The following is a 57,671-nucleotide window of genomic DNA, read 5'->3' on the forward strand; positions in this document are numbered from 1 at the left end:
GGCATCCTGTTAATCCGAGTGTAATGAAAATTGAAACCAAACCCACACCAACAACTTTATAGTTAATCATTCTATTTCCCCTCCATGGACAAGATGATGTAGTACATATATACGAGCATAGAGGAGAATTAGCACAAAAATTTTTTATTTATGTGAGCGTGATGATTTGCATGATTTTCTCACACCACTTAGGCCAAGCAATCTTTCATTGTGGAAAGCGAGACAGATTCTGCATATACGGATTTACCCAGCCAGTCAGAAGCAATCCGAGCAAAATTATCACTAGATCCCGTTGTAAAAAAACGATGTTGATTCGTCTGTTTCTGTGCAAGCAAATTTTGATGATACAAAATCGTACTCAGCTCACTTGCCGTTTCTTCAGCAGAACTAATCACTGCTATATTTTCTCCCATAACCTGAGTAATAGGTTGGGTAAGAAGAGGGTAGTGCGTACATCCTAGAATTAAAGTATCCATCTCTTCTTTTGGCAGTGGTGCTAAAGATTCGGCAACCACATCATAGCTATCCACACTATTCCAGTTTCCACTTTCTACCAATGGCACTAAGTTAGGACATGCTAGGCTATGTACTTCCATCGTGGGTTGAATCCGCTTTAATGATTTTTCATAAGCACCACTTTTGATCGTCCCTACCGTTCCAATTACACCTATCTTCTTATTCTTTGACGCTTTAATGGCCGCTCTCGCACCTGGGTCAATGACACCTAATACGGGTATAGATAACTTTTTCTTGAGGTACACTAAAGACACGGCAGTAGCCGTATTACAAGCAATTAGTAGGGCTTTGAGCGGAAATTGCATCAGAAATGCAACCAATTCTTTTGTAAATTGAAATACTTCCGTTTCAGAGCGCGGACCATATGGACAACGAAGAGAGTCTCCAAAATAATAGATGGTTTCAAGTGGTAGTTGTCTCATCACTTCTTTGGCTACCGTTAATCCACCAACACCAGAATCAATGATACCAATTGCGTATTCATTTTTTTGTGGTTGTATCTGCATAATCTAATGGCATCTCCAATCCAATCACCAAGTAAAACCCTTTCTGTCCAAGAAAGGGGGGATGGCTAAGTTTTCTTCAACTCTCCACATAAGAGAGCAAGGTATTTTTTCATTTCTAACATTTGGTCATCCGAAATAGATAAGAATACTTCAGTGAGATGAATTCGTCTAGCTGCTATCACTTCATCGATGACTTTATGTCCTTTAGGTAGGATATGAATACGTATGATGCGCCGGTCACGATCATCGCGCACGCGTTCAACGATCTCACTACGTTCCATACGATCGATCAAATCAGTCGTTGTACTACATGCTAAAAACAATTTCTGACTCAGTTCTCCAATTGTCATATCCCCATCATTTTTGAGCCATAATAATGCCGAAAACTGCGGAAATGTAACAGCAGACTGAGCTAATATTTCTCTACCTTTTTGATCTAACATCACACTCATCTCATGAAGAAGTTGTTCGATGTCACTGATCGTCTGATCTTTATTCATTCATGTACCCCTTCTTAAGCCACACAGTACCCCTTATTTTAGCATAGTACACTCGTTTCAGCCAAGGTTCCAGGTGGAGAATCAACTCCACCTGATTCACCACGAACATCATGCAGACTGCCGCAAACCCTTATGCTTCTTCGTCAGACTCATTGTATGATGTTCCAATTTGCTGATACGCCTCCCTGATGGACTCCGTAACCGGTTCGTCTGCATATGAGGCATCTAACTCATAACCAACTTTCACTTCATTTTTGCGTCGTTTTTGCTCTCGTTCATTCAATTGCATACGCATTCACTCCTTAATCGTCATTGTGAGTAGTATGCAACAGAGCCTCATCCAATATGACTGGTAAAATTGCCTGTAAACATACAAATACCGATGGGGATAAACCCCCATCGGCTTCAAAAAAACTTACTTCGTTACTGTATGCTTCTCTCTTTGTTCCAATCCTTTGTAAAGTTTTGAATGTACCTTTTTACCTTTTTTCTTATCTTTCTTTCCTTCTTTAGCTGATTTGTAAATTAATTTTGCAGCTAAAGTGCCTGCCGTTTTTAAGTCCTCTTTTTGAATTTTGTCGATCGTATCTTCATCTGTATGATAGTAAGGATCTTCTGAGTAGTGGAAGAATACGACTGGAATACCAGCTTGTTCAAACGCGTAGTGATCACTACGAGTAGATGAACCTCGCTCGAAGGTAATACCATCTTTTTCAGCTAATTCGGCTGCATCATCAGCAATCCAAGAGACGGCATCTTCTTCACCTGTCATGAGATTAAGTGTATCCCCTACACCTACCATATCCATATTTAACATCCCACTAATATTTTCTTTCTCAGCGTCATCTAAAGCGTCTACATATTCATATGCACCTATAAGACCAGCCTCTTCTGCTCCAAATGCAACGAAGCGAAGATTGTGATCTAACTTTTTCTTAGCAAGTACGCGAGCCACTTCTAACAGGGTAGCTGTACCCGAAGCATTATCATTTGCCGCTGGTGTATCAACACCATCATAGTGCGCTCCCACTATCAAGGTTTGCGGATCTTTTGCTTTTTTACGTGCTTTTTTATTGGCGATGACGTTTTGTGAATAGGTTTCAATGGTCTCCGTATTTGCGTTTAATGTAAGTTGCACCTCACCTGACTCTAGTAAGCCAAGTAAATCATTGCCATCTACATCAGATAAGGCAAGTGCTGGGATATCGGTTTGACTTCCCAAAGTACCACTAATCAACCCTTCGGAATGATTAAAGATGATCGCACCAATCGCACCCGCGTTGGCAGCATTTTGTACTTTATCATAAAAAGAGTAGCTTCCTCTCTTAATTAATGCAATCTTTCCCTCTACATCGATACGACTAAAATCTTCAGCTGAACCTAATTCCGCATATACGATTGAACCAGATAATCCGCCCTCAGGAGTAGCAGGTGAATAGGTGAAAGCTTTTGATTCCAGATTTTTCGATTCAGGAGAAGTCAATGCAATGGAGCTACCATGATCGGCAAACGAAGTAAAGGGGAACTGCTGCATCTCAACTTCATACCCTAATCGACGCAATCGCTTCGCTACAAATTCTGCTGCTTCTTTTTCACCTTCTGTACCTGCTACGCGTGCATCATCTTTATTTGCCAAATGCGCAATATCTTTATAAATTCGTTCTGCTTTAATCTTTTTGAATGGTTTCTTATCTTTAGAAAAATCAATATCTACTGGTGCAAATGCAGTTGTAAATAAAAGTGTTGTACTTGCAAGAAGTGCGACCCATGTTCTTTTACGACTTAAGATCATATGCTGAACTCCCCCTCATTGTAAATTCAATATTAAGATTTCTACAATAAATGAAATATTCCTGCTTTATTTGGGTGACTTCAAAAAAAAGCCCGACATGGATCTTCGAGTTGGCAAATCCCTATTTTATTGGTAGGTCTTTAATCATAGAGCACAGTATATTTGTCTAATTTTATGATTTTTCAGTCTAGATAGAAATGCGCTTAGCTTAATCGACAACATCTCGTGTTATGGCGTTTATTTTAGGGATTAAGAATTGGATGAGTGGTCCAAAACAAAAAGCAAAAATCACGGTACCGATACCAATTGGACCTTGTACCAGAAAAGCGAGTACCAATGCCACAATTTCGGTAAGTGTCTTGGACAGCATGAGGCTCAGATTAAACCGATCCGCCAATCCATACATGAGTTCGTCCAACGGTGTCATGGCAAACTCCCCTTGTATGTAAGTCGCCACACCCACAGCCAAAAAAAACAGTCCGATCCAGTAAAAGATCATTTGGTATTCGATCTGATGAAGATCGAAGCGAAGTACACTCAGCCACAAATCGGTTAATAATCCCAATAGAAACACCGAAAAAAAAGAGACAAGATTTAGCTTTTTCTGTGTCAAATAGGCATTTAAAAAGAGGATGAGCACACTGATAAATACGAGCCAAGTTCCCACCGTAAATCCGACATTGTGAGCTAGTCCTACAAATAGAGCGTCCCAAGGATCTGTACCGAGCTGCGAACGAATGATCAGCGAAATGCCAAATGATTTCAAGTTTAATCCTGTGAAATAGGTAAATAACCTCATTTTTATCTGACTCATTTTCATACTCCCAGTCGCATGACAAATTTATTTTTTTATTTATATGCTTCGTCTCATCCTCCTAGACACCCCTTTTCTCTATAGCGAATTACGTATTTGCATGGCGAGCGTTTTTAAGTCATTTAACGCTTGTATTATCATACTTACATCACGCGTATTGATTGCATTTAGTACGACTTGGAGCTGTGCATTAATCTGATTTTGTTGTGATCTTCTGAGACAAGAAAACAGATTGCGCTGCAATAAATAGTCATAAGCATTTGTCAAAGTATTTTCAACTTGACTATCAAGCGGCGTCGTAAAAGATTGCAACATGATACAATGCGTTCTCGCAAACCGAATTAATGCACCCAAAAGTGATTTACATGGGTCCATCTGTATCCCTCCTTTCACCTTCTTTCTATTATATATATATGCATGAATACATACATAAGTTAATAGTTTTTATGTTTTATAAGAATATATTTTGCTTTAAAATACATTCTCTTCCCTCTTTAATATAAATATTTATCTCTAATTCCGATCAAGATTAAAGGCTACAGACTACTATTCCATACAAATGCAAGCGAAAAAGTTGCACCCTGAACAAATTTTTTTCAAATTAAACCTTTTATTTGTTTTAAACTTTTGATATATTCATAATATAAAGTAAAATTGCCACTAAGATTTGTTTAACCCACCTTATCCGCCTGGTTTGTCTATCTATTGAAATGTAATGAAACCGCCAAGGTTCACACTCGCTCGAGCACGACATTAACCATTGTAAAGGGGAGAAAAACATGAAACTGGTAAAACGCTTGTTTGCAGTGAGCATGGCGGTTGGACTAGCTTTATCGTTTTCATTCACCAATGTTGCGCCTGTAGGAGCAGAAAGTAGTATTGCTTCTGCTACAAAAAGTCAAATTATTGTGAAATTCAAGGAGAAAGCATCGAAACAATCTATGCTTCTATCCCATCAAAAAGAAAGCGCCAAAGTGATCTCACATAACAGTTCGCTAAACTACGATGTGGTGCAAATTGAAGGACAATCCACACAAGAAGCGATTGCCGAGTACGAGAAGAATAATGATGTCGAGTATGCTGAGCCTGTTGTTGAATACAAAGCATTCTGGACACCTAATGATCCCTTATATGCAAGTGATCAGTATGGTCCGCAAAAAATGAATGTGCCAGCTGCGTGGGATGTAACACGTGGTAGCAACGATGTAGTGGTAGCGGTTATCGATACAGGTGTTTCAAATAGCCACCCCGATCTGAGCAGTAATTTAGTGGCTGGATATGATTTTGTGGACAACGACAATGATCCCAATGATGGAAATGGACATGGGACGCACGTAGCAGGGACTGTAGGTGCCCTGACGAATAACGATAGAGGGGTAGCAGGTGTCGCTCCAGAAGTAAGTATTATGCCGATACGTGTATTAAACAATTTTGGTACCGGTTCGAATGCTGATGTAGCCGATGGCATCACGTATGCTGCTGATAATGGTGCAGACATTATCAATCTAAGTTTAGGCGGTTCTTCTTCATCATCCGCTGTAAAAGCAGCTGTTGAATATGCATGGGATAAAGGTGTAACCGTAATTTGTGCTGCTGGTAACACACCGAGTTCCTCTCCGCAATACCCAGCCTATTATGAAGATGCCATTGCTGTTGCTTCGACAGATGCCAATGATAACAAAGCTTCTACGTCCACTTATGGGGACTGGGTTGATGTTGCCGCACCTGGTGTAAATATAATCTCCACTGTGTTAAACAATGGCTATGCCAAATACAGTGGTACATCAATGGCTTCACCACATGTTGCTGGTGTAGCTGTACTTCTCGCTTCGCAAGGTCTTTCCAATTCTGAAATTCGTTATGCACTTGAAAGTACAGCTGATCCTATCTCAGGAACAGGTACCTATTGGGCACATGGTCGCATCAATGCTGCAGCAGCAGTAGGTGGTGGCACTACACCACCACCTGGTGGCGACATCATCTTCGAAGATGATTTTGAATCTTCAAACGGATGGACTGTAAACCCTTATGGTACCGATACCGCTACAGCTGGAAATTGGGAACGCGCTAATCCAAGTGGTACAAGCTACTCCGGAGATAAACAGCTTGGTAATACGCGCAGCGGAAACAACGACCTTGTAACCGGAGCTGCTGCTGGTTGGTCTGCTGGTTCGTATGATATCGATAATGGAAAAACAAGTGTGCTTTCCAAAAGTATCGCACTTCCAGCAAATAGTAACCTCAACCTCTCTTTCTACTACTATTTTAGCCACTATTCTAATGCAAGTAGTGCAGATTACTTCAAAGTAAGCCTTATAAGTGGAGGCAATAAAAACACCCTCTACACAGAAAATGGATCGAGCACCAATAAAAATGCTTCATGGAAAAGTAAATCACTAGATTTAAGTGATTATGCTGGTCAAAATATCCAAATCTTGATTGAAGCTGCGGATGAAGGAAGTGGAAGTTTAGTAGAAGCTGGTCTCGATGATTTAATCATCGAGAAGAAGTAAATCCAAGAAAAAAAGGCTCCGTTTATCGGGAGCCTTTTTTTCTTGATCACAACCTAGGGTCAATCGGATCAGATTCAAGTGCTAGTACAGCGAGTACCGCTTCATGAATGCGTTCCACGGGTTCTTGTCTAACAAATCGATTGATACTCTCTACCCCTAAAGCGAACTCCTTTAGAGCACGATGCTGTTTTTTTCGAGGATTTCGTTTCTTGAGACGGGCTAGATTTTCGGGTTCTAGATAATCCATCCCATATATGATACTCAGATACTTACGACCACGCACTTTAAGTGCTGGTTGAATCATGCTTCCTTTGCCATCATAACGGATCAAGCGATCTGGTTTGATCACGATGCCTTCGTGACCCTCTTCTGTTATCTTTTCCCACCACTTAACGACATCACTTGCACTCTCTTCACTTTCTATCACCCTAAATGCTGTCTCTATCATCAGGGAAGACATTTGTGATAGTTTACGAGCTTGTTCCATGTGCCATTCATGTGACTGCTGAAAAAAAGTTTTTTGGCTGTGAGCCAAAATATGAAAAGGTGCAATTTGAATAGCTTCTATGTCAGAAGTATCCCAACAATATTTTTCGAACACAGCTTGAAATTGCTCGGCATTATGCAATTTATGCGCCAGTTCGTCTAACCATGGCGTCATATCGGCAGGTGCATGTTCGATCTGTTTGAGTCGATCTAAAAGATGTTGCCGATCTTGAATAGCCGCTTCACCTACATGTGCATACTGCGCTTGAATCAGTTCCTTCGCCTTTAAGTTCCACGGCATGATTTCTGCATCAATCAGTACATAATCGGTTTGATGTTGAGCGAAATACCCGCCCACCACGAAATCGCGCTGTAGTCGGGATATCATCTGCCGTTCATCATCTTTATGAAAAAATGAGCGGCCGGTTCGTGTATAAATCACACCGTTTGTTTGATAGCCGATATAATCTTTGGCAACTTGAGCATCGCGGAAAATGAGTAGTACGGCTCGACTACCCATATGTTTTTTCTGAGCGATCATACGCATAATGCCATGTTTACGATAATAGGCAATCGCCTCTGCTGGATGTTCTAAGTAACCATCTAGCCGAGCGACTTCAGGTGGACTCATGGTAGGTGGTAAATAAGGAATGGCTTCGAGGGGGATTGTAAAATGAGAAAAAAGATCAACAGCCGGCTTAACCGACTCTCCTCTTACTTTGACTTCCCCATAACCTTCACATTGCACACCATAACCCGTGATCAGCTTCTGCATATTCGGTGGTGAGAACCGCTTTTTCTTCCATTTCCATAAGGGATTGTTTTCCTCCATAGTAAAGGGTTGCATCGATTTTACTGAAACAAAATTCTTTTCTGGAAAGCGAAACGCAGTTAGAGCCCCTCCGAAAACAACACCTTGGTCAATATTGATCGTCCGATTTACCATCATGGGGTAAGGTTGTGGATCATGCCCCCACACAATTAACTCAGCGGACTGATGTTGAACAAACCAATCATCGCGGGTCGGCTTCCCGTGTTCATCTACAGCGCTTACATCACCATAGCGACAAAAATCGGCAATCCGTTTCGATTGTTTTCCAATATATCGATCCCGAATTCCAGCATGAACCGCAACAACTTGCTTGATTCCATCTTGTTGAAACACCAGATGAGCAGGTGCTTCGATTAGAAATGCTTTAATTTCTTCTTTCCATCTCTCCGTCTTTTCTGGTCCGTACTCCTGCTCAAATTGATTAAATTCTTCAGCAACACGCTCATCACCATGGGCAAGCTTCACTTGGTTACCATTAAGCCACCGCGCAATTTTCCAGCCGTGGTTGCTATCAATCATATACGCCAACCCGGCTTTGACATGCTGGTAGATAAAGGAAATCGTTTCCAATGATTTAGGGCCTCGACTCATGATATCGCCTAAAGAGACAAACTTACGACCTGTTGGGTGAATGTATAAACCGGCATCATTTAAACGGTAACCCAATTGTTTTAATAATTGGATCAGCTCATCATAGCATCCGTGTATATCTCCAATGAAGTCCACACCGGCTCCACAATCAACCCACAATGGATTAGGTAAGCGTTCGAAGCGAACCGTATTAATCGCTTCATTTTGTAACATATATACGGAATGGAAGCCTTCCTTTTTGATGTTTCTTTTTACTTCCCGAAACCGATAATTTTGCTGTTTAATTCGATTCTTTCCCCGTGGATAATCCCGTTTTTGATCCCGATACAGTAACGCTTTTTCGTGCACATCTAATCCAACCGCGACTACGGGAACATGATTTTTAAGGCCTAATTGGAGGTATTTCGCACGATCATCTGGATGGAGATGTGTTGCATCAACAAAGGTCAACTTTCCCAATCGGCATCGTTTTTCAACCACTTTTTCCATCATTTCAAAGGCCTGTTCAGATACCTCTTGATATTCCTGATATAATACATCTGCCTGATCTTTGGGATAGCCCGTCCAGTCCATATAAGGTTGATCCGATAGAAGCATCCGAAATTGATCCGATCCAACTACTTCTGTTGTTTGAATCATACCTTCCTCTATAAGACGAGCAAGCAACGTTGTTTTCCCACTGTTGGATGGCCCTACGAGCAGTACGATTCCCATAGCGGGTAATACAATCTTTTTATCCATGTTTTTCTCCTCCTTTCCTCCTTGTAAATACAGCCATTTGCGTTGGTTCACCATACTTTTCATCGTTTTCACCCATACCAGTTGTCACAACTTCATAGTGATAACAAGACGTTAACTGATGACACCAGTTCAAAAATTCGGCCCGTGTCCATTCAAAACGGTGATCAGGATGACGATAGGAATCAAACAATTGATAACGGGCATTATATTCGGCATTTGGAGTTGTGACAATCAGCGCTTGCGGTTGATATTCGCCCATTATCGTAGCAAATACGCGCTCAAGTCGCATTTCGTCAAGATGCTCAATCACTTCACACAAAATCATGATATCTTTTCCTTTTAAACGTTCATCATAATAAAAGAGGGAACCCCACACCATTTCTGGTTGCGCGTGTATATTTTTGCGGTCACGTAATCGTTCAAATCTGTTCTGAGCAAGGGTTTGGGCATGAACAGAAGGTTCTACAGCTAAGATTTCCTTCGCACCTTCTATATAAGCAAGACGCTCACTCAATTTCCCTTCACCAGCTCCGTAATCAACGATGGTTCGATGAAATGGTAAAGATTTTACCGTATGGACAATCGTTTCATAGCGGAGCTGATTGAGTGGAACTTGGCCTTCTTCCTTCTCCTCTGATTCTTTAGACGACTTTGTTAGCCCCATCTCCCGAATCAATTTAGAGAAATGTAGCGTTCGCTTGATGATTAGATCCCGGAGGGGATGATCATCAAGCCACCCTTCTCCATAACGCCTTAACTTTTCGATCTCTTTTTGATCAATAAAATAATGTTTATTGTGATCTAGCACGGGAATCAGTGTGAAAATATGGCGAAGCAGCAATTGTAGGGGGACCTGACCGCTAATGGTTACAAAGCGCACAGAACTTTTTTGTTTCGCAGTAAAAGTGTAAGAGACTGCTTCGCGTTGAATGATCACTTGGTAGCCAAGTGGCTCAAATAGCTGTTTCAGAGCTGTATCCGGTAGGTCAGTAGCCACAGGACCAAAAGTTGCTTCCATTTGAAAGGGTTGCGCTACATATGAAGCCCATTCCGGCTTAGGCTTTCCATTTAATGCCGTTGAAAGCGCTGAGCGGATATAGGAACAAAATAAGCTACTAACGACAAACTGGCGATCATTCATATACTGGGTAATGTCGCTCAGATTCTTCTGGTTTTGAACCATATCAATCGAATCTGGCTCCGCAAAAAGGCATAGGGATACTTCTTCTTCTGTAAATGTGGTATAAACGAGTCGCACCCGTGCTCCTTTGTGGGTGCGATCATATTTATTCTGTGGATTTTTGGCAAGCAAATGTGAAAGCACGTTTGCATTTTTGCCTCTTGCGGTTATTGATAATTGCATCCTGCATCTTTTCCTCTCTAATCTATTACGGCTGTTCCCGTATGTCCAAAACCACCTGTACCACGGATCGTTTCATCTAGCTGTTTAACTGCTACAAACTGAGCTTGTTCTACTTGTGCAATGACACCTTGGGCAATTCGATCCCCTCTGCGTATGATGTAGGTTCCTTCGGGATATCGTTCAGTACCCTCAATCGGCTGATGCGATACATCAAGTGGGGAACCACTATTACCTGTAGGTACATTTCCATTTTCCATCATCACATACAGCTCTCCCCGGTAATCTGAATCAATGGTTCCTGGGCTATTGGGTAAGCGTAATTTGGTTTTAAGGGATATCCCCGAACGGGGGCGTATTTGCATTTCATAGCCAGCAGGAATCGCAAAAGCGAGTCCAGTTGATATCAACTTCGTTTCGCCTGGAAGTATAATGCGATCAGCATGCGCTACTAGATCAAACCCTGCACTTCCCCTCGTAGCATATTGCGGAATAACTGCCTCTTCATCTATTTTTTTTATTTGTACTTGTATTTGCATTGATTATGAACTCCTTCATCTATAGTTTCAACTAACAACTGATTCTACCATATAATATGTAAAAACTCAGTACCAGCAGGCACTGAGTTCACGCTTATGATTTAGCAAGGTCTTAACTGACCTCTTATTTCTCCACCGGGGTATTGTACAGTGTGTGCGTTTACATATGCCTTTCCGCTACGTATGCGATTGACAAGGTTTTGAATCGAATCTCCCGCTAAATTATTACGCAAATGACTACTAATGACCGTACCAGAAAACGTAATGCGATCTTCAGTAACACCTGGACGTGACACAGGATCGACTGCTTTCACAGCAGGAAAAAGCCACACAACCACTGGCCCATTTGTATTGGGGCCCCCTAGATGAATATGTGCTTGCGTGAATCTCCTTAAATTTCTGGCGCGTAAAAAGAAGACCATCTTATTTTTATTCACTTGTCTCATTTCAAAAAATCCAGTAGCCTTAGTTGAAACAGCGGGTACTTGCGCACCGCCGGTTAAATGTGCACAAAATCGAGCAGATGCCATTATCAAACACCTCCCTCTTTCTATCATTCTTATATTCTATGAATCTGAGGAGGCGTTTGTGTAGGCACCTATCTTAAATAAGAGATGAGTAATCGTTCAAGTCAACCCAAAAACGCTGTACCACATTACCATTTTCTTCTATAAAATTCCGATCAGGTATACCACCATTTGCTAGAATGGTTCGCCGTGAAGGGATATTCTGCTCATCACATGTGACCAATACACGCTTTATCCCCCAGAGCTTTGCTTGCTCTAGCGAAAGAGCTAGTAATCGCTTGGCATATCCCTTACCGCGTTCTGTAGGCCGAATCCCATAACCTATATGCCCACCCCGATGATATAGATATGGGGTAAGCCGATGCCGAATATTGACCGCCCCGACCACTTTTGCAGAGGCTGTTACCAGCCAATAAGTAGAGGCTGGAACCCTCCCTGCTGCTAAGTTTCTTCCTGCTTCTGCATCATGCAAAGCTTGTACCATCTTTTCAAAAGCAGATGGATCTTTTTGAATCACGGATGGGATCATCTCTTCCCCACTTTGTTTCCACTCTTCGTAAAAAGAGACATACGCTTCTTTCATTGAAACGGTAGGTTTTACTAAGTATATGGATTCGTCCATCTGTTTCCCTCCTTGGGTTGTAAACGACGTGATCTTCCTTAAATTTTATTCTGAACATCAATAAATTATCGACATTATAGCATATCGACAAGTGTTTACTCCTTTCAAAATAAAAAAAGAGCCTCGCGGCTCATGAAATCATGCACTACATCGGTGTGATGGTAAGCGTCGCAGAGGGTAACGGATCCCCAAATGGTGGTTGTTGGTTGGTTATGACCCCACCTGACTCACAAGTGAGTACTAATGTGGTTGCGGCTTGAATAACCTCAAATAAACAAGAAGCTGAAACAATGCCTAGCTCTTCATCCCCACCAGGGAAAGCAGTTCGCTTACTTTCATCCGATGTTACTGAAGTGGGAATGCGATATCCGCTGGAATAAAGCGCAAACCTTGTATTAAACACATCACCTATCGCAGGGGAAACTCCAAAATTAGGCAATGTTTGTATTTTAAAGTCAGCTAGATAGGTCCCTATATTGGGGACTACTACATTCCCTCCGGATAGAAAAATACCTCCATTTGAAGTGGTATCGATATTGTTAAAAAAGATATTAAAAGGCGCCGCAGACGAATTGGCAACCGTTGACCACACATTAGCTGTTTCTGCCATCAAATCTCTCCTTTCATGATCATATGTTTTTATAATATGAAGCGCACATCATCGCAGTGATCCGCTTTTGATCTAATTTCTTCTTTTCATCCAAAATTGGATGACCTATTTTTACCTTTAAAAGACATACATACATTCTTTTAATTCGCTTCTTTCATAAAATAAAAAGAGATCAATAGAAAGGAGGGGATCTTTTGCGAATCTGCTCCTATCGAATCCCATTGTTCCACCCTAAACTCCCGATCATCCTACATTGGAGCAATAAGAGTGGCTGTACCTCTTTAACCACTTGGTTTTTCTATCAAATTAACTTACTGCCGCAAGTGCTTAACCATAGTCAAGGGACCCATCATTTCAAAAATAATGTTTATATCAGTCAACCCCAGTATAATCAACAGCTTAAGCGTTATTTCAAGCATAAGGTTCATTATAAACTCGTGCGTAATCCTTATCATCGCGCAGTAAGTTCTTTTCTACATGCCTGTTTATTTAATTGTTGTGGGTGGCCTAAGATGGTACAGGCTATGGGAAACCAGAAAGGCTTGTCTTTTAAACGTTTTTTAGAATACGTTGCGAGCCGAAAGGGGCGGGTGGATAATCATATCTGTCCCCAATACCGACATCATGAAGAAACTTATGTAACCAAGTATTTATATTTAGAGCAATATGAAAAGGAGATTCGCCGCCTCGAGCAGCAGTATCATTTAAAAAATTCTTCTCTTTCTCGATTAAATAAACAGTCCAACCATACACACAAAAAAACAAAATTGATGGATTTGGCGGAACAACCTTTTACCAAACAAACTTATCATCAACTTTTTCAATCTCCTTCCGTTATCCCTGCTTATCACTCTTTTTATCATGGGGGGACAAAAACCTTAGTTCGTCAAATTTTCCGCAAAGATTTTCAGATGTATGGGTATGATCTGAATACGTTTTAACAAGTCGGTTTAACAGAAAAATCCTCCCTCACAAAAAAGAGGGAGGGGATGCTTTTGTAGTTTTTAAGACAACTTCATAATAATGATACTGGCTGAAACACCAGAACCAAAAGCAGGAGAAGCCGTTATATTTCCTCCAGATGAGGATATAAGCTGTATGGTAGAGCCGTCACTTATATTTGAGATCATCTGTCCAGATACCTGTTCAATAATTGAATTCGTGTTGCTTGAAAAATTTGTCGTTTCATTAAAATAAACGGATTCAGGAGTTTGATCCGATCCACTTATTCTTATGGTGAAGCGGGAATCGAATGTTTGATTGGCGTTTAGTTGAGCATTGGTCGATACGATATATTTAATGAGATAATCTCCTCCATCATTTATGGTAATTACAGAACTAGATGGTGTAAAAGCAATATTATTTAATTTACCTATCATATTAAAGGTAATCGCTTCACCAACACTAAGGGTTTGGTTCGAATTTGAATAGATATAGGCGTATGCGTCTAGCGCCATCGTCAACGCCTCCCTTCTTATTAAAACTATCAATCTAGTAATATCATATGTACAAACGCTTCTAACGGTGCATATTTTTATAGGGAAATTCCCAAATATGCTTGTCTTCATTGAGAAGCGAAGAACTCTCGTTCGTGGATCATAATGAAAAAAGTGACTTGCGTAGCACAACGGCCCACAAGTCACTTTTTCACAATCGCTCGATCTGATCAAATCCACTCTATTTATTGGCTATCACATACATGGTTTTCTGTATTGCCATTATGCTATTTAGTCTGGTTATTTCGGCTAATTTTGATGGTTACAATCACTCGGTTTATCAACGATAAATTTTCCCTTTATATTGACATGATAGGTACGTCCCACGATCATAACATGCTTGTCTTCTTAAATAACCGGAGTACAAACGAGAGTATTGATTTTGTTCACGATAAATCGTGAATGGTGTTGCGCTTTCACGTGCATATTGCGTTTTGGAATAGGTTACATATCCAATCGATTCAATATATGCCGGTGCAAATGTAGAAGCACTAACCGTATTCGTAGAGATAAAGGATGTAGAAGCAAAAGAAGCCATTAATGCAAACACGAGTAAACTTTTCTTAAACATGTTGAACCTCCAAATTTTTATTTTTTATTAAATCTTTCTATTTACATGATTAAGATTAGCAAATTGATTCTTATAGTGGTGTGATTTTAATCACAGTTGTGTAGAAAATTTTTTCTCTTGGTAGCACATACGGATAGGCTATAGTTAGATCGATTTAATCAGCGTTCGATAGTAAATGGTGTGATAGATGATATAGTTCAGCACAAGAAGTAACACCGGATAATAAGGCATCCAATCCTTCAAAAATACGCCCGCCACTAATGAAGCCAAATGTATAGGTAAAAAATATACAAAGACAATATACGCTTGTCGACACGCCTCTGCTGTCAATGATTTTTCACGTTCGTCATCTTCTATCAACTCGATAGGTAGTGCCAACAAATGAAACCATTTTCTATCTGATTTAAATCGAAACTGTGCTACGATTGCAAAAATAAGGATAAGTACAAACGGAATAACCCCGATTTCTACTGAAAAATGGTTTACTTGTGGAGTCTGTAGGACATATGCAAGCGTTTGTGCCATTTTCATCAGTTCACAAAAGGCCCAGCCCACTAAAATCACAAATAGGACGTTAAACCAATAAAATCGCGTCAATTTCTCTTTCATTTTTACTCCTCCCGCCAAAAAATTTGTTCAACTGGTAACGAAAACACATCACTAATTGCCAATGCCAACAATAATGAAGGAACATAATTCCCTTTTTCCAGTGCCACAATTGTCTGCCGTGTTACTTGTACGCGTTTCGCTAGTTCTTCTTGAGTGAGTCGATCGCGGGCACGTAACGCTTTTACCCGGTTTAATAATTTCATATGAATCATCCTTTTCATTCTTCACCTTCATTGTATACTCAACTTTACTAAATGTAAAGTTGAGTATACAAACTATAGCAGGAACATTTGTGATGCTAGTTGATCCTCATTTAGGAAGTGTATCGCTTCAAATTGAACTAGCATCACACCACGTCCACTATTCTAAAAAGGCAAGTCGAATCCCTAATAGCGCAAATACACCAGCCTTAACTTGATTAATGACACGCGTCGCTCTTACACTTTGTAATAGATGTCGTCCGATCTTATTGGCAAAGATGGAGACCAATAGAAAGACTAAAAAAGCTTGAACAATAAATATGAACCCGAGCATAGCCATTTGAATCGAGACACTTCCCCTATTGGGATCTATAAACTGTGGAAATAGAGCGAGAAAAAAGAGCGAAACCTTCGGGTTTAAAATATTCATAAAGATGCCTTTTCGATAAAGCTCTCCAAAACTCCCCGATTGAACATTTTCGCTCCCCATTTCTGTTTTACTCTCTTTAAGTGCTTGCCACGCCAGATAGAGAAGATAGACCGCCCCTGCCCATTTCACCAATTGAAAGGCAAATGCTGACTGATAGATAAGTGCTGAAATACCCAGTACTGCTGCCATCGTATGGGCAATCAAGCCCGTACAAAGCCCTAATGCAGTTGCAATTGCATTTTTTTTGCTATGCGTCATACTTTGTAACATGACAAAAACGATATCTGGTCCAGGTGTAAGCGTAAGTATGATCGCTACTACCAAAAAATTAAGCATTTGAATCCCGTCCAACTTTAATCCTCCTCTGCTTCTACTTCTACGGGTACGATATCTTCCATAAACTCTCCATTTGGAAGCTCAATTTTTTGAACCTCCATTTTATACTTTCTCTTTTTTAACGCTTCTCCATAAACTACACTTCGAAAAAAATCATCCGCTTCCTGTGGTGTCTTATCATCTAAAAGATCTCCTGCCATAAACTCGATAATTTCAATCATTTGCTCTTGCGTATACCCCAACCAATTTAATAACATTAAAGTATACCCCATACTCTGCTGTTTCGTGATAGACAATCCTTGCATTTCATTTTGCTCTGACATATGCATTCTCCCTCCAACCTAACATTAGTTCAACTCAACTATTATGTACAGATTTTCACATAAAATGCAAAAAAAGTGTAGATTGTTTCCGGGGAGTTAGGGTATTGTTGAACTATACGAAAGAAAAGGGAGTGTTACAAATGAGTGCAAAAGAAGCAAAGAAAGGATTATCTTTTTCTAATGATGTGATTGCTACAATCGCAGGAATCGCAGCTAATGAAATTGAAGGCATCTTTTCGATGAGCGGTGGCGTTGTCGATGGATTTGCTGAACGATTGGGTCGTAAAAGCTTGTCTAAAGGTGTCATGGTACGTGTTTCCGAAAAAGAAGTAGCCATCGATCTCCGCGTTATTGTTGAATTTGGACAAAGAGTTCCAGAAGTCTACGCACAAGTGGTCGAACATGTAGAAAATGCAATACATAACATGACAGGTTTAAACGTCCTAGAAGTTAATATGTATGTAGAGGGTGTCTCTCTTCTTGAAGATGAGGAGTTACCTGCCGACTCCAATAAAATGCGTGTACTTACTTAAATGAATCCGTCATGAGGTGTAGAAATGAATTTTTATGATTTTACAGTACTAAACGCTCAAAATGAAGAAATCGCTTTTAGCGACTATAAAGGAAAAGTGATCCTAGTCGTGAATACAGCTAGTGAATGTGGCTTTACTCCCCAGTATAAAGAGTTACAAGCACTGTATGAAAAGCTTGAAGGCGAAGACTTTGAAATCTTAGGGTTCCCTTGTAACCAGTTCGGAAATCAAGAACCTGGAAGTGATGAAGAGATTCAGTCTTTCTGTCAAGTTAATTTCGGTGTAACCTTCCCGATCTTAAAAAAAGTGAATGTAAAAGGACCCGATGCACACCCCTTATTTAAATATTTGACACAAGAAGCACCTGGACTTCTGTTGAAGGATATCAAATGGAACTTCACAAAGTTTTTGATTGATTCAGAAGGTCATGTGGTAGATCGTTTTGCTCCTACAACATCTCCTACCAAAATGGAATCGGATATCCGAAAGCTTCTTTAAAATCTTGATTAAGTTGCGAAGATGTTCGCAACTTTTTTTATGGAGGTATCGCTATGCATTCCATCCATATTACGCCACTTGGCGATCACGCCTTACAGCTTACATTTCCGGACGAGACAGTTGATTTGCAGTTATATGTCGATCAGTTATGCAATTTATCCCTTCCAGGTGTGAGCGATATCGTCCCCACCTACGCCGCAATCGCTATCGTTTATGACCCACTCATCTGGGATTATGGGGTCATCCGAAAACAAATTGCCGAACAATTAACATACACTTCCATATCCACTCCTCCACCTACAAGTATCATTGAGATTCCAGTTTGTTATGATCCTGTCTTTGGACCCGATTTAGAGCGTCTTGCCGTTCATCACCAGCTTACCACCGAAGAAGTCATTACCATGCATAGTATGCCCGTTTATCGGGTGCAATTTATTGGTTTTGCCCCTGGCTTTCCCTATCTGAGCGACGTGCATCCTAAAATTGCTACGCCCAGACATCAAACGCCTCGATTTACCGTTTCAGCTGGATCAGTGGGCATTGCCGGCAAACAAACCGGAATTTATCCCTTTACTTCACCTGGTGGCTGGCAAATTATAGGAAGAACCCCGATTCCATTGTTCGACCCTTTTCGTCCCGAACCCAGCTTCCTTCATGCTGGAGATCATATACGCTTTATCCCCATTTCAGCGTCCCAATTTCAATCATGGAAATGAGGAAATGTTGATGTTTATCACCATCCAGAAAGCGGGCTTACTCACCTCGATACAAGATCAAGGTAGGATAGGGTATCAGCACATCGGTGTAACAACTGGTGGTGCAATGGATCCCCTTGCTGCACGTTTGGCCAATTTATTAGTAGGCAACTCAGAAAATGAAAGTGTTTTGGAGATGACACTGATCGGACCGACGATTCAATTTCATATGGATACGTTCATTGCGATTTGTGGTGCTCATTTATCTCCTACTCTGAACACCCTACCCCTTCCAACTGGAAAACTTCTCTTCATCCGCAAAGGGTCTACACTTTCCTTTGGTAAAACGCAAGTTGGATGCCGTGCTTATTTAGCTATAGCGGGTGGCTTTCAAGTCTCCTCTGTCTTAGGAAGTAAAAGCACCCATTTTCCCGCACAATTTGGCGGGGTTGCGGGCAGGGCTTGTCGTGACGGCGATCAAATAAAAATCGGCCAATGGTCCGAAAAACAGCGCAACATGATCCAAGTCTATACCCGCCTAGCTGATTCAAAATCTACCTATTTCCGCTCCTATTTTATTACTACCCCTTTACCCAAGAATGGTTCTCGTCCCATTTTGATTCGCATTATCGCAGGACCGCAATACCAGCACTTCACTGAAATGAGCAAACAACATTTACGGCGTACTCCTTACCGCGTAAACGAACAAGCGAATCGTATGGGATATCGGCTAGATGGCGCGTCTTTATCTCTATCCACTCCGCTAGAGATGTTATCAGAACCCGTTCTGTTTGGTACCATACAAGTACCACCCTCTGGACAACCGATCCTACTGGCAGCAGATGCACAAACAGTCGGTGGATATCCCAAAATAGCTCAAGTAGCTTCTGTTGATCGCTCTTTATTGGCACAAGCTAAACCTGGTAATTGGCTTCAATTTCAACTGGTCGATGTACAAGAAGCCCAAAGCTTACTTAGGCGTCAAGCCTTACAGTATGACATCATGAAACAAGCATTACGTATGAAATGGAGGCAGATTGTGTGAAGCGAAGTATAGATATCAACTGCGATTTGGGCGAAAGTTTTGGCATTTATACCTTTGGGCAAGATGAACCGCTATTTGACTTGATCACTTCCTGTAACATCGCCTGTGGATTTCATGCAGGAGATCCCGCTACGATGGCCAAAACCGTCCAAATTGCACTGCAAAAGCAAGTAGCAATTGGTGCCCATCCCGGCTTTCCAGACTTACAGGGATTTGGACGGCGAAATGTATCTTTATCTCCACGTGAAGTATATGAAATCGTTCTTTATCAGATCGGTGCATTAGATAGCTTTGTGCAAGCAGCTAGGGGCACGTTACATCATGTAAAGCCACACGGCGCCTTATATCATCAAGCAGCTAGCAACCCGATCATCGCAGAGGCGATTGCTACTGCCGTTTTCGATTTTCGTCCTCAGCTTATCCTTTATGGACTCGCACATAGCAAACTGGTTGAGGCTGGGAAAAATAAAGGGTTAAAAGTGGCAAGCGAAGCATTTATTGATCGACGCTATCGATCTGATGGTACACTCTGTCCACGTTCACAGGCAGACGCTTGTATAGATGATCCGATCACAGCCGCGGAGCAAGCCCTGCATATCGCCATGAACCGTCAAGTATTGCCCTATGATACACCAGCCCCTATTCCCATTCAAGCGGATACACTCTGTCTGCACGGTGACCACGCGTCTGCATTAGAAATCATACAGCAAGTACGACAGGAATTGAAGGATCAGAAAATTCATGTCCAGCCCGCGATTCAATTTTTATAATAATCTTCTTCACCTCAAAAACTGCTCAAAAGTAGTTATCTCTCTACTTTTGAGCAGTTACAATACTTAATCCTTTAACTGATTTGCGTTATCTTTAGCGATGCCACCACATCTGGTGGTGCGAAGCCTCCAACAACAGCCAGATCTCCTCCCGATTCTAAGACTAAAGTGAGTACATCACCTGAGTTCAATCCTCTTTGAGTTGAACCGGGTACTAATCTAATTTCGCCACCACTATTTGATTCATTGCCATAATTACTTGAAAGAACGTTTATACCATTTACATACAGCCCCACACGATGAACAAATGTTGATCCTGTATTATTTCGACAGCTTGCAATAAACTCGATATTGTAGATCCCGCTCGTTACGATATGAACTGTTGTCGGTGATCCAAACGAATCAAAGTTGATTCCATTAAGCTGAGTAGCTGTATCAAACGTGATGGGTGTCCCAGAACCAAGACCTGGTTGATCCGTATAAGAGACAATATTGGCGTTTGCCATATGATCACCTCCTTTTTTACTAGCTTCTATATACTATGAATCTAGTATGAAAAAGGATTGGGTTCATAGAGAAAAAATAGGAATAATTTGTATGCATGCTGGCTGATTGAAATCTCATTCATGTTGATGATTCAAATTTTGCTGCTGTGTCCGCTCATTTGGTTTGACAAGATACTGCTCGTCTATCCATACACCCACAGCTATCAAAATCATCACACTAACAGAGAAAGCCCACTTCCACATTCGGGGTAAAACAGATTGCTGTACTTCTTGTACCATGATCTGCATGATCAATAACATACTTATCACCAATACAAGTGTGAGAAAAGCAATCATTCTGTGCGGGACTTCACCGATGATCATAACACCTAGCATAGCACCCATCATCCCGCCCATTACACCTGCTAAACACCCGTCGACTGCTGCCATGAGATGAATCGGCTTCCCTGTACAATACCCGACTACCATTCCTACGATAACGCCCAACACAGTAGGTTCCAACATCCTGCCGAGCATAACCGCCCAGATCGTTCCCCATAACAAACTAGACATCATCCCTGCACCCATAGCTACCATCATAGCTGTCGCACATGATAAGTGATGCTTAAAGCGATGTGTGAGTATGATGATAAAGCTCGTACATAAGAGCGTCGTAAACATTCCTACTAATATCGTAATCAATCGATCTATCTCCTTCCCAATCTGTTCCTTTTAAAAACCATATGATAAATGACGTAGCATCATGATTCAGTTGACATGCATGTACCACTTCCTTCATATATATGTATCACTTTAAAAGAAAGTTTGTAATGGAACAGGAGCGAAACCATGAAACAAGTTCAATTGCAAATTATGGGGATGCATTGTGCGGCCTGTGTACAACGTATCGAAAAAAGAATTGGTAAAATAGAAGGTGTGAATCAAATCCGTGTTAATTTAGCTACTGGAAATGCGACAATTCGCTATTTTCCCAAACAGTTGAACCTGTCTTATATTCAATCGCGAATTGAGAACTTAGGCTTTAAAGTTTCTACCATACAATCTAAACATCGGGCTCATCACCACAAAGATTTGTTGCGTTTTCTTTTGTCGGCTCTACTTTCGATCCCGCTGATCAGTGTCATGTTGACTCATCTCCACGGGTTAGAAAATCCCATTCCTAGTTACTGGTTAAACCCATGGTTTCAATGTATCTTAACCGCAATCATTCAATGGGGAATCGGATGGCCTTTTTATCAACGCGCATGGCAAGCACTAAAAAACAAACATACCACCATGGATACACTAGTGGCATTAAGCACCCTGACTGCTTTCGGTTATAGCTTTTTTCTTACACTCTTCCCAAGTGCTACCCATACACCGCTTTTTTACGAAAGTAGCGCCATGATTATTACCTTTATTTTGTTTGGAAAATGGTTAGAGGCAAAAGCAATGTTCCAAGCGCAAAGAAATACAAAACAATTAACGGATCTATTCGGGCAAGAGGCCATTGTTATTCGAGCAAATCAACTTCATAAAATAAAAGTAGATCAAATCGCTATCGGTGATATTCTCTTAATCCAACCCGGTGCAAAAATCCCTATAGATGGCATTGTCGTGTTTGGCAAAAGTTTTGTTGATGAGTCATTTTTAACAGGTGAAAGTACCCCTGTCACGAAAGCAGGAGGCGATTTGGTTTATGGCGGTTCCACCAATCAATATGGACAACTACGGATCAAAGCGACCCATCTTTCCCAAAATTCAACATTGGCACAAATGGTACAGTTAGTCGAGCGAGCACAAACCGATCATGCGCCGATTCAAAGGATTGCAGATCAAATCACTGCTGTATTTGTTCCCATTATCATCGTCATCGCCATTGTAACTTTTTTTGCTTGGTATCTACTCTTACAACCGGAATATTTATATGGTGCGATTGAAAAAGCGATCACGGTTCTCATCATTGCTTGTCCATGTGCCTTAGGGCTCGCCACACCTACCTCCATATTGGTCGGATCCGGCAAGGCCGCTCAACTTGGGATTTTATTTAAAGAAGGACGTTTTTTAGAAGCCCTCCATCAAGTAGATGTCATTCTATTTGATAAAACGGGAACTTTAACATCCGGAAAACCACAAGTAAGTGATATCTATGTAGTAAATCGTTTTCAGGAACGTGATTTTCTACGATGTGTAGGAGCGACTGAGCAATCTTCCGAGCATCCGATGGCATTTGCCATTTTACAAGAAATTAGTCGCAGGAAGATTGCTCTACCTTCAGTCTCGCGATTTCAAGCTTTACCTGGTTATGGTGTTGAAGCATATGTCGGCTCACGGCGCATATTGATCGGTAGCCCCAGGCTTCTCCGCAAAGAGGGGATCACATTTGAACCCATCCTCTTAAAATTACGAGAACTAGAAGCTTCTGGTCACACGGTATTATTAGTAGCCATTCAAGATCAGATTGCAGGACTGATTGCCGTAACAGATGAAATCAAACCAGATGCCATTTCCAGTGTGCATTTATTAAAGAAGCTAGGTAAAACGGTGGGGATCGTATCCGGTGATCATAAAAAGCTGGTCCAAGCGACAGCCCGTATGTTACAAATTGATCATTACCATGCAGAAGTGTTGCCACAAGATAAAGTTAAGATAATCCAAAAAATACAGTCATCTGGTAAACGCGTAGCCATGATAGGTGATGGCATAAATGATGCACCTGCACTAAAAACCGCTAATATCGGAATAGCCATGGGAACAGGTGCTAATTTAACCAATCGAGCCTGTGATATCCAACTTTTACACAATCACTTATTTCGTGTTGTGCAAGCTTTTAAAATAAGTAAACGTACGATGATGAATATTAAACAAAACTTATTATGGGCACTTGGTTATAACGCAATCAACATTCCTTTAGCTGTTCTCGGCTTATTAAATCCTTGGATCGGCGCACTAACGATGGCGAGCAGCTCCCTGATTGTGGTGTTAAATGCCTTACGTTTACAGAAGTGACTGCATATGTTTAACCAGAAACTGGGCATCTTCACCCACCCCTAGGATTAGTGATGATCCTCTGCGATGTAGCCAGGGCAAGCCAATCACATAGCAACCTTTGATCTCGGTAACCCCATGTTGATGTTTAATCTTTCCATTTTGATCATACAAAGACGGATGTTGAAAAAAAGGATGCATCTGCTTAAATCCAGTAGCCCAGATCACATTTTTCACTTCAATCTGTGTGCGATCGTTAAAGCTGACAAGAGACCCTTCAGCTTGGATAACACGCCCTTTTTGCATCACTTTTTTTTGCTTTAAAGCTTGTTTTAGCGTATAGCCAAAAATAGGGTCGTCCCATGTACGCATTCGTTTTCCTAGCCTAGATTGAATATCGATCGCTAGTAAACCGAGCTGCTCAAACCACCAAAAGATACTTTTTTTCATTATCGTTAGCGGCAAGAAACGTAAGGGTTGGCTAACAGCTAAATAGGTTTCTTGGTGTTCACTACATTCAGTTGCAATTTGAGCCCCTGAATTTCCACCTCCTACGATCAAAGTAGTTCCCCTCTGTAATTGCTTGGGATTACGGTATTCAGATGAATGCATTTGTACGACGTCTGCACTTAATTGCCCCGCAAATGGAGGGACAAATGGTGTTTGAAATGCCCCTGTCGCTAAAACGATTCGTTTAGATTCAAATTGGGTATTCGATGTGAAGATGATAAAGCCATCCTTTGTGTGATCGATCTTGATTACTTCTTGGTTATGCATAATGGATAAATGAAATGATTTTCCATATAATTCAAGATAGTCAGCCATTTCATCTTTGGATGGATATCCTTGTGGGTCTCCTGCCATCGTAAGACCCGGGAGAGCACTATATAAACGCGGTGTAAATAAAACAAGTGAATCATAACGATCCCTCCATTGCTGTCCCATCTGCTTATCCCGATCTAAAATAAGATACGAAAAGTTGGTTTTACGCAAGTAATACCCCACTGCTAAGCCGGCTTGTCCGCCACCGATTACAATCACATCATAGCGCATAAATGTACTCCTATCTGTTAATATGAACACATGCTCATATTAACAGATAGAATCACGCTTGTCTATTTACTGATGTGAAGTTTAAGGAGATCAGGAATCCTTCTCATATATATGTATTCCAAGATAAAATAGAAATTGCTTTTGAAAACAGCTCCTTTTTCATCCCTGAGCAAAGAAAGCAAGCATTTACCCCTTCACAGCAGTCCATACAACGCCAAATACAGATGTGGGTCGTGCAAAAGTAAACTTTACACAACCCACAAAGATGATTATTTATTTATGATCTGACTTTTTCTGGCGAAAACTACGCCATGATGCCTTTATCTTCGGAAACCAACGTTCCGTCACGCTACCGAGTCCAAGTAAAAGTCCACCCATTAATAAGAGCCATCCCAATATTGGTATCCAGATCAAGTGTACGATTAATAAAATCCCAAGTAAAAGGAGCAAGAGTTGCTTTTCCGTTTTAAATTGTAGCGTATCCCCAACCTTTGTGCCAATAATTTGAGCAATCGCAATTAGACCCATTGCAGTAGCTAGTAGCAAGCCGATTGCGTAGATGATTGCCAGTGGAATACCTAAGACAGAGACCGCTAAGACAAACAAAAGCGGTAACGACAGTAAAGCAGTTAGGAATCCCTTCCACAACATTTTCCATGGTGAAGTGATGATGCTATGCCCGGTCTCATCTAACTCGGAACGTGCAAACACATATACCAGTGTAGTGAGAGAAACAATCCCCACTACAAAGAGAAGCCATAATCCAAACGCATTATCCGAGTCTCTTTCATAGTAGATATTATTTTCATCGACATCACCTTCATCATGACCCTTTCCATGATCACCAGGAGACGAATCAGGTACTTGCTTGACAATGCTTAGTGGCTTATTTTCTGGTGTTATAATCGCACCACGCACCTCAGCTCCTGGTTCCATAATGAGTACCTCTCCAGCTAGAGAAATATTCCCATCGATTACTGCTGTTTGTTCTAAGATTACTTTTTTCCCCTGTACATCACCTGACACATGTCCACCAATATGAACTGTGCTCGTTTCTTTCCCTACATCTCCCATCACAACGCTAGCATCTCTAATTTGGATTTGCTCCCCAATTACATTGCCCCATACGCCTTTATCTCTGTCAGTATCCTCATCGTAATGTCTTCTTTCTTCTAACCCCACAATAATTTGTTTCGCATTGATATTGCCGCGTACAAGTCCATCTTCAATGATTACGGATTCAGATGCCGTAACATCTCCTGCTAAAACCGCATCGTCCCCGATGGTGATGGTGGAGACTTGAAAATCTCTCGTCACTTCACGGTCAACACGTACACTACCATCTGTTTCTTCTGACCACCCCTCTTGGATCGGCCTCTCGACCATTCTCTGTGTTTGTTCGTAGGGAAGATGAAACTCCTGTGCAATATGTTTCGCAATCTCCCCTCGCTCTATAAAGCTAAAACCGATTAATATAGCACCTACTAACACCAGTATAAAGAACCATTTAAACATAAATGTAAAAACTTTACGCAAGCTTTCTCCTCCTCAACTCATGTAGTCCTAGATTCATCAAATACAGTCCTAACACGCACAATAGGCCAATCATACTACTGTAAAAAAGTGTACCTTGATAGCTAGTCAGAAAACTTTTCATCTGTATGAAGCTATTTCCGACTTGAGAGGGGAGCTCAAATATTTCTAACCATACCGCTTTTAACACTTCAACATGTGAAACATAGCCAACTTCCATCTGCCTTAGCTGAAGTTGTAGCCATATTTGCGAATCATTCAAATGAATACCATCCCAGTAAAGCAAGAGCAAGAAGAACGATGTAAGAAGTGCCATTCCCACTTGCCAAAAGCGGAGCATGGTTTTAAAGAAAGGCATATCTTGCGTTTGTGGTTGTTTGGAAACGGCCACCATAATGTCATCCACTAAATGGAGAGGAGGAGTTTGTAATGACATATTGGTATCCAAAAAACCACTTAACGCTCGATCCAGCTTTGCTTCCAAAATGAACTGACAAGCGGAGCATGTGCGACAGTGATCTTCCACATACATCTCTTCTAACACATCTAACTCTTCATCTACAAAGCGCTCGATTACCATCTCTACTTCCTTACAAGTAAGTCGTTTCATCACATCATCCCCCTTTCACGTAGTGGTCCCAGTAACTTTCTTAGTTGTAACTTTGCTCGATAAAGATGTGTACCTACGGTATTGACTGGCATTTCTAGGATGTCAGCGATCTCTTGATAAGATAATTCTTGTTGATGCGATAAAATCAATACCATGCGATATTTGTCTGGTAACTGGTCAAGTGTTTCTTGCAGTTGCTCCCGCAACTCTCTTTGTTCGTACCTCGCTTCTACACTAACATGATCTATTTTGGTTTGGTTTTCATCTAATTCCTGAGGTGGAAATAATGTTTGCTCTTTTTGTTTCTTCCGCAAGCGATCCATACAAGTGCGATAAGTAATCTGGTAAGCCCATGTAGAAAACTGCGCTTCTGCACGGTAACGACTTAAGTTTGTATATATTTTAATAAATACCTCTTGTGTAACATCTTTGGCCTCTTCTGGCTTTTTCAATAATTGAAGAACTAAGTTATATATTTTCTTTTCGTACGCCTCCACAATTTTTCGAAATGCGTCTTGATCCCCTGTTTGTGCTTTCTTTATCCAATTATCCACCTAACACGGACCCACCTCCCGTTTCGCCTCTCATTAGTTAGACGTACGTGACTCCGCATTTATTTCACTTTCTATAAAAAATTTAAATCGGTTCATCAACACGATGGATACAAAATATGATTTAAGCTTTGTTGTGCAGCTTTAACCAAAGGCATATCCCTATGATCAAACCCATATACCAGTAAGATAATAGAACTATAGCATGCTTTAAATCGGGCCACTGTTTGGGTATATTCGTCTACTTGCCCATACTCTGCAAAAAATAAAGAACGTCCTTCTGCTGGTAAAAAGCTATAAATCAAACTAAGGTCGATAGCTGGATGTCCGATGTGGGCATCTCCCCAATCAATAACGCCAGCAATATGATTGGATTGATCAACGAGGAAATTACGAATATGTAGGTCCCCATGTATCAATGTTGGATTGAATTGCTCCTCCAGCACGGGTACGTTATCGATATAATCATTTAAATCTTGAAAGGAAGCATATAAACCGCTCTCTTTAATCCGCTTTAGATAGGGCAGGATGGTATGTTTTTGCTTTATAATATCTAATCGCTGGATTTCATCGTATGGAACACCAAGTTGACGTGCCTTAGCAACGGGAAAAGCATGTAATGCCTTTAAAAAGCGAGCAAGTTGTGAGGCATTAGGTGCCCAATCTGTTTCTGTCGAAACTTGAGGCGGATATCCTTGAATCATAGCATATCCCGTAAAAAACCATGGAAATTCATCAGCAACTGCTCGACCTAGAAATTGCGGTACAGGGATGGGTAACGGTAATTGATCACTTAATGAAGGTAAAATGGCATTTTCCACTTCCATTAACGCCACTGCGATAGTGCGACGGGGGAAACGAAAAATATATCGCTCATTTACTTTGAAGACCGTATTATCGAATCCTTTACCTACCACATGTACTCGAACCGGTGCTAATTGTGGAAACTGCGCTTCAATCCATCGCTGTGCTTGTATAGGCGTTACGACATACTCAGCCGCCCATGGTTTTTTCTCCATCTATTTTACCTCCATTGGTATTATTCTTTTACGCGTAGTGCTTGTTAAATTGCAAACGATTAGCCGTTCAGCCGAAAGGTAAGATTTTGATAAAATATGATATACGTTTAAATTCTCTATGTTTATTTAATATTAAATTATAACACACAAAAGAGACCAGCATCATATACATATGCTGGTCTCTCCTGACTATAGATTAATATAAAGTTGATTCTTCTAAGCCGAGACAACGTCCATAAATCCATTTGTACGCATTTAAGTCGAGATCGCGTGGATTACCAAATGTTTGTGGATCATCTAGTGCTGCTTGGGCATACCGATCGATTTGCTCAGGATCGACACCTTGATCGAGTAGGCTTGGGATGTTTACATCAGCAACCAAACGCTCTACCTCGATTACAGCCGCAATAGCTGCCTCTTCTACGGTCATCTCTTTTGTGTTCACTCCTAATGCTTCGGCAATACGCGCAAATTTATGAGGAGCACCCATCCAGTTGTATTCCATTACAGGTGGCAACATCGCCGAAACACATTGTCCATGCATGACGGGTACCATTCCGCCTAATGTTTGTGCCATAGCATGTGCTGCACCAGCAGAATCACTTCCATAAGAAAGACCAGCCAGCATAGCCGCTTGAGCCATATGATAACGAGCTTCTACATCATGTCCATTTGCATAGGCACGACGTAAGTATTTCCCTACGTATTCGATAGCTAGTAGTGCTACAGCGTCTGTAATCGGTTGCGCTTGATTCATCGTAAAGCATTCGATCGCATGAGATAGCGCATCAACACCAGTTGCAGCGGTAATATGCTTCGGCATAGAAAGATGCATCTCTGGATCGATAATCGCTAAGTGTGCGGGGATCAGAGGTCCACCCACATTAAACTTAATTTCACGAACCGGATCTTTAATTACCGCCCACTGGGTTACTTCACTACCGGTTCCAGCAGTCGTCGGGATCGTGGTAAGTGGTGGAATTCTTTTGGTTAGCGGTTTACCATTATCGGAAGCCTCATAGTTAAGCACAGGCTCCCCGTGAACCGCTTCTACTCCTATCGCTTTCGCCGTATCCATGGAGCTACCGCCACCTACTGCCACTAATCCGTTACAGTTGTTCTCTAGATACGTTTTTGCACCTAAAGCAATGAGATCTGTATCTGGTTCGCCTTTTATCTCATGAAAAACATGGACATCTAAACCAGCATTGCGTAAACTCTCTTCGATTGGTTTCGTTACTCCTGCTGAAAATAAGCCGATATCGGTCACAATCATCGCTTTGGTAACACCTAGTTTTTTTATCTCATTGCCTGCTGATTGAATGACACCTACTCCAGATACCACTTTAGTTGGCATCTCAAATTCTTTCTGCGTTAACATTTGTTCTGTACGAATCATAAATAAATCCCCCTTGATCAAAATTTTAGACAAACCAACCCATCGGTTTCGGATTTAGGTTTTTATAGATATGCTTTTGTTCGGTATATTCTTCTAAACCTGTCTTTCCTAACTCACGGCCTATCCCTGACTGTTTATAACCACCCCAAGGCGCTTGTGGGAAATAGGGATGATAATCGTTAATCCAAACGGTTCCCATGCGGAGTGCCCGGCTTACACGAGCGGCACGATTCATATCTTGTGTCCAAACTGCACCTGCTAAACCATACACAGAGTCGTTAGCCAAACCGATCGCTTCCTCTTCCGTGGTAAAGGTTTCAATGGTCAGAATAGGACCAAAAGTTTCTTCTTGTACAATCCGCATTTTTGAAGAGCAGCCATCAAAGACCGTTGGCTCCACGAAGAAACCGTTTGCAAATTGTTCTCCTGCTGGTCTTTTCCCGCCAATTAAAAGCTTGGCACCTTCTGCTTGCCCCACTTCAATATAGTTTTCTACCTTAGCACGATGCTCTGCTGAAGTAAGCGGTCCCATTTGAGTGCCTTCATCAAATCCATTCCCTAATTTAATTTTCTCCACTCGTTTTACGAGCTCAGAAACAAATCGATCATGAATACTTTCCTCAATGATGAGACGAGCTCCCGCTGAGCAAACTTGACCAGCATGGAAATAAACCGCATTTAAGGCATAATCCAATGTGGTTTCAAAATCGCCATCAGCAAAAACGATATTCGGATTTTTGCCCCCTAGCTCTAATGCGATTTTCTTCATATTGCCAGAGGCAGCTGTCATAATCTTCCGCCCGGTTTCAATACCACCGGTGAAGGAAATCAGATCAACTTGATCGGATTCAGCAAGTTCAGCACCTACTTCTGCCCCAGGGCCCGTAACAACATTGACGACACCAGCAGGAAATCCGACCTGTTCCATGATCTCTGCTATTTTTAAAGTCGTAAGTGGTGTAATTTCACTTGGTTTTAGCACGAAGGTACATCCTGCTGCAAGCGCTGGTGCGATTTTCCATGAAGCTTGCAGTAACGGATAATTCCATGGTGTGATCATCCCACAGACACCGACTGGCTCCCGTACGACACGACTTTCAGCGTCTGAACTAGGCGGATCAATGGTTTCTCCACCATCTTTATCCGCTAAACCTGCATAATACCGAAAGACAGAAGCAATATCATCCATATCTGCTTCACTTTCAATAATGGTTTTACCTGTATCCAACGTTTCAAGTCGAGCTAGCTCCTCTTTATTTTGTTCGATCAATTCCGCAACACGATACACCATTTTTCCTCTTTCACTTGCTGGTGTATGTGGCCATGGCCCTTCATCAAAGGCAATCCGTGCCGCTTGGATTGCAGTTTGCGTATCAGACCGATCCCCTTCTGGTACCTTTGCAATCACCTCTTGATTATATGGGTTTATGATCGCACGGGTTTTACCCGATCGTGCATCAACCCATTGCCCATTGATATACATGCGACTGGTAAGCAAAGATCATTCCCTCCAATGTTTAGTTCATACAGAAAAAACTGTACAAACTGAATTTACAACTAGGCTATCATTTCTTTATTATCTTTGCAACTCAGTTTGTTATACGTGTGACAAAAATTTGACATGATAGAGGAGTGTGTTAACATAATAAATGTTTATACAGTAAATCCTGTATAAACTGTTTTATTTTGTATAACCGCGGATATATGAATGGTATTTCTTAAGTTAAGGAGTGTCTTATGTGGCGCCACATTCAGATGAACTTGAACAGGCTCGTAATGCATACATTTCATCTTTATCGGAAACGATGGAAATGTACGGATTAAGTCCTTCTATGGGACGACTGTTTGGCATTATGTTTTTTCATGATGAGCCGATGACACTAGATGATATGAGAAGTCTTACGGGTATGAGTAAAACCAGTATGAGCACAGGCATCCGTACGCTATCTCAACTGAAACTCGTCCATAAAAAATGGCAAAAAGGAGTTCGCAAAGATTTATATGTTGCGGAACATGATCAGTTTCGCTCCTTTTTAGACTTCTTTGCTCATCTCTGGGAAAAAGAAATCCAAATTAATCAAAAACCTTTGCTTGAGACCGAAATACGATTACAAGAGAATTTGAAACAACAAAACTGTTCTGAAGAAGAGCAAATACAGATCAAGCGTGATTTAGAAAAATTATATAATGCCAAGCAATATTATGCTTGGTTAGGAGAACTCGTAGAGAAATTTAAAAGCGGGGATATTTTCAACTATGTCCCCGTGAATGAGGACGATTTATAAACAGAAGGAGAGATTGGGTGAGTCAGGTAGACAGTGATAAACAAAAAAGCTTTTGGACAACAGGTAGAGTAGGTCTTCTCGTGATGGTGGTAGGCATCCTTACCATCGTCGGATATGCTGCATACTCTGGTCAAGATATTTTCTGGGGTGGCCTCATTTCCATGCTAATCTTTTACATCGCCATCTACTATGTAGGCGCGATAACGGCTTCCAAGAAAACAGACGATCTAAAAGGTATGATGCTGGCTGGACGAGGCATTCCCTTATGGATCGCTATGTTTACCATGGCAGCGACATGGGTAGGTGGTGGCTATATTAATGGTACCGCTGAACAAACTTATGCAAATGGTCTGGTATGGGCTCAAGCACCTTGGGGATATGCAATAAGCTTGTTCATCGGTGGTATTTTTTACGCACGTAAAATGCGTAGATATGAATTTACGACCATGTTAGACCCTTTGGAAGCCCGATTTGGGAAAAAAATGACCGGTATTTTATACATCCCTGCACTTGCTGGTGAAATTTTTTGGAGTGCAGCCATCTTAACCGCCCTAGGCACAACATTTGGCACGATTTTGGGCCTCGATTCAACCACTTCTATCATCTTATCTGCTATCATTGCAATCGGTTATACCGTGGTGGGTGGACTTTGGTCAGTCGCTTATACAGATGTCTTGCAAATGGCAATCATTTTAATCGGTTTATTTCTAGTGCTACCCTTTGCCTTTTCGCAAGTCGGTGGATTTTCCGCTGCCCTATCTGGGTATCAAGGTGGCATGGCGGAAATCGGAACGAACTATGCGAGTCTTTTCCCACCCCTCGACGGTTGGAAAGATCCGAGCTGGGGTAATTATTATTGGAATTGGTGGGATTATGCCTTACTTCTCATCTTCGGTGGTATCCCGTGGCAAGTGTACTTTCAACGCGTTTTATCGGCTAAAACACCAAATACGGCGATGTGGCTTTCCATATTTGCTGGTGCGATCGCCATCATTGCCGCTATCCCTGCTGCCTTAATCGGAATCATTGGATTCAATGTAGACTGGGCCGCTTTAGGAATGGAAGCGCCTGAAAGTGCAGCCATGATCTTACCTTATGTGCTTCGGTTCCTTACACCTGAAGTAATTGCCGCTATCGGACTCGGTGCACTTGCCGCCGCGGTAATGTCTTCCGTTGATTCATCGGTGTTATCTGCATCTTCTATGGCATCATGGAATGTATACCGACCTTTGATTAAACCTAAGGCAACACCTGAGCAACTGAAGAAAGTGATTAAAACATCGATTATCTTGGTCGGTGTCGCAGCAACCTTGATTGCGCTTAGCGTAAATAGTGTGTATGCCTTATGGTATTTGTGTAGTGATTTTGTTTATGTCTTGCTCTTCCCGCAGCTTACCATGGCTTTATTTTTCAAAGGTGCCAATAAATACGGTTCTATGGCCGGGCTTGCTGTAGGATTTATCTTACGTTTTGGTGGCGGAGAGCCCGTTTTAAACATTCCACAAATCATCCCTTATCCGATGGTGGAAGACGGTGTGGTATTGTTCCCATTCCGAACACTTGCGATGGTATGTAGCTTACTTACCATCTACATCGTTTCTAAAATGACAGCCAAAATTTCACCGCCATTACCGCTTAAAAACTTGAAAAAGATTTAAACGAGCAAAAGAACCCCCCTAGATCATTTCAAGGGGGGTTCTTTTGATATACGCCCATTTCTATGACTATTTTAATTCTCCCACGTCTTTAATAATACATATGGATTGACTGCCGCGCGCCCATATGAAAATTTACTTTCACTTACATACATGCCAAAGTGAAGATGTGGCGGGAATTGACCGGTAGTACCTTCTGGACCATAGCCGCTATCACCCACATAGCCGATAATCTGTCCACTTTTTACCCGATCGCCTTCTTTAAGCGTTTCGGCATAGCTTGAAAGATGGGCATAGTAATAGTAGATTTGCTCGTGTTTTTCATCTTGGATCAACAAGCGCCAACCGCCTAATCGATCCCAGCCTTTACGAACGACTTTACCATCGGAAACGGATTGAATCGGCGTTTTCGCTGGAGCCATCATATCCGTCCCTTCATGTTGTCGCTTACCACCATATGAACGCGGATTGCCCCAGCTATTGTTATAGGAGATTTTTGAGATGTCCTCTGTCCGAAAGGGGAACTCATAATCTTCCGATAAGGAAGCCGCTTCCCAACGATAGGAGGATGCGATTTGCATCATCTTCTTCACATTTTCTTTCGTGTATTTTTGTTCTAAAACGGATGTTAGTGTAGTTGTATTTACTTGTTTATTTCCCATTTCTGTTTGCAACCAGCGCGCATTTTTCTCAATGGTGGTCGTAGAAATTCCTTGGTAATCATGTACTACTTCATCGATGGCGACTAAATACCACCATGGAATTTCGTACTTTTCCCCCAGTTGAATATAGGTAGCAGACCATTTTACAGGTACACGAAATTCGATTACGGGATGACTTTCAAAATAAGGCTTAAGGTTTATATTATCATTTAGAAACAGGACAATTAGAACCGCAAGTAGTAGACCCCATATCCATTTTCTCATATCTTTCTCTCCTTCCCATCCTGATAGGATCTTTGCATGATTTGTGCTTACGATTCGTTGTATATTTTAGTTCATTCACACTAAGATATTATCATATAGAGACTTTATCCTTATCCCCCTTTACAGTCATGCTAAACAGCTTATAATTTGATAGATTAAAGAGTGGATGAATGGGTTTAGGAGGATTATCATGAATGATAAACACATCAAGTGGATCATCTTATTTACACCCACACTGGTTATTTTTTTCTGGGAGCTTTTTCGCCATCAATCCCATGTATTACACTATATATCGATGGATTTAGGCAATTGGCTCTCCCCACTGTGGGTCTTTCTCGTTACGATTACGGTCGTGCGTAAGTTATTTACACGCTATGATCATATGAAATACCAACTAGAGAAAGAGCGGGAAGAAAAAGCCATTCTACAAGAACGTGAGCGAATTGCACGCGAATTACACGATGGTACAGCCCAAGCTCTTTTCCTCTGCTCCGTGCAAATGAATGCGATGAAAGAGGAATCCGATCCGCGATGGCACGAGCTAGAGCATAGTTTACGTCAGGTGCATGATTATGTTCGTAACTCCATCTCGCACTTAAAAGCCCCTCCTCAAGAAGGCGTAGTCGGATGGGAGAAAAAAGTACGCAATCTCATTCAAGAATTTAAGTTAGATACGGGCGTAGACATTCATGTTGACATCGAACCGAATCTCGACCTTACTTCTAAAGAAAAAGCGACCATTCTTTCTTGTCTACAGGAGGCCTTAACCAATATTCGCAAACATGCACAAGCCGAGCATCTTTCAATTACACTGAAAGCACATTTTAAAGGCTGGCAACTCGCAGTACAAGATGATGGTGTTGGTTTTGATCCTCAGGCCATTGCAGATAGCCATCATTTTGGCTTACGCATCATGGAAGATCGTGCCCAGGAAGTTGGCGCTACACTTCATTTTTATCGCAAAGATGACCGTACGCATTTATTGATTACAAAAGGAGGAAATTAAATTGGAACCGTCCATCTCTGTTCTTATTGGTGACGATTCGGAAGCATCTCGTAAAGCAATACGCATGATTTTACAAACCGATCCAAACTTAAAAATTGTGGGAGAAGCTAAAGATGGGCTCGAAGTGGTCCAAATGGCAGAATCGCTTTTACCCGATTTGATCTTAATGGATATTAACATGCCAAATATGAATGGGTTAGAGGCGACAAGGCTCATTAAAGATCAATTGCCACACATAAAAATCATCATGGTTACCGTATCTGATCAAATCTCTGACCTGTTTGAAGCCATCAAAAAAGGAGCGCAAGGTTATCTACTCAAAAACTTAAACCCGCAAATTTGGATCGAATATATTCACTCCATCATTAATGAAGAGGCACCCATGTCAGCTGCGATTGCTAGTCGTATCTTACATGAGTTTAATGAGAAACCCATCATATCCCCTAACTCCGGTCTCACCCAGCGTGAACACGAAGTATTGATTCAAGTTGCAAAAGGATTGAGTAATAAAGAAATCGCTAACACCTTATTTATTACAGAACATACGGTCAAAAATCACCTCAAAAACATTATGCAAAAACTATATCTCAACAACCGTGCTCAGTTAGTCCGCTATGCTTATGAACAAGGGTTTATGGGCAAATAAAACAAAAAGCAACCCGATTTAGGTTGCTTTTTGTTTTATTAATGATCTAACCAATTCTTTAAGGCCGGAATTCTTTTGAGAATCAACCAGTCTAGCAAGTATACCACGATGATGGATAAACCAGCTAAGGGAAGTAGAATACCTAAAATTACCATAAAAATCAAGAATGACTTTGAATTTCCATACTGCTCAATCCGTTGTGGTGATCCTAATTTACCCTTTGGCTTACGCTTCCACCACATGATCCAACCACTGATGACAATACCAATCAGAGCCAGACAAATGAATAAGCCAAAAATTTGATTCCAGATCCCGAAATAACGTCCTTCATGCAAAGCGATCCCGATTGAAATCAATTGTGCGGTCTTACCGTAATCGTCAAACGTTAGTTTGGTTAATACTTGACCTGAATATTGATCGATATGAAGCGTAGCTTCGCCTTCCGGACGATCAGGGCGTACGGAAAGCGTGTAAACACCCGTCTCTCCTTCTGGTAAGTCAATGCGATAGTCACGCGTGTAAGATTGTTCCTCTGCAAATTGGATGATCTGATCTATGGTTAACGCCCCACCGTTGGTCTCTTTTGAAGCGGGTACAGGTAAAGTTTCTGCTGCCCAAGGTACATCGGCTACCTCTTTACTGGGAGTCGTTGATTCGGGTTTTTCTCCCCATAATTCATCTGGATAGCCAGAGTTAGTGGCAACCGCTACTTTTTGAATCAGATCGCCCCACACACCCGACCATGGAAGTCCGGTCAGAATTAAAAGCATGATCAAAGAGGAAAACCAAAATGCCGACACGGCATGTATGTCCTTCCAAAAGATCCGATTTTTTTGACGCAATCGTGGGAAGAATGTACCGCCAATCTCTTTTTTATTGCGTGGCCACCACAAAAATAAGCCTGTCGCCAATAAAATGACAGCCCAGCTAGCTGATAGTTCTACAATTGCATCTCCAATTGTACCTGCCATTAATTCACCATGTATGACTGCTACTGTATCGAGCCAGTTATCGGAACTCGCTATTTTCCCCAAAATTGTACCATCATACGGATTGATAAATACCGTAAAAAATTCTTCACCCAGCATCATCTGTGCTTGTGCTGCCTCTTCTGCTGTCGAAGCAGGTATATAGCGCACCACTTCTCCTTCGGGGTAAGCAGCTCTCACTTTTTCTAGTTGCAATGATGCTGAAATAGGTTCCCCTGTATGTTCAACATTTCGATATTCTTGATACATCACATTTTCAATTTGCGGTTTAAACAAATAAATCGAACCAGTGACTGCTAATATAATTAAAATAGGAGAAAATAGAATTCCTGCAAAAAAATGCCATCTCCATACCTGTTGATATAACCCTTTTTGTTTCATATGACTCTCCCTCTCACATTTCATTCTGTGAGCAAGTATAGAGCCTGATCTATGATCTGAAACGACTCAGAAGAGCTAGAATGGTGAACTTTATACTAATATAACAAGAAAAGTATACTTTTGAGCCAGTCGTGTATTTTGTTTTTCATTCACTTTCGCCGAAACACCCTCACGTTCATACAGGTTTTGGCTACGCTAACCTCCATTTTATTTTTAATGCTGATTGATGTGGAACATGTTATGATATTTTTTGTCAGATATGTGGAATGGGGGAGTTTAACCTGCATGGAACAACTTATTGATCTACTTAAATACTTACTACTCGGTTTATTTCAAGGATTTACGGAACCGATACCCGTCTCATCAAGTGGGCACTTAGTGATCGCACAGGAATTCTTAGGGATTGAAACCGAGAATATTAGTTTACTTGCACTATTAAACTTTGCCTCACTACTTGCCGTGCTCGTTATTTATTGGGATGATATTACACGCCTTTTGCTCAATAGTGTACGCCACATCGAAAAACCATGTGCAGCCACACGCTCCGACTTTCGTTATGTACTTTACCTCATCATCGGTACTTTACCAGCGATGGTCATCGGTTTACTTGGGAAAGACTTTATCGATCTTCACTTAAATCGAATCGAAACAGTTGGCATCACCTTAATCATCACAGGCTGTGCGTTATGGTTTATTCGAAAAAGTAGAGGCTGGCGTGCTGATGGGGATTTAACCATGAAAGACGCTTGGTTAGTCGGCTTAGGACAAGCGGTAGCCCTCACGCCAGGAATCAGCCGCTCAGGTGCTACAATTGTGGTGGCTATGCTCCTTGGGATGCACCGCGAAACAGCGTTTCGCTTCTCTTTCTTACTTTATATTCCCGTTAGTTTAGGTGGATTTATACTAGGAATTGGGGATTTTCTGGAAGAGGATCTATCCCTTATGATGATCATCATCTATTTGATCTCATTATTAGGGGCATTCATTATGACCTACTTCTCCCTCAAGTGGTTTATGAACATTATGGCCAAAGGGAAATTAGGCTATTTTGCTATCTACTGCTTCATCGTAGGACCAGCTGTCCTTATTTATTCCTTACTTTAAGACAAGTCAACTGAAATGAGGGAGAGGCATTCTCTCTCATTTTAGATTGCACGCGTAAGGGAGTTTTTGGAAGCTCCGTGAGGTTTAGGCGGAGCGTTTGACAGCCACATCGAAAATTCATGCAAATGATTTTGGCTTATATTTATAGGAATTTTTTCATTTAAATCTTTTTTTCATAATTATTTTGTGATATAATGTTTTTTATACAATAAGTAATTTATGAGGTTGGGAGGTTTTTATTTGGATAGTAAAGGACTTAAAGTCCTCGTACATGCTAGTACTTGGTTCGCACCGATCGTTGTACCTTTGATCGTATATGTCGTCATTACAGATAAAGAAGTACGACGTATTTCGATGCAAGCATTGATCTTCCATATTATCATGTCCATATTGATCTTCATTTCAAGCTTGCTATCGTTTGTGCTAATCGGTATTCCTTTTCTCATCGCTTTTGCAATTATGGCTCTAATATATCCGATCATCGGCATCATACGCGCCATAAATGAGGAACATTTTGATTATCCACTTACACGCATGTTTGTGAAGTAATTTTTTTTAATAAATGATGTAAACGCTTTCAAAAAGGGTAGTCATGCACTTTTTGAAAGACGTCTATTTTTGCCTTAAAATGAATGAACATTCAATCATTTGAAATGGAGTGATTTTTATGAAAAATGTATTTTCGATTTGTTTCGCTTTTTTACTCAGCTTCACCCTTGCACTGCCAACCGTTTCAGCCGTCGGCCAAAATGATGCTTATCGCTCATATATTCAGAAAACACAGAAAGAAACTACAATTAAGCCGAATGTTAAAATAAAAGGAAAGATTTCAGATAACGCCAATAACTACCCGATTGTGCTTGTTCATGGTCTTGGCGGATGGGGCCGAGATGAAATGCATGGCTACCGCTATTGGGGCGGACTTACTGATATTGAAAAAGACATGAAAAAGAAAGGTTTAACCGTATACACCGCCGCCGTTGGACCGGTATCGAGCAACTGGGACCGTGCCGTTGAGCTATATGCCCAAGTAAAAGGTGGACGCGTTGATTATGGTAAAGCACATGCTGAAAAACATGGGCATGACCGTTATGGAAGAACTTATGAAGGATTTTACCCGGAATGGGGAGAAATAAACCCGAGTACCGGAAAGGTGAACAAGATTCATCTCGTCGGACATAGCTTAGGAGGACAAACGATTCGTTTGTTAGATGAATTAATTGAAAGCGGTTACAAAGAAGAGAGAGAAGCAACTCCAAGTGATGACCGCTCTCCCCTTTTCAACCAAGAAAATCGCGCATGGATCCACAGTGTTACCACCGTTACGACTCCGCATGATGGATCTCCCTTTGCTTATACAGTTGACAACTTTTTCCCACACATCCAACAGTTAATCGGCTTTGCAGCAGCTGCTACTGGTAAAAAAGACGAATTTTTCTATGACTTCAAACTGGATCAATGGGGGTTAAAACGAGAGCAAGGCGAATCTTATAAAAGCTACTTCAATCGCGTGAAAAATAGCGCCATTTGGAAAAGATCGCTTGATACTTCGCAATGGGATCTTGCACCTGAAGGTGCGCGCGACTTAAATGAATGGGTAACCTCACGTGATGATGTTTACTATTTCTCGATTAGTGCTGAACAGACCTATAAAAACATCTTCACAGGTTACCACTTACCAGGACCCCTGATGAATCCGATCATGTATGCATCTGGTTTCCAGATTGGACGTTATACACAAAACGATAATAATGGAAAAGTAAAGATTGATAAAAGCTGGTGGGAAAACGATGGACTCGTATCCGTAGTCGCTATGGATGGACCTATGACGGAAACTTCTGTCCCCTATAAGGGTACCCCCCAGAAGGGCGTTTGGAATGATATGGGCGTGTTACATCACTTTGACCACCTCGACGTAATCGGGTTAGGTATTCGCGATATGCGTGATTGGTACAACGATTTAGGTCAATATTTAAATCATTTGCCGGATTAATGTAAGCGCTTTCTATTCTAAGCTAGGAAACGGAAAAACTCCGTTTCCTAGCTTATTTTGCTTGGTTACGCAGTTGGCGATTAACAGTTTCTCGTGTCATCCCTAAAAACTGACCAATCTCTTCCTGGGTCAATACATCCTCTAATTGAAGATTTGGTAAAAACTGCGCAAACCATTCCCGTAGCATCGGAATTCGGTCTTTCGTAGGTGCTGTTGTCAGCTCCATGCGTTTCTGCATCTTTCGTAGCGTCGTCTGTAATACGAATGCTACCTCTCGATACTGCTCAGGCTTTTCCGCCAACAATTGATACCACTCAGCCGCCGGCAGACATTGAACCTCTGACACAGACATAGCAGATACTGTGCCAAATGTTTCCTGCGGTACAACCAATGAATGATGCGGGAAACGCTCTCCAGGCACTAAAATATTAAAAAGAAAAGAGCTACCATCTGCGCGAATACGCGATACCTTCAATAATCCACTTTTTAAATAATAGATCTTCCCTGTTTCTCCTTGTAAAAAAAGAACCTCTCCTCTGCTTAAATGCACACTTATCCCTCTCCTGTTCACATCATCGCCTAATTTATTGTGATTAAAATCACAGTTCTTCGTTCCTTTCACCTCTATACTGAAATTGTAGCAGATGCATAAAACAAAAGAGGTGGATGAACATGTTAAATCCAAAAACACTCCAAACGATAGAATCTTACGTACCTGTTCTTGCAGAGCAGGGCGCTACAATCACAACCCGGTTTTACCAAATTTTATTTCAAAAACATCCTGAGCTCTTAAACGTTTTTAATAAAACACATCAAGTAAAAGGAACCCAACCAAGAGCACTTGCCCATTCCGTTTACATGGCCGTCAAACATATACAATCTCTCGAACAAATTCTACCGGTGGTTGAACTCATTGCCCACAAGCACCGCAGTCTTGGCGTACTCCCTGAACATTACCCAGTCGTAGGTGAAAATTTAACCATCGCCATGGAAGAAGTTTTAGGAGATGCTTTTACACCTGAATTGAAAGCAGCATGGATCGAAGTTTATGAGATCATTGCAAATGCATTTATTGAGGTCGAAGGAAAACTTTATCGTGAAGCCATCGAACAACCCGGTGGATGGGCTGGTTTCCGTAACTTTGTCATCGATCGAAAAGTGAAGGAAAGCGATGTCATTACTTCCTTCTATCTCAAGCCCGTTGATCAAAAGCCCATCGCTTCATTTAAGCCCGGACAATATGTAAGTTTAGATCTCTCCATTCCAGGACAACCTCATAACCATAAGCGTCAATATAGCTTATCTGATGCACCTCATAAAGATTATTATCGCATCTCTGTCAAGCGTGAGGACGCGAGGGAAGACTCACCTGCTGGTATTGTTTCGAGCTACCTTCATGATGACGTGCAAGTTGGAGATGTATTACCTGTAAGTGCACCAGCTGGTGTCTTCACCTTAAACACCGACAATCCAGCACCACTAGTATTAATCTCCGGAGGGGTCGGTCTCACACCGCTCATGAGTATGTTGGAACATACACTGGAAGCAACCCCAGATCGCCGTGTCCTATTTGTGCAAGCCACCATTAATGGTCATACACATGCGATGCAAGAACGTCTTAAAGCATTAAGTGAACAACATTCGCAACTAAATACCTATACCTTCTATACGTTTCCAACCGATCAAGATCGAAAACAAAAAAAGATGGATGGAGAAGGATTTATTCAAATCCACCATCTCGATAAAATACTTTCCACCACCGATATCGACTGTTACTTATGCGGGCCCACCCCTTTTATGAGTCATATTTATCAGCTACTCAGTCAGCTAGGTGTCGCAGAAGAGAATATCCATTACGAATTCTTCGGTTCCATGGAACACTTACAAAAAACGAAGTAGATAACAGAGAAGCCAAGCAAATCCTTAGATTCGCTTGGCTTCTCTTCGATTTAGATGCCATTTTAATTCCGAGAGCAAAATACCAACTAAGACCAACACAATCCCGATCCATTGCAAAGAAGCAATCTGCTCATGCAGTAACCAGAATGCAAATAAAATCGCCACAGGCAACTCAATTGCTCCGAGTAGCGAAGCCAGTCCTGTTCCCACATAGGGAATCGCCTTCGCAAATAGTAAGGCAGGCAAGATGCCCCCTAACAACCCGATCAGCGCCGCCCATTTCCACAACCCCGTTGCAAGCGCGCCATTTAAAAGAAATACGGGTGGAAAAACGATGAGCGTGATCACCGTCGCTCCAGTCACGATAAAAGCAGTCCGCACAGTTGCTGGGACTTGCCCGCTTTCCACGCCACTAAAATGAATAAAGAGCGTATATGTCGCCGCCGAGGCAAGCCCATATAAAATACCTAATCCATTTCCACTCTGCCCCTGACTCACGCCTACCTGACTTGCCAAGAACGTTCCTATCAAGATTACAAGCATGGCGATCCACTTCATGGGAGAGGGTGCCCGCTTGTTTATAATCGCTTCTAGTAATACACCCATCCACGTAAATTGAAAAAGCAGTAAAATCCCAAGGGAACCGGATAAATACTGCAACGATTGATAATAAAAAACACCAGTTAATCCCGAGCATATCCCACTCAAAAGCCATACGCCCAGTGCGCGTTTTGACAACTTTTTCAGATATGCGCGATAGGGAATGACAAACAACCACATCCCCACACAAGCAAACAAAATTTGACTACCCGTAATCTCAGCTGCACTAAAACCAGCCGCATAGCCCAACTTCACCAAAGCCGTCAGCGTCCCATACGAAGACGCACCTAGTAATACCAGTAAACTAGCTTGCCACCGACTCACGATCCATTCTCCTCATCCTTTAACACAAAGTCTCTCCATCTTAGCATACTTGTCTATGAAAACCTATACGCAGCTATTCTAGGTCATTTGTTTCATATACAAAATAGAGAAAACAAAGCGTTTTAGGAGTCTACATCGCAAAACACCTATAAATAGCAATTCATTTGCCCATTTCAAGAATAGTCAAATTCAAGATATGATCTCATGTCATTGAAAGCTGCATTACTTCACCGCGTCCTACATCTACTTGAAATACATCGGGATTAGCCATCTGCTCCCATTCATTAAAGCCAAAGCGTTCGTCAAACGACTTTAAAAGGAGTGTGAGTAGATTTCCATGGGTCACCACCACTACATGTTGTCCACCCCGTTTTTTCATACCTTCGAGCGCCTTTATACCCCGCTCCATCGCATCGCGGCTCGATTCTCCTCCGACTAGGCGTAGATCAAGATCGATAAAGGATTGTTCTAGTTGTAATTTCCAATCGGGTAGAGATGTATCACTTAGAACGCGCTCTTGGAATAAAGGCTCTATATGTATGGGTTGACTTAACCGTTTCGCCAGCGGTTCAACGGATTGCACCGCTCGACGATAGGGACTCGATACGATCGTATCGATGGGAAATTGCGCCAAGAAATCCCCTAAAGCTTCGGCTTGCACTTCACCTGTTGGTGTCAATGGGGCATCTGCTGCTTGTCCTTCAGCTTGGCAATGACGAATCAAGTATATGGTTTCCATCTCTTTTACCTCGTCATATCCGCCAGATAACGCTCTTGGAATTCTCGTTTCAAAATACTCATATTAATTGAATCATGATAGGCATGATCATAGTAAAGCGCTTCACGAGCAATCCCTTCCACCTCAAAGCCTAGTTTCTCATAGGTACGACGTGCATGTTCATTATAGGCAAATACATTCAGTTCAATGCGATGTAGATTTAAAATACCAAAGCCATAATTGAGCATCAACTTCATCGCTTCACTGCCGAACCCTTTTCCTTTATGCTCTGCGTGATTGATGGCAATTCGTATATTGGCATTGCGATTCGTATTGTCTATATCTTGGAGTGCGATATCACCAATCACTTCATCGGTATCGCGCAAGGCAATGAGTAGCCATACACTCGATTCATCACTCGTTTTCTGCTCGATATATTGCTCGATTTGCATGGGGGTGAAGCTTCGCTGTGTACCTGTTAAGCGCCGATTTTCAGTATCAAACAAAATTTGAAAATGAGGGCGCGCGTCTGCAAGTTCCACAGGTCGCAGATAAATACGCTTGCCCTCTAAAAAACGAACTGGTCTATGTTGTTCCATCATATATCCCTCCTATACACGATAATTGTAGCATATAATGCTAAATAAATATATCTATAATTATAAAAATAGATAGAATAGACGTGAATACATGTCCAACATGTATACTATAAGCCAGATCGCATTATCCACAACTATTTGTAACCCGTTAATCCGCACCCTTTGATCTAAATAACCAACTCTTTACTATAATTACAAATATCAAAGTCTATTTGGAAGATTTCTTGTACGAGTTGCATATTTTCTTCATCATAAAAACTCCGATAAGAAGGGTTTTGTGGTCTAATCCTTTCTTGATAATGTTTGGCATTGAGCGCTCGGGCTGCTAAGTCTATCACTTTATTCCCTTTAACATTATGATGATTTGATTGAAAAAGCTGGTGAGTGGGTGCATGTTTAAGCGCATATTGTTTCTCTAACTGTCTCAATTCAGTTTGCAAATTTTCCAAATAGATATACCGAGAAATAAATGCTTTTTCCTCTGGCTTACATTGTTGATGAATATGCCACTCCAATTCACTTCTATTTTGTTGCCGATGTCTGACGTAATGAAGAAACTGCTTAAAGGATATGCCATTCTTTTGATAAAAATCGATCATTTCAGGCCAATGACAGCATCCTGTCTTCACTGCATGCAAAAAAGAGGATACTGCACGTGTATAGGGATTACGAACCAATTTCACACTTTCTTTGTGCTGATAATCTTTCATAAGATTTGCTAGATAATCCGGTTCTGAACAATACCTTTCTCTGAATCGATGAATCCAAGGATGATATCGTAGAGCTTGATCGAGCAGACCAATCTGATAGAAAAACCACTTATTAAGCACTGTGCATCCGCATTTATGCGTCCAGTATAAGATAAGTGGAAAATCCTTATGGTATGAGGGATATCTACCCGCAAACATGGCTTGGTTTTGCCCCACATTCATATGATCCCCTCCTCATTAATTATATGATTCTCATAAGACAAGCGTGCTTCATATTAAGAATCATCATCATTTAAATACGTCTATTTTCATACAAATTCATTTTAGAGCATTGACCCTTTTTGCAAAGCGTAATATGATAATGATAACTATTATCAACTATTATTTTATTAACTTTTGGTGGGATGACATTTGAAAAAATTAATCTTTATGGGGATGTTTAGTAGCTATTTAGGATTAGCCATGGTAAATCCTATTTTAGGCCCGCTATTACGAGAGCTTAATTTTAATGAAACACAGATTGGAATCGTATTTGCTGTTGCGGCCATTTCTCTCTTTATTGCCAGTCCATTGTGGGGAAAAAACAGCAAAAAATATGCCTTAAAATCGATTCTGGTCTTCGGTATGTATGGTTTTGCGCTTTGCTATCTGGCATTTGCGATTATCCTTTCACTTGGGCTTTCTTCTTCTATTGCTCTACCGATCATCTTTCTATTCTTAATCCTCATTCGCATGTGCGGTGGTGTGGTCTTTGCCGCACTTTTAACGGCTTCCCAAGCGATTATAGCGCGCTACACACCTAAGCATGAACGCACATCAGGAATGGCTCTTTTAGGCGCGGCCAGCGGTTTGGGATTAATTATTGGTCCGGCTATCGGAGGGGTTTTTGTTCTGATTCATTTGACATTTCCGATTTACATTGCAGCGATTCTTCCATTTATAATGGCTGTTCTGTTATCCATTCGATTAGATTTAAAGCTGCCTCAACATGACATAAAAGAACCGCCGCCTAACTTAACCATCCATTTTTATGATCAGCGCATCTTTCCATTCTTACTAGTCGGCTTTTTTTTAAATCTGATGATTGTCCTAATGCAAGTTACTTTAGGGTTCTACTTTCAAGATCAAATGAATCTTACACTACTAGAAACGACACAAGCAGTCAGTTTATCACTCGTCATTTTCGGTTTCACGAACTTTATCTGTCAGATGTTCGTCGTCAGAAAAATGAAGTTAAACCCCACTTACTTATTGCAACTGGGATTCTTACTCAGCTTGACAGGCATCATTCTTTTTTTAGCTAGCCCTTCTATAGGGGGAACTTTCTTGTCTTTTGTCTTTATTGGAGCAGGATCTGGCCTGATTTTACCTGGCTATTTAGGTGGACTGTCCTTAGCGGTAGATGATGCTTTTCAAACGCAAGTAGCAGGATTAAATGGTGCGGCCAATGGTGTAAGCTCTATGATCGCGCCGATCGTTGCAACATTTTTATACCAGATCGAACCCGCTGCACCTTATTATTTCATTTTGGTCTGCACGCTCGGTTTAAGCGTATGGCAATTTAGTCTTCGGTTGCAACACATAGAATCTAGATAACATCAACTCCAGGAGGAAGATATGATGACTTCACAATCACTTCTAGCTGAAATTATTCGCTCTCGACGTACCATCCGTCACTTCAATGCGGAGAACGTCTCCATTTCCACACTCAAACATATATTCGAACTTGCAACTTTTGCTCCTTTTCATAAAAAAGAAGAACCTTGGCGCCTTATTTTAATCCATGGAGAGGGAAAAGAACGACTCATTCAAACTGTGATCCAATCCCTTACCTTAATGGAAGCTCCTGAAGCGACGATAAAAGCGTATACGTCTTATTTACGTACGATTTCAGCCTTCACACTCGTTATAATGGAAGAAAGTGAATCAAAACGACAATGGGAAGATGATTTATGTGCCACAGCTACTTTGATACAAAACATTCAATTACTAGCTTGGGAACAGCAAATCGGCATGGTGTGGAAATCTTTTAACACCGAAGAAACACACCCGCTTAAAGCTCACTTCGATATCGGAGAAAACGAAAAAATTGTGGGCCTATTACTGATCGGTCACTTTGACAAAATCCCATCCGTAAAACAACGAAAACCACTTGACGAAATCCTAACAGTCATTGAAAAATAAGCAAAATCGTACTCTATTTTGATCTTTTTGCAAAAGGTTATTTACAAGTACTGGGATGAGTGGTATATTTAATGACGAACCATAAATGATAATGATTATCATTATCTATTATAATTATGAATGACTTTATTACTAAATTTGAATAGAGCCGAACTCTCTCTATTACAATAGACGAACTAGCCGTTTGCTTCACTCAAAACCTTATTTATGGAGGAATGTAGACATGAACCCTACTCAAATTTTAGAAAACCAGTATTTTCTCGCCAATCAAGAACGCCGAGAATCGAATGCCCGCTCTTATCCACGCCGAATTCCGATTGCGATCAAAGAAGCGAAAGGGATTACAGTTACAGATGTAGAAGGAAAAAAATACTTAGATTGCCTAGCTGGAGCTGGCACCTTAGCACTTGGTCATAATCATCCTGTTATCATTGAAGCGATTCAAGATGTCCTTTCCTCCGGTTTGCCTTTACATACACTCGACTTAACCACACCCGTTAAAGATGAATTTGTCGAGGAACTTTTTGCTATGCTTCCTGCCGAATTTGCATCACGCGCTAAAATTCAATTTTGTGGCCCATCTGGTGCAGATGCGATTGAAGCTGCCCTGAAAATCGTCAAAACCGCTACCGGACGTCGTAGTATGTTATCCTTCCAAGGCGGTTATCACGGGATGACACATGGCGCGCTTAGCTTAACAGGAAGCCTCGGCCCCAAAGAAAAAGTGGCCGGACTTATGCCCGATGTTCACTTCCTCCCTTATCCCTACTCCTATCGCTGTCCATTTGGATTGGGTACAGAAGCAGGTGCACAAGTCGGAAGCCACTATATTAAGCAATTGTTAGATGATCCAGAAAGCGGTATCATTCCACCTGCCGGAATGATCATGGAGATGGTGCAAGGTGAAGGTGGCGCGATTCCAGCTCCTGATCAATGGGTGCAAAATATGCGAGCACTGACCAAGCGAAAAGGGATTCCGCTCATCGTAGATGAAGTCCAAACTGGCTTTGGTCGAACAGGTAAGTTATTTGCCTTTGAGCATGCTGGTATTACACCTGATGTACTCGTACTATCTAAAGCCATCGGTGGTTCCTTACCACTCGCTGTCGTCGTATATGATCGCGAATTAGACAAATGGGCACCTGGTGCGCACACAGGCACTTTCCGAGGGAATCAAATGGCGATGGCGGCTGGTATCGCTTCAATTCGCTTCATCCGTGACAATCAATTGGATCAACATGCTAAAGTGATGGGTGAACGCCTCATGTCTAACCTGAAAGTGGTACAAACTGCTACTGAATCCATTGGTGATGTTCGGGGACGCGGTTTAATGGTCGGGGTTGAAATCGTCAATACCAAAGCAGTTCCTGACCAAATCGGAAGTTATCCAGCAAATCCGGAGCTGGCTCGCCTGATCCAGCAAGCTTGTTTTAAACGAGGCTTAATTTTAGAACTAGGCGGCCGTCATGGTAGTGTAGTCCGTTTCCTTCCGCCACTCATCATTACATCTGAGCAAGTAGATGAAGTAGTAAGTATCTTTGGAGAAGCAGTCAAAGAAGCCGAATCAATTTTTAATCGTGCATAGATGAAAGGTGAATATAGAAAGATGAAATCCACAACATTACATCCTGATCAACTCTTCTTAGGAAACTCAGACCAAGCTTGGAACTATTATCAACATGCCATGAAACAGAGCGAAAAAGCACTTAAAGCGCCTTTTGCACTTCAAACAAAGCCTTTTAGCGGTATTAGCGTAGCCGAATTAAACAACCTCATAAATCGCTGGGACATCTGCCCGGAAGAAGGTACACCGATTGAAGAGGTGCTGGAACAGGTGGGGAGTTCGATCATTCAACACACCATGGTTGTCCATGATCCGAATTGTGTAGCACATTTACATTGCCCACCTCTGATCCCTGCTTTAGCTGCTGAAGCTTTGGTAAGTGCTACGAACCAGTCGATGGATTCTTGGGATCAAAGTCCATCGGCTACACTACTTGAAGAAAGAGTCATTCAATGGCTTGCTAAGCTCTTTTACGACACTTCAGATTGTAATGGTGTTTTCACCAGTGGGGGTACACAATCTAATTTCATGGGATTATTACTTGCCCGCGATCACTACTTGAAAGCACATCATGACTGGGACGTAAAAAAACGTGGTTTGCCACCGTTTGCATCTCAACTACGCATCATATGTTCAGAGGCGGCACACTTCACCGTAAAACAATCCGCTTCTCTACTCGGGCTTGGCGAAGATGCCGTTATAACCATTCAAACGGATTCAAAGCAACAAATGTGTCCCCACGATTTAGAACGAAAATTAGAAACCATGCTCGCAGCCAAGCATATCCCCTTTGCGCTTGTAGCAACCGCTGGTACAACAGACTTTGGGAGTATCGATCCGTTAGAAGCGATCTACACACACACAAAAAAGCATCACATGTGGTTACATGTCGATGCAGCCTATGGTGGCGCTTTACAATTAAGCACCTCCTATCGTAATCGTTTGAGCGGAATTGAATATGCCGATTCGATTACAGTTGATTTCCATAAACTTTTTTATCAACCCATTAGTTGCGGAGCCTTTCTCTTAAAAGAGAAGAAGCACTTTCAGCTCTTAAAATTACATGCTGACTACTTAAATCCAGAAGAAGATGAGCTTGACGGGATTCCTAACCTGGTTGGAAAATCGATTCAGACTACGCGTCGCTTTGATGCTTTAAAATTGTATGTATCACTACAAGTGCTGGGACGCAAAGGATTCGCCCATTTAATCGAATCCACTTTACATATCACACAATACACAGCATCAACACTTGCTCATCATGCTCACTTTGAAATCAAGAATCGCACCCCCCACATGAATGCGATTGTATTTCGCTATCTGCCTAAGCATGGCGATATCAATGGTATTAATTTAGCGATCCGACAGCATTTATTAGCAAGTGGTGAGATCGTACTGGCCAAAACAAAAGTGAAAGATGAGGTTTATTTAAAGTTCACCTTACTAAACCCACGCATTACAGAAACCGATATCGATCACATGATACATCTAATCGAACAAATCGGAAATCAATTCGACCAATAGAAAGGAGTTTAACTAGCTATGCTTAATCACATCGCGCAAAATGCAACCATTCAAAGCTTTTTAAATTGTTATCTCCGAGAAACAGGGAACTATGAATTAAAATCACGGACTGAATTATCTAAACAACTATCAGGAGAAAACCTGATTCAACTCTCCGCCGCTGAGCATTATGTCTTTATCGAACTAACCTATCAAAATATGGAGGTTGTAGCGCCAGTCTCATACTGGTCGCTTACAGACCGCCATCTCTTTCATTTCCCCATCTACTATCGTAACGTGATAATGAATCATTGGATCGAGCTCGACTATGTCACCTTAATCACACTGATATCAAAAGAGCTAACGATTTCACAGAAATTAACATCTTATCCAGACGATTTTGTATTTCGAATCATCCAAAGTTGCCAACATATTGATGCTTATGTAGATACACGCAAAGTAGATGTAACCGAATTATATGCGTCTAAGTTTAGCTTTTTAGATGCCGAGCAATCCCTTGTATTTGGCCATCTCTATCATCCGACACCAAAGAGTCGTCAAGGATTAGCTGATCATGAACAAAACATGTACGCACCTGAAATGAAAGGAAAATTTTCACTTCATTACTTCCGGGTCCACTCTTCACTAGTAAAAGAAGATTCCAATCTCCCACAGACCGCAGTAGCGCTCATCAAAGAAGAAATCCAACTTGATGAAGCATTTGATTTACAATTGAAACAAGAGATTGCTCAAAAAGATGATTTTGCAATCATCCCGATGCATCCTGTACAAGTCCCTCATGTATTGCGTGATCCAGTCATTCAATCCTATCTGAAGGAAGGATTAATCGAAGATCTCGGTATTCAGGGAAAAGCTTATTATCCAACCTCATCATTCCGTACCTTGTATCATCCAGCTTCTCGCTTCATGTTTAAGTGTTCAGTCAATATCAAAATTACCAATTCGGTTCGCTTAAACAAATATAAAGAACTTGAACGCGGGGTCGAAGTGACACGCATTATGGAAAGTGAGATTGGGCAAGCATTACAAGCGCGTTATCCCCAGTTTGATATTGTAAAGGACCCTGCTTTTATTACGGTGATGCATCCAGACAAAGCTGAGTCCGGATTTGAATTGGTATTACGTGACAATCCATTTCGTCATGAAGACAGCCAACAAGCTACCCTGCTCGCTGGACTTTGTCAAGATCCCATTCCAGGTCAGACTTCACGATTGGCCACTATTATCACAAAAATTGCCCATACCGAGCAACGAACCACAGAAACTGTAAGTCTCGATTGGTTCCGACAGTATCTCGATCTCTCTTTTGAACCGATGATGTGGCTATATCTGAATTATGGCATTGCGTTAGAAGCACATCAACAAAATAGTGTCGTCCAATTGGATGATGCAGGCTATCCCAAATCTTTTTACTATCGCGATAACCAAGGTTACTATTACTGTGAATCCACATTCCCAGAATTAGGGCGTATCCTACCTGGAATTAGCGATAAAAGCGAGACGATGTGTAAAGATGAAGTAGCCGATGAGCGCATTCGCTATTATTTATTTATTAATCACCTGATGGGCCTCATCAATGGCTTTGGCGTTGCACAACTGTGCGATGAATCTACGTTATTAGCAGAGTTAAAACAGCGACTTGAGAAGCTACACCCACATAACCGGAAACCATCTAGGCTGATTGAAAGTTTACTTCACGATGAACAATTACCTTGCAAAGGCAACTTACTTACACGTTTTCATGATATGGATGAGTTGACAGGACCAATGGAAAGCCAGTCTGTTTATATTCAAATTCCAAATCCGTTTTTGAAGAAAGAAGTGGTCCTACATGCAACCCCTTAGCACACAGAAAATTTGGAAGCGGTATGAGGAGCAGATCAAAAAAGAGATTTCATTTCGCCCAGTAGAGCTAGATTTAGATGTCAAACGCCTTCATAGCTGGATGCAGGAACCTCATGTCATTCCCTTCTGGAAACTCAATATTCCATTTGCCGATTATGAGATTCATCTACAAAAGTTTCTTGCTGATCACCATCAGTCTCTCCATATCGGTCAGCTCGATGGTAGGCCTATGAGTTACTGGGAGACATACTGGGTACAAGATGACCTATTAGGACAGCATTATGACTTTCATCCGGAGGATCAAGGCGTTCATCTCCTGATTGGCCCTCCTTCCTATCTAGGAAAAGGTTATGCTGCGCCTTTATTACGCCATATCACTTATCACCTGTTTCAACATGAAAGCACCCAAAAAGTCGTAGCAGAGCCCGATATCCGTAATGAAAAAATGATTCACGTCTTCCAAAAATGTGGCTTTGAATTTCAAAGATCGATTCAACTACCCGATAAAGAAGCCGCTTTAATGTTTTGTGAACGAGAACCGTTTATGAGGAGTTGGAAACAAGATGATGCAGGAAAGTAAACAAGAAGTATTAGATTTGATCGGGATCGGACTGGGTCCCTTTAATCTCGGACTAGCAGCCATGTTAACTAAAGTCCCGACCATAAACGCTCTTTTTTTCGAGCAAAAACCAGAATTTGATTGGCATCCAGGTCTATTAATCGAAGGAACGACCCTCCAAGTTCCCTTTTTCGCAGACTTAGTGACCATGGCCGATCCAACTAGCCCTTATACTTTTTTAAACTACTTAAAGGAACATAATCGTCTTTATCACTTTTATTTCCTGGAACGCTTCTTGATCCCTAGACGTGAATATAATCACTACTGCCAATGGGTATCGAAGCAATTAGACGCTCTTCGTTTTAGTAGTGAAGTCGTTTCAGTTGTCCATCACGAATCCAAAAGTCCGGCTCTTTTTGAAGTCACGGTAAAAGATACGCAAACGCAAGCGATCACGACTTATTGGGCCAAAGATGTGGTCATCGGAGTTGGAAGTGTACCAACCATTCCAATCCCACATGAAAACCTGTCAAACGATCATGTCTTTCATTCCGCAAACTTTTTACAACGATTTGATGAGCTTACGACAGCAGAGTCCATTACGGTGATTGGGTCTGGTCAAAGTGCGGCTGAGGTCTTCCTTACCCTCTTACAAGCACAACCCGAACATGGTTATCGCATCGATTGGTTTACACGTTCAAGCGGCTTTTTCCCGATGGAATACTCGAAGCTGGGACTAGAGCATTTTTCACCCGATTACATCGACTACTTCTTCCAGCTCCCACAAGCTGAGCGTGATGCATTATTTAAAAGACAGGGATTGCTGTATAAAGGGATTAGTGCCAGTACCATTGCCACCATCTATGAGCTCCTATATGAACGTACTGTAGGAGAAGCATCTCCCCCGGTAAGATTGCTCGCACATACCGAGGTGCAAAACATCGTGCAGACGCAGGAAGCAGGCAGAATCACTTACGAATTGAGTTGCTATCATAAGGAACAAAAAACAGCATTCACGCACGACAGTGACAGAATCGTGATGGCTACCGGTTATCAGCACAAGCTACCGTCGTTTATTGCCAGTTTAGATCCTTTTATCGATTGGGATGCACAAGGACGTTATCAAGTAGATGCAGTCTATCAAGTACAATCGACAAAACAAACATCAAATCGTATCTTTGTGCAAAATGGCGAGTTACATACACATGGTATCGGAGCGCCAGACCTGGGGCTTGGGGCTCACCGTAATGCGGTCATTATTAATCAGTTAACGGGTACAGAATTTTATCCAGTACAAAAGAAAAATGTCTTCCAGCAATTTGGCGTATCCCCGGCTCAAGTTAAGCAGGCCGAAACAGAATTCGTAAAAGGATAAAGGAGTGAACCACTTATGCAAGCTGTTCAAAATATCATTCAAACGTTAAACCCTACGACATGGAAAATCGTATCGCGCAATCTATTAACCAAAATGATTGCTGAATTGATGTATGAAGATATGCTTCATCCCGAGGTAATGGACGAACGTGAAGATCGGGTAACTTATCAACTTAAACTTAAAAATGATATCACCTATACTTATCAAGCTAAAAGAAGATTATTTAACAGCTTTACAGTTTACGAAGAGACTATCCAACGACATATGGGAGAAAAGAAAGAAGAGGCGACCAACCCGATTCAGTTCCTCCTTGATATTCAAACCACGGTCGGCATGAACTCCACCACAGCTGGCCATCTGATTCGTGAATATAATCAAACGCTAATCGCAGATGCTACGATTTATGAGAAGAAAAAAGAAAAAGCAGGAGTCGATCTGACTCAGTTGGATTATGCAGAGTTAGAAGGCGAAATGGAAGGTCATCCTTGGATTACCTATAACAAAGGGCGCATTGGATTTAGCTATGAGGATTACTTAGCCTACGCACCTGAGCAGCAAAAGTCCGTGCAAATCGCTTGGCTTGCCGTTCATCGTACGCGCACTGATTTTCATGCGGTTTCTGAGCTAAACCATGATGACCTGATTCGTTCTGAATTAGGAGAGCAGCAGTATGAAGCTTTTCTTAACCAATTACAAAGTGCAAATCTAAACCCGCACGACTATTTTTTCTTACCCGTACATGAATGGCAATGGAACAACTATATTATTCCCTTCTTCGCTGAAGAACTAGCACAGCAATTTATTGTACCACTGGGTGATGGTCACGATCATTATCTACCCCAGCAGTCTGTACGTACTTTCGTCAACATCACAAATAAAGAGAAACACCATGTTAAACTGCCGATGAGTATCTTGAACACCTTAGTATATCGGGGATTACCGGGTGAACGTACCGTACTAGCTCCCCAAATCACCGAGTATATTAAAGGAATATGGGAGAAAGATTCCTTCTTAAACCAAACATGTCGCTTGATTTTACCGGGAGAAATCGCCAGTTTAAATTACGATCATCCCTACTATACCCATATGGAAGGCGCACCTTATCAATATTTAGAAATGCTAGGCTGTATTTGGCGCGAAAGTATTTATACTTATTTAGATGAAGGCGAGCATCCAATCACACTCGCGTCGCTACTCTATGTAGATGGATCAGGCACACCTTTTGTTTCCCGGTTAATTGAGCAATCCGGCTTATCTGCGGATCAATGGATGGATCGCTTATTTGAAGTGGTTTTACCTCCTCTACTACACTATCTCTATCAATACGGTGTCGTCTTTTCACCGCATGGTCAAAATACGATACTAGTGCTAAAAGAGGGGGTCCCACATCGCCTAGCGATGAAAGACTTTGTGGATGATGTAAACGTAAGTGATCAACCGCTTCCTGAACTAGCCAATATCCCTGCTACACTAAAAGAAGTATTACGGAGTGAGCCACCAGAAGGATTATGCCAGTTCATCTTTACAGGGCTATTCGTCTGCCATATGCGTTATCTCTCTCATATCATGGATGACCATCATGATATCAGTGAAGCAGTCTTCTGGGAAAAAGCGCAGCGCGTAATCTTAGCTTATCAAGCACAATTCCCAGCGCTATCTGAGCGATTTGCCTGCTTCGATCTATTAAGACCTGAATTTACGAAGTTATGTCTCAATCGAAATCGTATGCTCGATTATGGCTACGAAGATGACGATGATCGCCCACATGCTTCCGAGTATGGCAAGGTTAAAAACCCACTAGCAGGATCAAAAATACACACGTTCTAACACAAAAAACCTGCATCACCCTAAAGGGCGGTGCAGGTTTTTTATTTATCACATCTTACACTTTGCTTTTGCGCTTACCTTTGTCGCGAAAGCTTTTTCCATTTTTAGAACGCTTAAATTCGGTTTTTCCTCTACGATTTCTACCGCCTCGTCCACGATCACCCGAAGAACGTTGCTTACGCGGGAAGCCACCACCATGATCTTCCGTAATCTTGACCGTTGTCGTATCCGGCTCCTTGGTGATCATTTTTAGCGCTGCTGCAAGCAAGGTAACAGAATCAATATCTTCAAGCAGTCTTTCCGCCGTTTCCACATAGTTGCGGGTTTTATTTTCCGCTACAACCGTGAGCAAACTCTCTACTGCTTGCTTTTGTTGACCCACCATCACTTCATTAAATGTAGGAATGGATTTACGCACCATTTTTTTCTTGGTAACGCGTTCAATATTGCGTAGCAATCCAATTTCTCGAGATGTAACCAGCGTCATCGCGATACCCGTTTTGCCCGCACGACCAGTACGACCAATCCGATGCACATAGCTTTCAGGGTCTTGCGGGATATCGAAATTGTACACATGGGTCACACCAGAAATATCTAGCCCGCGTGCTGCCACATCAGTCGCCACCATGATATCAATCGTTCCCTCTTTAAAACGACGAATGACAGTATCTCGACGTGCCTGGGAGAGATCGCCATGAATGCCTTCGGCAGAGTAACCCCGTTTATTTAGTCCTTCAGCCAACTCATCTACCCGTTTTTTGGTACGGCCAAATACAATTGCCAACTCAGGTGAGTCAATATCAAGCAGATGACACATGGTATCAAATTTTTGACCACCAGCTAATTCGATATAATGCTGTTCAAT

General features: G+C 41.5%; 59 protein-coding genes and 1 pseudogene (2 of these 60 running past the window's edge). 24 read left to right on the forward strand and 36 right to left on the reverse strand.

Annotation, left to right across the window (positions count from 1 at the left end):
* The 7 genes from IC619_RS02080 to IC619_RS02110 all read right to left on the reverse strand — a co-directional run.
* Positions 1-70: the beginning of a GerMN domain-containing protein gene (locus IC619_RS02080; protein ID WP_191138457.1), read on the reverse strand. 1,010 nt of this gene lie to the left of the window's left edge; 70 of the gene's 1,080 nt are visible here — the first part of the coding sequence; it begins with the start codon at positions 68-70; the stop codon falls past the left edge of the window.
* Between the two features lie 118 nt (positions 71-188).
* Positions 189-1,022 (reverse strand): glutamate racemase, encoded by an 834-nt coding sequence (gene racE / locus IC619_RS02085; RefSeq protein ID WP_191138458.1) that lies wholly within the window; start codon positions 1,020-1,022, stop codon positions 189-191.
* 65 nt (positions 1,023-1,087) lie between these two features.
* Entirely contained in the window at positions 1,088-1,474 is a 387-nt protein-coding gene (locus IC619_RS02090; protein WP_430624087.1) for a MarR family winged helix-turn-helix transcriptional regulator, read from the reverse strand.
* Between the two features lie 178 nt (positions 1,475-1,652).
* Positions 1,653-1,811, reverse strand: coding sequence for a hypothetical protein (locus IC619_RS02095; protein ID WP_191138460.1), 159 nt, complete (start codon positions 1,809-1,811; stop codon positions 1,653-1,655).
* 126 nt (positions 1,812-1,937) lie between these two features.
* Positions 1,938-3,314, reverse strand: a complete 1,377-nt coding sequence (locus IC619_RS02100; protein ID WP_191138461.1) for a DUF4910 domain-containing protein — start codon at positions 3,312-3,314, stop codon at positions 1,938-1,940.
* 208 nt (positions 3,315-3,522) lie between these two features.
* Positions 3,523-4,128 (reverse strand): YczE/YyaS/YitT family protein, encoded by a 606-nt coding sequence (locus tag IC619_RS02105; RefSeq protein WP_191138462.1) that lies wholly within the window; start codon positions 4,126-4,128, stop codon positions 3,523-3,525.
* A gap of 78 nt (positions 4,129-4,206) precedes the next feature.
* The gene (locus IC619_RS02110) at positions 4,207-4,503 is read right to left on the reverse strand and encodes a hypothetical protein (protein WP_191138463.1); all 297 of its coding nucleotides are present in this window, start codon (positions 4,501-4,503) and stop codon (positions 4,207-4,209) included.
* Between the two features lie 437 nt (positions 4,504-4,940).
* Here IC619_RS02110 and IC619_RS02115 point away from each other — a divergent pair.
* A pseudogene (locus IC619_RS02115) lies at positions 4,941-6,071 on the forward strand (S8 family peptidase); the annotation flags it as partial.
* 616 nt (positions 6,072-6,687) lie between these two features.
* Here IC619_RS02115 and IC619_RS02120 read toward each other — a convergent pair.
* The 6 genes from IC619_RS02120 to IC619_RS02145 form a co-directional block, all read right to left on the reverse strand.
* Entirely contained in the window at positions 6,688-9,291 is a 2,604-nt protein-coding gene (locus IC619_RS02120) for a polynucleotide kinase-phosphatase (RefSeq protein WP_191138465.1), read from the reverse strand.
* Complete coding sequence (locus IC619_RS02125; protein ID WP_191138466.1) at positions 9,284-10,654, reverse strand: 3' terminal RNA ribose 2'-O-methyltransferase Hen1; 1,371 nt, start codon at positions 10,652-10,654, stop codon at positions 9,284-9,286. The genes IC619_RS02120 and IC619_RS02125 overlap by 8 nt, the downstream gene beginning before the upstream one ends.
* 17 nt (positions 10,655-10,671) lie before the next feature.
* Positions 10,672-11,190, reverse strand: a complete 519-nt coding sequence (gene dut, locus IC619_RS02130) for a dUTP diphosphatase (protein ID WP_191138467.1) — start codon at positions 11,188-11,190, stop codon at positions 10,672-10,674.
* Positions 11,191-11,291: 101 nt separating this feature from the next.
* Complete coding sequence (locus IC619_RS02135; RefSeq protein ID WP_191138468.1) at positions 11,292-11,720, reverse strand: CHRD domain-containing protein; 429 nt, start codon at positions 11,718-11,720, stop codon at positions 11,292-11,294.
* A gap of 73 nt (positions 11,721-11,793) precedes the next feature.
* Positions 11,794-12,339 (reverse strand): GNAT family N-acetyltransferase, encoded by a 546-nt coding sequence (locus IC619_RS02140; RefSeq protein ID WP_191138469.1) that lies wholly within the window; start codon positions 12,337-12,339, stop codon positions 11,794-11,796.
* Between the two features lie 145 nt (positions 12,340-12,484).
* On the reverse strand, positions 12,485-12,949 hold the full coding sequence (locus IC619_RS02145) for a hypothetical protein (protein ID WP_191138470.1): 465 nt from the start codon (positions 12,947-12,949) through the stop codon (positions 12,485-12,487).
* Between the two features lie 194 nt (positions 12,950-13,143).
* On the opposite strand from IC619_RS02145, the gene IC619_RS02150 reads away from it, so the two are divergent.
* Positions 13,144-13,890: a sulfotransferase family 2 domain-containing protein gene (locus tag IC619_RS02150; RefSeq protein ID WP_191138471.1), complete on the forward strand. Its 747-nt coding sequence runs from the start codon at positions 13,144-13,146 to the stop codon at positions 13,888-13,890.
* A 63-nt stretch (positions 13,891-13,953) separates the two neighbouring features.
* Here the strand turns inward: IC619_RS02150 and IC619_RS02155 are convergent, their stop codons facing one another.
* The 6 genes from IC619_RS02155 to IC619_RS02180 form a co-directional block, all read right to left on the reverse strand.
* Positions 13,954-14,406 carry a hypothetical protein gene (locus IC619_RS02155; RefSeq protein ID WP_191138472.1) on the reverse strand — a complete coding sequence of 151 codons (453 nt, stop codon included), beginning with the start codon at positions 14,404-14,406 and terminating at the stop codon, positions 13,954-13,956.
* 319 nt (positions 14,407-14,725) lie between these two features.
* Positions 14,726-15,016 carry a hypothetical protein gene (locus IC619_RS02160; RefSeq protein WP_191138473.1) on the reverse strand — a complete coding sequence of 97 codons (291 nt, stop codon included), beginning with the start codon at positions 15,014-15,016 and terminating at the stop codon, positions 14,726-14,728.
* A 144-nt stretch (positions 15,017-15,160) separates the two neighbouring features.
* Positions 15,161-15,625, reverse strand: coding sequence for a hypothetical protein (locus IC619_RS02165; protein ID WP_191138474.1), 465 nt, complete (start codon positions 15,623-15,625; stop codon positions 15,161-15,163).
* A 2-nt stretch (positions 15,626-15,627) separates the two neighbouring features.
* Positions 15,628-15,837, reverse strand: a complete 210-nt coding sequence (locus tag IC619_RS02170; RefSeq protein ID WP_191138557.1) for a helix-turn-helix transcriptional regulator — start codon at positions 15,835-15,837, stop codon at positions 15,628-15,630.
* A 148-nt stretch (positions 15,838-15,985) separates the two neighbouring features.
* Positions 15,986-16,606: a LysE family translocator gene (locus tag IC619_RS02175; protein ID WP_224749574.1), complete on the reverse strand. Its 621-nt coding sequence runs from the start codon at positions 16,604-16,606 to the stop codon at positions 15,986-15,988.
* 2 nt (positions 16,607-16,608) lie between these two features.
* Entirely contained in the window at positions 16,609-16,914 is a 306-nt protein-coding gene (locus IC619_RS02180) for a hypothetical protein (RefSeq protein ID WP_191138475.1), read from the reverse strand.
* 104 nt (positions 16,915-17,018) lie between these two features.
* Between IC619_RS02180 and IC619_RS02185 the strand changes: the two genes are divergently transcribed.
* From IC619_RS02185 to IC619_RS02205, 5 genes are read left to right on the forward strand one after another with little or no spacing between them, the layout of a single operon-like run.
* Positions 17,019-17,447, forward strand: a complete 429-nt coding sequence (locus tag IC619_RS02185; protein WP_224749575.1) for an Asp23/Gls24 family envelope stress response protein — start codon at positions 17,019-17,021, stop codon at positions 17,445-17,447.
* A 24-nt stretch (positions 17,448-17,471) separates the two neighbouring features.
* The gene (locus IC619_RS02190; RefSeq protein ID WP_191138476.1) at positions 17,472-17,945 is read left to right on the forward strand and encodes a glutathione peroxidase; all 474 of its coding nucleotides are present in this window, start codon (positions 17,472-17,474) and stop codon (positions 17,943-17,945) included.
* 53 nt (positions 17,946-17,998) lie between these two features.
* Positions 17,999-18,661, forward strand: coding sequence for a 5-oxoprolinase subunit PxpB (gene pxpB, locus IC619_RS02195; protein WP_191138477.1), 663 nt, complete (start codon positions 17,999-18,001; stop codon positions 18,659-18,661).
* A gap of 10 nt (positions 18,662-18,671) precedes the next feature.
* Complete coding sequence (locus tag IC619_RS02200; RefSeq protein ID WP_191138478.1) at positions 18,672-19,685, forward strand: 5-oxoprolinase subunit C family protein; 1,014 nt, start codon at positions 18,672-18,674, stop codon at positions 19,683-19,685.
* Positions 19,682-20,455: a LamB/YcsF family protein gene (locus IC619_RS02205; protein ID WP_347239747.1), complete on the forward strand. Its 774-nt coding sequence runs from the start codon at positions 19,682-19,684 to the stop codon at positions 20,453-20,455. Before IC619_RS02200 ends, IC619_RS02205 begins: the two co-directional genes overlap by 4 nt.
* Positions 20,456-20,529: 74 nt before the next feature.
* On the opposite strand, the gene IC619_RS02210 is transcribed toward IC619_RS02205, so the two are convergent.
* Positions 20,530-20,961: a hypothetical protein gene (locus IC619_RS02210; protein ID WP_191138480.1), complete on the reverse strand. Its 432-nt coding sequence runs from the start codon at positions 20,959-20,961 to the stop codon at positions 20,530-20,532.
* A gap of 114 nt (positions 20,962-21,075) precedes the next feature.
* Positions 21,076-21,642: a hypothetical protein gene (locus IC619_RS02215; RefSeq protein WP_191138481.1), complete on the reverse strand. Its 567-nt coding sequence runs from the start codon at positions 21,640-21,642 to the stop codon at positions 21,076-21,078.
* 147 nt (positions 21,643-21,789) lie between these two features.
* Here IC619_RS02215 and IC619_RS02220 point away from each other — a divergent pair, with 147 nt between their 5' ends.
* Positions 21,790-23,949, forward strand: coding sequence for a heavy metal translocating P-type ATPase (locus IC619_RS02220; RefSeq protein WP_191138482.1), 2,160 nt, complete (start codon positions 21,790-21,792; stop codon positions 23,947-23,949).
* Here IC619_RS02220 and IC619_RS02225 read toward each other — a convergent pair.
* The 7 genes from IC619_RS02225 to betB form a co-directional block, all read right to left on the reverse strand.
* Positions 23,938-24,981 (reverse strand): flavin-containing monooxygenase, encoded by a 1,044-nt coding sequence (locus IC619_RS02225; protein WP_191138483.1) that lies wholly within the window; start codon positions 24,979-24,981, stop codon positions 23,938-23,940. The two genes, IC619_RS02220 and IC619_RS02225, sit on opposite strands and share 12 nt — an antisense overlap.
* Positions 24,982-25,254: 273 nt before the next feature.
* Entirely contained in the window at positions 25,255-26,517 is a 1,263-nt protein-coding gene (locus tag IC619_RS02230; RefSeq protein WP_191138484.1) for a bactofilin family protein, read from the reverse strand.
* Entirely contained in the window at positions 26,510-27,124 is a 615-nt protein-coding gene (locus IC619_RS02235) for an anti-sigma factor (protein ID WP_191138485.1), read from the reverse strand. The genes IC619_RS02230 and IC619_RS02235 overlap by 8 nt, the downstream gene beginning before the upstream one ends.
* Positions 27,124-27,678 carry a sigma-70 family RNA polymerase sigma factor gene (locus IC619_RS02240; protein WP_191138486.1) on the reverse strand — a complete coding sequence of 185 codons (555 nt, stop codon included), beginning with the start codon at positions 27,676-27,678 and terminating at the stop codon, positions 27,124-27,126. Before IC619_RS02240 ends, IC619_RS02235 begins: the two co-directional genes overlap by 1 nt.
* A gap of 95 nt (positions 27,679-27,773) precedes the next feature.
* Positions 27,774-28,694 carry a phosphotransferase gene (locus IC619_RS02245; protein ID WP_191138487.1) on the reverse strand — a complete coding sequence of 307 codons (921 nt, stop codon included), beginning with the start codon at positions 28,692-28,694 and terminating at the stop codon, positions 27,774-27,776.
* Between the two features lie 196 nt (positions 28,695-28,890).
* On the reverse strand, positions 28,891-30,093 hold the full coding sequence (gene gbsB, locus IC619_RS02250) for a choline dehydrogenase (protein WP_191138488.1): 1,203 nt from the start codon (positions 30,091-30,093) through the stop codon (positions 28,891-28,893).
* 25 nt (positions 30,094-30,118) lie between these two features.
* Positions 30,119-31,576, reverse strand: coding sequence for a betaine-aldehyde dehydrogenase (gene betB, locus IC619_RS02255; protein ID WP_191138560.1), 1,458 nt, complete (start codon positions 31,574-31,576; stop codon positions 30,119-30,121).
* Positions 31,577-31,832: 256 nt separating this feature from the next.
* Here betB and cudC point away from each other — a divergent pair, with 256 nt between their 5' ends.
* Positions 31,833-32,378: a choline uptake/conversion transcriptional regulator CudC gene (gene cudC / locus IC619_RS02260; protein WP_191138489.1), complete on the forward strand. Its 546-nt coding sequence runs from the start codon at positions 31,833-31,835 to the stop codon at positions 32,376-32,378.
* 83 nt (positions 32,379-32,461) lie between these two features.
* Positions 32,462-34,036 carry a high affinity choline transporter 1 gene (locus IC619_RS02265; protein WP_191138561.1) on the forward strand — a complete coding sequence of 525 codons (1,575 nt, stop codon included), beginning with the start codon at positions 32,462-32,464 and terminating at the stop codon, positions 34,034-34,036.
* Between the two features lie 71 nt (positions 34,037-34,107).
* Here IC619_RS02265 and IC619_RS02270 read toward each other — a convergent pair whose 3' ends face one another.
* On the reverse strand, positions 34,108-34,959 hold the full coding sequence (locus IC619_RS02270) for a M23 family metallopeptidase (protein ID WP_191138490.1): 852 nt from the start codon (positions 34,957-34,959) through the stop codon (positions 34,108-34,110).
* 190 nt (positions 34,960-35,149) lie between these two features.
* On the opposite strand from IC619_RS02270, the gene IC619_RS02275 reads away from it, so the two are divergent.
* Complete coding sequence (locus IC619_RS02275) at positions 35,150-35,965, forward strand: sensor histidine kinase (RefSeq protein WP_191138491.1); 816 nt, start codon at positions 35,150-35,152, stop codon at positions 35,963-35,965.
* Between the two features lies 1 nt (position 35,966).
* Positions 35,967-36,611: a response regulator gene (locus IC619_RS02280; RefSeq protein ID WP_191138492.1), complete on the forward strand. Its 645-nt coding sequence runs from the start codon at positions 35,967-35,969 to the stop codon at positions 36,609-36,611.
* Positions 36,612-36,649: 38 nt separating this feature from the next.
* Here IC619_RS02280 and IC619_RS02285 read toward each other — a convergent pair whose 3' ends face one another.
* Positions 36,650-37,981, reverse strand: coding sequence for a PepSY-associated TM helix domain-containing protein (locus tag IC619_RS02285; protein ID WP_249669669.1), 1,332 nt, complete (start codon positions 37,979-37,981; stop codon positions 36,650-36,652).
* A 285-nt stretch (positions 37,982-38,266) separates the two neighbouring features.
* On the opposite strand from IC619_RS02285, the gene IC619_RS02290 reads away from it, so the two are divergent.
* The 3 genes from IC619_RS02290 to IC619_RS02300 all read left to right on the forward strand — a co-directional run bounded on the left by IC619_RS02290 (position 38,267) and on the right by IC619_RS02300 (position 41,078).
* A complete protein-coding gene (locus IC619_RS02290) occupies positions 38,267-39,085 on the forward strand; it encodes an undecaprenyl-diphosphate phosphatase (protein WP_191138494.1) in 819 nt (272 codons plus the stop codon).
* Between the two features lie 240 nt (positions 39,086-39,325).
* Complete coding sequence (locus IC619_RS02295; RefSeq protein ID WP_191138495.1) at positions 39,326-39,634, forward strand: DUF4870 domain-containing protein; 309 nt, start codon at positions 39,326-39,328, stop codon at positions 39,632-39,634.
* Positions 39,635-39,752: 118 nt separating this feature from the next.
* A complete protein-coding gene (locus IC619_RS02300; RefSeq protein ID WP_191138496.1) occupies positions 39,753-41,078 on the forward strand; it encodes an esterase/lipase family protein in 1,326 nt (441 codons plus the stop codon).
* Positions 41,079-41,130: 52 nt separating this feature from the next.
* Here IC619_RS02300 and IC619_RS02305 read toward each other — a convergent pair whose 3' ends face one another.
* Complete coding sequence (locus IC619_RS02305) at positions 41,131-41,628, reverse strand: cyclic nucleotide-binding domain-containing protein (RefSeq protein WP_191138497.1); 498 nt, start codon at positions 41,626-41,628, stop codon at positions 41,131-41,133.
* Between the two features lie 122 nt (positions 41,629-41,750).
* On the opposite strand from IC619_RS02305, the gene hmpA reads away from it, so the two are divergent.
* Positions 41,751-42,977: an NO-inducible flavohemoprotein gene (hmpA, locus tag IC619_RS02310; RefSeq protein WP_191138498.1), complete on the forward strand. Its 1,227-nt coding sequence runs from the start codon at positions 41,751-41,753 to the stop codon at positions 42,975-42,977.
* A 24-nt stretch (positions 42,978-43,001) separates the two neighbouring features.
* Here hmpA and IC619_RS02315 read toward each other — a convergent pair whose 3' ends face one another.
* The 4 genes from IC619_RS02315 to IC619_RS02330 all read right to left on the reverse strand — a co-directional run bounded on the left by IC619_RS02315 (position 43,002) and on the right by IC619_RS02330 (position 46,150).
* Positions 43,002-43,901 (reverse strand): EamA family transporter, encoded by a 900-nt coding sequence (locus IC619_RS02315; protein WP_191138499.1) that lies wholly within the window; start codon positions 43,899-43,901, stop codon positions 43,002-43,004.
* 202 nt (positions 43,902-44,103) lie between these two features.
* Positions 44,104-44,640, reverse strand: a complete 537-nt coding sequence (locus IC619_RS02320; protein WP_191138500.1) for a histidine phosphatase family protein — start codon at positions 44,638-44,640, stop codon at positions 44,104-44,106.
* Positions 44,641-44,645: 5 nt separating this feature from the next.
* Entirely contained in the window at positions 44,646-45,218 is a 573-nt protein-coding gene (locus IC619_RS02325) for a GNAT family N-acetyltransferase (protein WP_430624084.1), read from the reverse strand.
* A 167-nt stretch (positions 45,219-45,385) separates the two neighbouring features.
* Entirely contained in the window at positions 45,386-46,150 is a 765-nt protein-coding gene (locus IC619_RS02330) for a sulfotransferase family 2 domain-containing protein (protein WP_191138502.1), read from the reverse strand.
* Between the two features lie 189 nt (positions 46,151-46,339).
* Here IC619_RS02330 and IC619_RS02335 point away from each other — a divergent pair, with 189 nt between their 5' ends.
* From IC619_RS02335 to IC619_RS02370, 8 genes are all read left to right on the forward strand, one after another.
* Complete coding sequence (locus IC619_RS02335; protein WP_191138503.1) at positions 46,340-47,524, forward strand: MFS transporter; 1,185 nt, start codon at positions 46,340-46,342, stop codon at positions 47,522-47,524.
* Between the two features lie 24 nt (positions 47,525-47,548).
* Positions 47,549-48,112: a nitroreductase family protein gene (locus IC619_RS02340; protein WP_191138504.1), complete on the forward strand. Its 564-nt coding sequence runs from the start codon at positions 47,549-47,551 to the stop codon at positions 48,110-48,112.
* Positions 48,113-48,335: 223 nt separating this feature from the next.
* Positions 48,336-49,697: an aspartate aminotransferase family protein gene (locus IC619_RS02345; RefSeq protein ID WP_191138505.1), complete on the forward strand. Its 1,362-nt coding sequence runs from the start codon at positions 48,336-48,338 to the stop codon at positions 49,695-49,697.
* A 21-nt stretch (positions 49,698-49,718) separates the two neighbouring features.
* Positions 49,719-51,200: a pyridoxal phosphate-dependent decarboxylase family protein gene (locus IC619_RS02350; RefSeq protein WP_191138506.1), complete on the forward strand. Its 1,482-nt coding sequence runs from the start codon at positions 49,719-49,721 to the stop codon at positions 51,198-51,200.
* Positions 51,201-51,218: 18 nt separating this feature from the next.
* Positions 51,219-53,045 (forward strand): IucA/IucC family protein, encoded by a 1,827-nt coding sequence (locus IC619_RS02355; RefSeq protein ID WP_191138507.1) that lies wholly within the window; start codon positions 51,219-51,221, stop codon positions 53,043-53,045.
* The gene (locus IC619_RS02360) at positions 53,032-53,625 is read left to right on the forward strand and encodes a GNAT family N-acetyltransferase (protein ID WP_191138508.1); all 594 of its coding nucleotides are present in this window, start codon (positions 53,032-53,034) and stop codon (positions 53,623-53,625) included. Before IC619_RS02355 ends, IC619_RS02360 begins: the two co-directional genes overlap by 14 nt.
* A complete protein-coding gene (locus IC619_RS02365; protein WP_191138509.1) occupies positions 53,609-54,979 on the forward strand; it encodes a lysine N(6)-hydroxylase/L-ornithine N(5)-oxygenase family protein in 1,371 nt (456 codons plus the stop codon). The genes IC619_RS02360 and IC619_RS02365 overlap by 17 nt, the downstream gene beginning before the upstream one ends.
* A gap of 15 nt (positions 54,980-54,994) precedes the next feature.
* Positions 54,995-56,806 carry an IucA/IucC family protein gene (locus IC619_RS02370; RefSeq protein ID WP_191138510.1) on the forward strand — a complete coding sequence of 604 codons (1,812 nt, stop codon included), beginning with the start codon at positions 54,995-54,997 and terminating at the stop codon, positions 56,804-56,806.
* 55 nt (positions 56,807-56,861) lie between these two features.
* On the opposite strand, the gene cshA is transcribed toward IC619_RS02370, so the two are convergent.
* Positions 56,862-57,671 carry the 3' portion of a degradosome RNA helicase CshA gene (gene cshA, locus IC619_RS02375; RefSeq protein ID WP_224749577.1) on the reverse strand. 642 nt of this gene lie beyond the right edge of the window, so 810 of the gene's 1,452 nt are visible here — the last part of the coding sequence; its start codon lies beyond the right edge, outside the window; its stop codon occupies positions 56,862-56,864.

The organism is Polycladospora coralii, from assembly GCF_014773435.2.
Classification (GTDB): domain Bacteria; phylum Bacillota; class Bacilli; order Thermoactinomycetales; family Thermoactinomycetaceae; genus Polycladospora; species Polycladospora coralii.

What these genes read in the sequence shown, in the direction of transcription:
- racE (WP_191138458.1), bottom strand. Translation starts at nt 1,022, where the DNA reads ATGCAGATACAACCACAAAAAAATGAATACGCAATTGGTATCATTGAT.
- IC619_RS02090 (WP_430624087.1), bottom strand. Translation starts at nt 1,474, where the DNA reads ATGAGTGTGATGTTAGATCAAAAAGGTAGAGAAATATTAGCTCAGTCT.
- IC619_RS02095 (WP_191138460.1), bottom strand. Translation starts at nt 1,811, where the DNA reads ATGCAATTGAATGAACGAGAGCAAAAACGACGCAAAAATGAAGTGAAA.
- IC619_RS02100 (WP_191138461.1), bottom strand. Translation starts at nt 3,314, where the DNA reads ATGATCTTAAGTCGTAAAAGAACATGGGTCGCACTTCTTGCAAGTACA.
- IC619_RS02105 (WP_191138462.1), bottom strand. Translation starts at nt 4,128, where the DNA reads ATGAGTCAGATAAAAATGAGGTTATTTACCTATTTCACAGGATTAAAC.
- IC619_RS02110 (WP_191138463.1), bottom strand. Translation starts at nt 4,503, where the DNA reads ATGGACCCATGTAAATCACTTTTGGGTGCATTAATTCGGTTTGCGAGA.
- IC619_RS02120 (WP_191138465.1), bottom strand. Translation starts at nt 9,291, where the DNA reads ATGGATAAAAAGATTGTATTACCCGCTATGGGAATCGTACTGCTCGTA.
- IC619_RS02125 (WP_191138466.1), bottom strand. Translation starts at nt 10,654, where the DNA reads ATGCAATTATCAATAACCGCAAGAGGCAAAAATGCAAACGTGCTTTCA.
- dut (WP_191138467.1), bottom strand. Translation starts at nt 11,190, where the DNA reads ATGCAAATACAAGTACAAATAAAAAAAATAGATGAAGAGGCAGTTATT.
- IC619_RS02135 (WP_191138468.1), bottom strand. Translation starts at nt 11,720, where the DNA reads ATGGCATCTGCTCGATTTTGTGCACATTTAACCGGCGGTGCGCAAGTA.
- IC619_RS02140 (WP_191138469.1), bottom strand. Translation starts at nt 12,339, where the DNA reads ATGGACGAATCCATATACTTAGTAAAACCTACCGTTTCAATGAAAGAA.
- IC619_RS02145 (WP_191138470.1), bottom strand. Translation starts at nt 12,949, where the DNA reads ATGGCAGAAACAGCTAATGTGTGGTCAACGGTTGCCAATTCGTCTGCG.
- IC619_RS02155 (WP_191138472.1), bottom strand. Translation starts at nt 14,406, where the DNA reads ATGGCGCTAGACGCATACGCCTATATCTATTCAAATTCGAACCAAACC.
- IC619_RS02160 (WP_191138473.1), bottom strand. Translation starts at nt 15,016, where the DNA reads ATGTTTAAGAAAAGTTTACTCGTGTTTGCATTAATGGCTTCTTTTGCT.
- IC619_RS02165 (WP_191138474.1), bottom strand. Translation starts at nt 15,625, where the DNA reads ATGAAAGAGAAATTGACGCGATTTTATTGGTTTAACGTCCTATTTGTG.
- IC619_RS02170 (WP_191138557.1), bottom strand. Translation starts at nt 15,837, where the DNA reads ATGATTCATATGAAATTATTAAACCGGGTAAAAGCGTTACGTGCCCGC.
- IC619_RS02180 (WP_191138475.1), bottom strand. Translation starts at nt 16,914, where the DNA reads ATGTCAGAGCAAAATGAAATGCAAGGATTGTCTATCACGAAACAGCAG.
- IC619_RS02190 (WP_191138476.1), top strand. Translation starts at nt 17,472, where the DNA reads ATGAATTTTTATGATTTTACAGTACTAAACGCTCAAAATGAAGAAATC.
- pxpB (WP_191138477.1), top strand. Translation starts at nt 17,999, where the DNA reads ATGCATTCCATCCATATTACGCCACTTGGCGATCACGCCTTACAGCTT.
- IC619_RS02200 (WP_191138478.1), top strand. Translation starts at nt 18,672, where the DNA reads ATGTTTATCACCATCCAGAAAGCGGGCTTACTCACCTCGATACAAGAT.
- IC619_RS02210 (WP_191138480.1), bottom strand. Translation starts at nt 20,961, where the DNA reads ATGGCAAACGCCAATATTGTCTCTTATACGGATCAACCAGGTCTTGGT.
- IC619_RS02220 (WP_191138482.1), top strand. Translation starts at nt 21,790, where the DNA reads ATGAAACAAGTTCAATTGCAAATTATGGGGATGCATTGTGCGGCCTGT.
- IC619_RS02225 (WP_191138483.1), bottom strand. Translation starts at nt 24,981, where the DNA reads ATGCGCTATGATGTGATTGTAATCGGTGGCGGACAAGCCGGCTTAGCA.
- IC619_RS02235 (WP_191138485.1), bottom strand. Translation starts at nt 27,124, where the DNA reads ATGAAACGACTTACTTGTAAGGAAGTAGAGATGGTAATCGAGCGCTTT.
- IC619_RS02245 (WP_191138487.1), bottom strand. Translation starts at nt 28,694, where the DNA reads ATGGAGAAAAAACCATGGGCGGCTGAGTATGTCGTAACGCCTATACAA.
- gbsB (WP_191138488.1), bottom strand. Translation starts at nt 30,093, where the DNA reads ATGATTCGTACAGAACAAATGTTAACGCAGAAAGAATTTGAGATGCCA.
- betB (WP_191138560.1), bottom strand. Translation starts at nt 31,576, where the DNA reads ATGTATATCAATGGGCAATGGGTTGATGCACGATCGGGTAAAACCCGT.
- IC619_RS02265 (WP_191138561.1), top strand. Translation starts at nt 32,462, where the DNA reads ATGGTGGTAGGCATCCTTACCATCGTCGGATATGCTGCATACTCTGGT.
- IC619_RS02270 (WP_191138490.1), bottom strand. Translation starts at nt 34,959, where the DNA reads ATGAGAAAATGGATATGGGGTCTACTACTTGCGGTTCTAATTGTCCTG.
- IC619_RS02275 (WP_191138491.1), top strand. Translation starts at nt 35,150, where the DNA reads ATGAATGATAAACACATCAAGTGGATCATCTTATTTACACCCACACTG.
- IC619_RS02285 (WP_249669669.1), bottom strand. Translation starts at nt 37,981, where the DNA reads ATGAAACAAAAAGGGTTATATCAACAGGTATGGAGATGGCATTTTTTT.
- IC619_RS02290 (WP_191138494.1), top strand. Translation starts at nt 38,267, where the DNA reads ATGGAACAACTTATTGATCTACTTAAATACTTACTACTCGGTTTATTT.
- IC619_RS02300 (WP_191138496.1), top strand. Translation starts at nt 39,753, where the DNA reads ATGAAAAATGTATTTTCGATTTGTTTCGCTTTTTTACTCAGCTTCACC.
- hmpA (WP_191138498.1), top strand. Translation starts at nt 41,751, where the DNA reads ATGTTAAATCCAAAAACACTCCAAACGATAGAATCTTACGTACCTGTT.
- IC619_RS02320 (WP_191138500.1), bottom strand. Translation starts at nt 44,640, where the DNA reads ATGGAAACCATATACTTGATTCGTCATTGCCAAGCTGAAGGACAAGCA.
- IC619_RS02325 (WP_430624084.1), bottom strand. Translation starts at nt 45,218, where the DNA reads ATGGAACAACATAGACCAGTTCGTTTTTTAGAGGGCAAGCGTATTTAT.
- IC619_RS02330 (WP_191138502.1), bottom strand. Translation starts at nt 46,150, where the DNA reads ATGAATGTGGGGCAAAACCAAGCCATGTTTGCGGGTAGATATCCCTCA.
- IC619_RS02340 (WP_191138504.1), top strand. Translation starts at nt 47,549, where the DNA reads ATGACTTCACAATCACTTCTAGCTGAAATTATTCGCTCTCGACGTACC.
- IC619_RS02345 (WP_191138505.1), top strand. Translation starts at nt 48,336, where the DNA reads ATGAACCCTACTCAAATTTTAGAAAACCAGTATTTTCTCGCCAATCAA.
- IC619_RS02350 (WP_191138506.1), top strand. Translation starts at nt 49,719, where the DNA reads ATGAAATCCACAACATTACATCCTGATCAACTCTTCTTAGGAAACTCA.
- IC619_RS02355 (WP_191138507.1), top strand. Translation starts at nt 51,219, where the DNA reads ATGCTTAATCACATCGCGCAAAATGCAACCATTCAAAGCTTTTTAAAT.
- IC619_RS02360 (WP_191138508.1), top strand. Translation starts at nt 53,032, where the DNA reads ATGCAACCCCTTAGCACACAGAAAATTTGGAAGCGGTATGAGGAGCAG.
- IC619_RS02365 (WP_191138509.1), top strand. Translation starts at nt 53,609, where the DNA reads ATGATGCAGGAAAGTAAACAAGAAGTATTAGATTTGATCGGGATCGGA.
- IC619_RS02370 (WP_191138510.1), top strand. Translation starts at nt 54,995, where the DNA reads ATGCAAGCTGTTCAAAATATCATTCAAACGTTAAACCCTACGACATGG.